This is a genomic window from Curtobacterium sp. MCBD17_032, assembly GCF_003234855.1.
Classification (GTDB): Bacteria; Actinomycetota; Actinomycetes; order Actinomycetales; family Microbacteriaceae; genus Curtobacterium.
On record NZ_QKTO01000012.1, the window covers coordinates 1 to 56,977 of the forward strand.

Below are 56,977 nucleotides of genomic sequence, written 5' to 3' on the forward strand. Positions count from 1 at the left end.
GCGGCGGGGGCACCGGCGGGAGGCCCGGCCCGCGCACGGCGCCTGCGGCCGGGGTCTGCTCGGGTGTGGTGTTCGGGTCGGTCATCGGTGCGGTCCTTCCACGACGAGCAGGTGCACGGGCTCCTGGAAGGCGTCCAGGCGCACGTAGTTGGCGGATCCCCAGGTCCAGCGGGCACCGGTGACGACGTCGCGGACGTCGAACAGGGTGCCGGGCTCGAGCCCGAGGGCGGTGAGGTCGAGGTGCACGGTCGTCTCGCGCGAGGAGTGCGGGTCGACGTTCGCCACGACGATCACGGTGTCGTCCCGGCCGGACCGGTTGTACTGCCCGGGCAGGTGCTTCGAGTACACGACGATCGCGTCGTCCTCGGCGGAGTGGATCGTCGTGTTCCGGAGTTGGCGGAGCGCGGGGTGCGCCGACCGGAGCCGGTTGAGCATCGTCACGTACGGGGCCAGGCTCGCGCCCTCGGCCTCGGCGAGCGCGAAGTCACGCGGCTTGTACTCGTACTTCTCGTTGTCGATGTTCTCCTCGGAGCCTGGCCGGGCGACGTCCTCGAAGAGCTCGTACCCGGAGTACATGCCCCAGGTCGGGGCGCCGGTGGCGGCGAGCGCGGCACGGACCTTGTACCCGGCGCGACCGCCGTACTGCAGGAACTCGGTGAGGATGTCCGGCGTGTTCACGAAGAGGTTCGGACGCAGGTACGCGCTCGTCTCGTGGGAGAGCTCGTCGAAGTACGTCTCGATCTCCTCCTTCGTGTTCCGCCACGTGAAGTACGAGTACGACTGCTGGAACCCGGTCTCGGCGAGCGCCCGCATCATCGCCGGGCGGGTGAACGCCTCGGCGAGGAAGACGATGTCGGGGTGCTCGTCGCGGACCTCCCGGATGACGCGCTCCCAGAACCAGAGCGGCTTGGTGTGGGGGTTGTCGACGCGGAAGATCCGGACGCCGAACGCGATCCAGTGGCGCAGCACGCGCAGGACCTCGGCGACCAGGCCCTCGGGGTCGGTGTCGAACTGGATGGGGTAGATGTCCTGGTAGCGCTTCGGCGGGTTCTCGGCCGTCGCGATCGAGCCGTCGGCGCGGACGGTGAACCACTCCGGGTGCTCGGTGACCCAGGGGTGGTCGGGGGAGCACTGCAGCGCGAAGTCGAGCGCGACCTCCATACCGGTGTTCTTCGCCGTCTCGACGAAGTCCCGGAAGTCGTCCTCGGTGCCGAGGTCGGGGTGGATGGCGTCGTGCCCGCCCTCGGGGCCGCCGATGGCCCAGGGGCTGCCGGGGTCGTCCGGGCCCGCGGTGAGGGTGTTGTTCGGTCCCTTGCGGGCCGTCGTGCCGATCGGGTGGATCGGCGGCAGGTAGACGACGTCGAAGCCCATCCGGGCGACGGCCGGGAGGCGGCGGGCCGCGGTGCGGAAGTCTCCGCTCTTCCACGAACCGTCCGGGTTGCGCTTGGCGCCCTCGCTGCGGGGGAAGAACTCGTACCAGGCGCCGACGCCGGCGCGGGTGCGCTCGACGTCGAGCAACTGCGTCGGGGAGAGCGTCCGGAGCGAGGTGAGCGGCGACTCGGCCAGCTCGGCGACGACGCGGGGGTCGTCCACGGCGGCGAGGCGCTCGGCCGGGTCGAGGTCCGTGTCCTGGAGCCGGGCGGCTGCGCGGGCTGCCGTGGTCGAGTCGATCTCGGCGGCGAGACGCTCGAGGAGCGCGGCGCCGTCGAGCAGGGTCGCCTCGGTGTCGACGCCGGCGGCGATCTTCAGCCGTGCGCCGTGCACCCAGCTCGCCCAGTCGTCGGCGTACGACTCGACGTGCCACTCCCAGACGCCGACGCCCTCGACCTGCACGGTCGCTTCGTACCGGTCGGTCCCGGGTGCGACGAGGGTCAGCGGGACGGTGCGCGTCCCGCCGTCGGGCCGGACGAGGACGAGGTCGGCGCCGATGACGCCGTGCCCCTCTCGGAAGACGGTCGCGCCGAACGTGATCACCTCCCCGTCGAAGCCCTTGCCCGGGAAGCCGTTCGGCGTCGTCGGGGCGAGTTCGGTGATCGGGATGCGCCCGATCTTCGGACGCCGGGGTCGGTCTACGGAGGCCACGGAGCAGACGCTACCCGGCCGGGCCGTCCGTGTTCCCCGTTTCGTGTGTCGGACCTCCCGGGGCGGACACGGCGGGACGGACGGTCAGACGACCTCGAAGACGTGGATGCCCGGCCCGTACGCGGTGAAGAGAGTGCCGGTCGGCCGGTGCCGCTCGTGGTCACGGTGCTTCTCGCTCGACCACGCGAGGCGGTAGGCGGCGACGTCCTCGCGGGACGGCAGCGTGAGGTCGCGGGTGCGGCCGCTGCCGTGCACGACGACGAGCACGCGGTCGTACGGCTCGTGCTCGGGGGTGGACTCGACGAAGTACTGCAGCGCGCGGTGGATCGGCTGGTCCCAGCCCTCCACGGTCATCGGCAGGCCGTCCGGGCCGTACCAGGTCATCCGAGACGCCGAGGGCGTCGTCTGCCCGGGGACGCCGAAGCGTGTCGGGCGGAGCGCGGGGTGCGCGGCGCGGAGCCGGGTGAGGGCGGCGACGGCCTCGGTCATCGACTCGGCGTCCTCGTCGTCGGACCAGTCCACCGGGGTGAGGTCGTCCGTGACGACGTAGGCGTTGTTGTTGCCGTGCTGGGTGCGGCTGCGCTCGTCGCCCGCGGTGATCATCGGGACGCCGGCGGACAGCAGCACCGTCGCCATGAGGTTGCGCATCGACCGACCACGAGCGGCTCGGACTCCACGGTCGGTGGTCGGCCCCTCGACGCCGTGGTTGAACGAGCGGTTGTCGTTCGAGCCGTCGCGGCCGTCCTCGCCGTTCGCCGCGTTGTGCTTCGTGTCGTAGGACACGAGGTCGTGCAGCGTGAACCCGTCGTGGGCGGTGACGAAGTTCACGCCGGAGAGCGGCCCGCGGTTGCCGAACAGGTGCTGGGAACCGGTCAGCGCTCCGGCCAGGCCACCGATGCCGGTGGCGGGAGAGCCGTGCCGGCGTTCGTCGGCGACGTCCCCGAGCCAGAACGTCCGCACGGTGTCCCGGAAGCCGTCGTTCCACTCGAGCGTCCCGGCACCGAACGACCCGGTGCGCCAGCCGTCCGGGCCGACGTCCCACGGCTCGGCGATGACGAGGGTGTCCTGCAGGTCGGGGTGGCTGCGGATGCGGCCGAGCAGCGGGTGCTCGGGGTCGAACCGGTGGTCGGCGTCCCGGGCGAGCGCGGCCATCAGGTCGAACCGGAAGCCGTCGACCTGGACCTCGCGAGCCCAGTACCGCAGGCTGTCGACGACCAGGTCCGCGGTCGCCTCGACCGAGGTGTCGAGCGTGTTGCCGCAGCCCGTCGTGTCGTAGTAGGTGTCCGTGTCGGACCAGCGGTACCGGTTCGCGCCGTCGATGCCGCGCAGGGACGTGGTCGGACCGCCGAGGCCCTCCTCCGCCGTGTGGTTGTAGACGACGTCGAGGACGACCTGGATGCCGGCCTCGTGGAGCAGCCGCACCATGCCCTTGAACTCGCGCAGCACCGCGTCCGCTCCCGCTGCCCGGGCGGCGGCGGACGCGTGCCCGGCGTGCGGGGCGAAGAACCCGAGCGTGTTGTAGCCCCACGCGTTCTCGCGCCCGGCCTCGCGGAGCCAGCGTTCCGTGTCGAACGCCTGCACGGGGAGCAGCTCGAGCGTCGTCACGCCGATCCGCCGGAGGTGCGCGATGGTGCTCTCGTGCGCGACACCCGCGTACGTGCCCCGGAGGTCCTCCGGCACGGCGGGGTTCGCCGCGGTCAGGGTGCGGACGTTCGCCTCGTAGACGACCACGCGGTCGAGGGGGACCGCGGGCTTGCCGACGCCGCCCCAGTCGAACCCGCCGTCCACGACGACGCTCGTCCACCGGGCGCGTCCGTCCGCCGTGGCGGGACCGTCCTGGTGCTGCGCGGTGGCGACGATGCCCCGGGCGTAGGGGTCGAGGAGCGGCAGCGCCGGGTCGAACCCGTGCCGTGGCCCGGTCGGTCCGTCGACGAGCAGGTGGTAGGTGTCGCCGGCGCGGACGCCGGGGGTGATCGCGGTCCACAGGTCGGAGTCGCCCTGCCGGGCCAGGTCGAAGCGTCCGCGGCCGTCGACGACCACCGCCGCTGCCGTCGCCGTCGCCGTCCGGAGCGCGAAGCGCGGGTCGCCGTCGTCGAGCCGGAAGCCCGGGATGGTCTCGATCGCCGTCTCGTACACGCCCCCAAGGGTACGAGGACACGCGGGTAGCCTGGGAACGCTCCAGAAAGGGGTACCCCGTGCCCGTCTACCTCGACCACGCCGCCACGACCCCGATCCTGCCCGAGGCGCTCGCCGCGTTCACCGACGCGCTCCGCACCGTGGGCAACCCGTCGTCGATCCACAGCGCCGGGCAGCACGCCCGCATGCTGCTCGAGGACGGCCGTGCCCGCGTGGCGGCGTCGCTCGGTGCCGACCCGGTGGAGGTCGTCTTCACCTCCGGCGGCACCGAGAGCATCAACCTCGCCGTGAAGGGCCTGTTCTGGGCGCGCCAGCGGGACCGACGGCGACCCCGCATCGTCGTCCCGGCAGGGGAGCACCACGCCACGGTGGACACCGTCGACTGGCTGGAGCGCCACGAGGGCGCCGTCGTCGACGTCGTCCCGCTCGACGCGCAGGGTCGGGTCGACCTGGCCGCACTGGAGGCCCGACTCGCCTCCGCCGACGACGTCGCCCTGGTCACGTTCCTCTGGGCGAACAACGAGGTCGGCACCATCCAGCCGGTCGAGCGCATCGTCGCGCTCGCGCACGGCGCCGGCGTGCCGGTGCACAGCGACGCGGTCGCCGCCTACGGCCAGGTCCCGGTGGACTTCGCCGCGTCCGGGCTCGACGCGCTGAGCGTGTCGGCCCACAAGATCGGCGGACCGGTCGGCGTCGGGGCCCTCGTGCTCGGCCGTCGTGCCGTCGTCGAACCGCTCATCCACGGCGGGGGGCAGCAGCGCCAGGTGCGGAGCGGGACGCAGGACGCGCCGGCCGCCGCCGCCTTCGGGGTCGCCGCCGCCACACCCCACGCCGACGTCCGGCACCTCCGCGACCGGTTGATCGCCGGGGTCCGCCGCGCCGTCCCCACCGCGGTGCTCATGGGGGACCCGGAGGACCGGCTGCCGGGCAACGCACACTTCACCTTCCCGGGCTGCGAGGGGGACTCCCTGCTCTTCCTGCTCGACGCCGCCGGCGTGGCCGTCTCCACCGGGTCCGCGTGTCAGGCCGGGGTCCCGGAGGCCTCACACGTGCTGCTCGCGATGGGGCTCAGCGAGGACGACGCGCGCGGAGCGCTCCGGATCACGCTCGGGCACACCTCCACGGACGCCGACGTCGACGCCTTCCTCGCGGCGCTGCCCGCCGCGGTGGCGCGTGCCGGTGCCGCCGGCATGGCGTCCCGCGAACCCTCGCTCGGGCGCTGACCCGACGCCCCGGCGACGCGAGCGGCGGGGCGGACCGGGCACGGTCCTCCCGGCCGGGAAGCCCCGGTAGGATCGGGGACCATGGTCGAACTGGACATCGCCGAACAGGTCAACGCCCTCCGCGTGACCTTCGGGAACATCCGCTCGGTGGTCGACGTGGACCGCCTCGAGCGTGAGATCGCGGAACTCAGCGAGCAGGCCGGTGCGCCCGACCTGTGGGACGACACCGACCACGCCCAGCAGGTGACGAGCGCGCTCGCGCACCGGCAGGCCGAGCTGAAGAAGCTCACGGTCACCGAGCAGCGCCTCGACGACCTCGAGGTGCTGGTCGAGATGGCGAACGAGGCCGAGGACCAGGAGTCCGCCGACGAGGCGCTCGCCGAACTCGCCGCGATCACGAAGACCATGGGCGAGCTCGAGGTGCAGACCCTCCTCGACGGCGAGTACGACGACCGTCCCGCCGTCATCACGATCCGCGCCGGCGCCGGTGGTGTCGACGCCGCGGACTTCGCCGAGATGCTCATGCGCATGTACCTGCGGTACGCCGAGCAGCACGACCAGAAGGTCACCGTGATGGACACCTCCTACGCGGAGGAAGCGGGCATCAAGTCCGCGACGTTCGAGGTCGACGGGCCGCACGCGTTCGGCACGCTGTCGGTCGAGGCCGGCACGCACCGCCTGGTCCGGATGTCGCCGTTCGGTGCCGCGGGGAAGCGGCAGACGTCCTTCGCCGCGGTCGAGGTCATCCCGCTCATGCCGGAGACCGCCGTCATCGACATCCCGGAGAACGACATCCGCGTCGACGTGTTCCGGTCCTCTGGCCCCGGCGGGCAGTCCGTCAACACGACGGACTCGGCGGTGCGCCTGACCCACATCCCGACCGGGACCGTCGTCTCGATGCAGAACGAGAAGTCGCAGATCCAGAACCGCGCCGCCGCCATGCGCGTGCTGCAGTCGCGCCTCCTGCTCCTGAAGAAGGAAGAGGAGAACGCGAAGAAGAAGGAACTCGCGGGCACGATCACGGCCAGCTGGGGCGACCAGATCCGCAACTACGTGCTGGCCCCGTACCAGATGGTCAAGGACTTGCGGACGGACTACGAGGTCAACAACCCCTCGGCGGTGTTCGACGGCGACCTCGACGGCTTCATCAACGCCGGCATCCGGTGGCGCAAGCGCCCGGACGAGGACTGAGCGGCACGAGCCCGCGGGGTCGTGAGCCGCGCGCCTGGAGCACGATCACCGGATCGCGACCTACCCTGATCCGGTCATGATCAAATTCGACCAGGTCACCAAGGTGTACTCGGGCAACCCGAGTCCCGCTCTCGACAACGTCACCCTCGAGATCCTCAAGGGTGAGTTCGTCTTCCTCGTCGGTGCGTCCGGCTCCGGGAAGTCGAGCTTCCTCCGGCTCGTCCTCAAGGAGGAGAAGCCCTCCCGCGGGCAGATCCACGTCCTCGGACAGCGCCTCGGCGCACTCTCGTCCCGCAAGGTCCCGTACTTCCGCCGCAACCTCGGCGTCGTGTTCCAGGACTTCCGGCTGCTCCCGAACAAGAACGTGTTCGACAACGTCGCGTTCTCGCTGCAGGTCATCGGCAAGAGCAAGGGCTTCATCAGCGAGTCCGTCACCGACGTGCTCAAGCTCGTCGGGCTCTCCGGCAAGGCGACCCGGATGCCGCACGAGCTCTCGGGCGGTGAGCAACAGCGCGTGGCGATCGCCCGCGCCGTCGTCAACAAGCCGGCGGTCCTGCTGGCCGACGAGCCGACCGGCAACCTCGACCCGACGACCTCGGCGGGCATCATGGCGCTCCTCGAACGCATCAACCAGGGAGGCACGACGATCCTGATGGCCACACACGACGCGAGCATCGTGAACCAGATGCAGCGCCGGGTCATCGAGCTGTCCGCCGGCACGGTCCTCCGTGACGAGCAGGCCGGCGGGTACCAGACCCAGGCCCTGCCGATTCAACGCGGCGGCGTCTCGAACACGACCGGCATCCAGACGATCCCGGGGCTCATCCGATGAGGCTCGGACTCGTCATGGCCGAGGTCGGCTCCGGTCTCCGCCGGAACGCCTCGATGGTGGTGTCGGTCGTCCTGGTGACCTTCATCTCGTTGACCTTCGTCGGCACCGCGATCCTGCTCCAGATGCAGATCAACCAGATGAAGGGCTACTGGTACGACCGGGCCCAGGTGGCCGTGTACCTGTGCACCGACACCGACACGACCGGCAACTGCACCGGCGCGAAGGCGACCGCCGACCAGCGGGACCAGATCGAGCAGCAGCTCGGCTCGTCGACCCTGCGGCCGTACATCGAGAAGTCCTACTTCGAGGACCAGCAGGACGCGTACACGCGGTTCAAGCAGCAGTTCAAGGACTCGCCCGCCACCGAGTTCGTGAAGCCCGAGTACCTCAACGAGACCTTCTGGGTGAACCTGAAGAACCCGTCGCAGGCGGACGTGCTCGTCGAGAGCCTGTCGAAGGTCGCGGGCGTGCAGAGCGTCGTCGACCAGCGCGGGTACCTGCAGCCGATCTTCAACCTGCTCAACGCCTCGTCGTACACGGCGATCGGCATCGCGTCCCTGATGCTCGTCGCCGCCGTGCTGCTCATCGCGACCACGATCCGGTTGTCGGCGTTCTCGAGACGTCGTGAGCTCGGCATCATGCGGTTGGTGGGGGCGTCGAACCGCTTCATCCAGACGCCCTTCGTGCTCGAGGGCGTGATCGCCGCTGCGGTGGGGGCGGTCCTGGCCGGCGGCGCGATCCTGGCGGTGGTGTGGTTCTTCGTGCGGAACTACCTGACGAAGCGCTTCTCGGGGACCGCGTTCATCGGCATGGACGACGCCGCGATCGTCGTCCCCGCGGTGATCGTCATCGGGGTCGTCCTGGCGGCGCTGTCGGCGTCGATCGCGATCCGCCGGTACCTCAAGGTCTGACCGGAGCCGTCCTGCGGACCGCGGCGGGCCCGAGCACCGGGAAGGTGCACGGGCCCGTCCGTGTTCGATATGCTGGGCGGCTCGCGCGGGCGAGCACACACCATCGAGAAGGAGCCGGGCATGGCGAAGGAACGCGGGGAGAAGGTCGTCGCGACGAACCGTCGTGCGCGCCACGACTACCTCATCGAGGACACGTACGAGGCCGGCATGGTCCTCAGTGGCACCGAGGTGAAGTCGCTGCGTGAGGGTCGTGCGTCGCTCGTCGACGGGTACGCCTTCGTCGACGCGGGGGAGGCCTGGCTCGATGCCGTGCACATCCCCGAGTACACCGAGGGCACGTGGAACAACCACGCACCGCGGCGGAAGCGCAAGCTGCTCCTGCACAAGCAGGAGATCGTGAAGATCTCCCACAAGACCTCGCAGGGCGGGTACACCCTCGTGCCGATGAAGATCTACTTCTCGGACGGCCGCGCCAAGGTCGAGATCGCGGTCGCGAAGGGCAAGCGCGAGTTCGACAAGCGCCAGGCGCTGCGCGAGAAGACGGACAAGCGCGAGGCCGAGCGGGCCATGCGGTCGCGCAACCGTCTCGGCGAGTGACCAGCTGCGTCGACTAGCGTGGTGGTCGTCCGGTCGGTAGACTGAACAGCTGCTCGTCCCGGACGATGATCCGGGTACGGGCTTGGCAACTCAACAGCGTGACAGTGGTCCGCACGACGGCCTGCATGGGGATGATCGGTTTCGACATCGCCTGTGTGCCGACGGGAAGCGGGCCGAGGACCCACGGTCATCTCGTCAACGATCCGTGGAAAACAACAAGTGCCAATTCCAAGCGCACTGACTTCGCTCTCGCTGCGTAAGCAGCCCAGCACATGAAGTCCGTCGGCCAGGTGATCGTTCCCTAACCTGAGTCCGGCGTCATCAAGGGGACTTGCTGCGCGGTCGCGCCTCAGGGCCGTGCGGGACTTGCACTGAGACTGGGCCCGTCGTCCGAGAAGCCGGTAGCAACGGACGGGGCCGAGCAGAACGAACATCCGGATACGCCCGTAGAAGACGTCGAATTGCAGCGATGGACGGGGGTTCGATTCCCCCCATCTCCACCACCTGCCGATCGTCGGACCGCTGTCACGTGAGTCGCCACAGAACGCCCCGCACCGTCCCCGGACGGTGCGGGGCGTTCTGCATGCCGGGGAGAGCTCCGTCGGCGCGTGTGCAGCCCCGGATCTGCCGGGCGCACGGACTACGCTCCGGGGCACGGTTCCGGACCCGCGGGGCCGACCCCGAGCGAGAGGTACCCCGTGCAGGAGATCGCGATCCGTGTCCGTCTGCGAGAGCCGGACCGTCTGGGTCTGGCCGAGTACGAGCGCATCGTCGGGGCGGTCGCCTCGGTCGCGGCCGTCGTCGCCTGGCTGCCGACGCCTGACGCTCGTCTGGTGCTGCGCGGACGCGGTGCCGAGCCGGTGCGGCTCGAGACGATGTCCTACGGCAGCGTCTTCGAGATGCTCGTCGTGATGGACCAGCGGAGCCCGGCGGTCGAACAGGCGGCGTCGGCGGTCGCGGCGCTCGTCGAGACCGTGCGCCAGGACCACGTCGAGGATCCCGCCGCCGGGACGGCGGCCGCGCTCGATCGTCTCGACCAGGCGGCCCCGCGCGGCCGGAGCCAGCCGGAGCGTGCACTGCGGACGTTCCTCGAGGGCGCGCGGGCGGACGCGCTGGCCCGGCGGTCGACGACGCGGCTCCGTGCGGCCCAGGCGCTGGTGCGCCTCGCCGGGGCCGGTGCCGAGCTCGTCGTCGAGCGGGTCGAGGACGCCCTCGCGACCGAGGTCGAGGGGCAAACCGTCGAGGCTCGCACGGAGACCGGGGCCTCGGTGGTCGTGGCACCCGACGACACGGCCGATCCGGAGCCGTCGAACGGCGCCGAGCAGTTCGGGACGACGGACCCGGACGAGCAGGACTCGACGAAGAAGGACTCGACGAAGAAGGACTCGAAGAAGAAAAAGAAGGACTCGACGAAGAAGAAGGATTCGAAGAAGAAGAAGAAGAAGGACTCGACGAAGAAGAAGGATTCGAAGAAGAAGAAGAAGAAGGACTCGACGAAGAAGAAGGACTCGACGAAGCAGTAGCCCGCGACACGCAACCCGGGCGGTCAGCGGGGATCAGAAGTCGAACAGGTTCGCGCGGAGTCCGCCGTCGCCGTACTCCCGGCGGAGGAGCCCGCGCTGCCGGAGCACGGGCACCAGGTCGCCGAGCATCCGGTAGACCTGGGCCGGGTGCAGGTCGCCGGACAGGATGACCCCGTCGTTGTCCGCGTCCGCGCCGAGCTCCTCGATGAAGTCCGCGAACTCGTCAGCCGTCCCGACGAAGCCGCACCGGTCGGCGACCCGACCGAGCCGGGCCTTGCGGGTGAGCAGCTCCCGGAGGGGCGCGTCCGGGGTGTCCCCGACGAGTCCGCGGACGGTGCCGGCGGACACGTGGTCGGCGAACGTGCCGTCCGGGATCGGGGCGTCGAGGTCGAGCGCGAGCAGATCGGTCTCGGCGTCGCTCGACCATGCGAGGGCCGCGGCGCGGAGGTCGTCGTCCGAGGGGTGCCGGGACGCCTCGACGATGCGGTCGGCCTCCGCCGCCGAGGACACCACGACGGGCTTCAGGACGAACAGCACGCGCAGGTCGTCCGGGCCGCGGCCGGCGAGCGCGGCGGCGTCGTGCACCTTCGCCCGGTAGGCCGAGACCGCTGCGGCGGAGAGGGGCGCGAGGGCGAGCTGGACGTCCGAGTGCGTGCCCGCGAAGTCGAGGCCGCGCCCGGAGCCGCCCGGTGAGACCACCACGGGGTCGGTGTCGAGCGGGAGTGCGTTGAGCGGCCCCGCCGTGCGGAAGTGCTCGCCCTCGTGGTGGAACGCGTCGAGCCGGTCGCCGTCCGCGAAGTGCCAGTCGGCTTCGGACCCGGTGAACCCGTCACCCCAGGAGTGCCAGAGGCGGCGGAGCAGCCCGACCCACTCCTCGGCGCGGTCGTAGGCGACGTCGTGCGGCACCGGGGCGAGGCCGGCGTGTCGGGCGCTGCCGACGTCGGTGACGACGTTCACCCCGAGCCGGTCGGAGGACAGGTGGGCGAGGGTCGCGAGCTGGCGCGCGGCCAGGTACGGGGGCGTCACCCCGGCGTTCACCGTCGGGGCGATGCCGATGTGCCGGGTCGCGGCGAACAGCCACGGCGCGAGGAGCAGCGGGTCGTGCTTCGGGCCGCCGTAGGCCTGGCGGATCCGGAGGTCGAGCGTCGCGGGGTCCCCGAGCGAGATCGCGTCCTCCGCGATGACGAGGTCGAACCCGCCGTCCTCGAGCGCCCGGACGGACTGCTGGTACAGGTCCGGCTTCGTCCAGTCGTGCCCCCAGTGCCAGTCCGGCCGACCCCACGCCTGCGGACCGAACCCGCGGGAGAAGAAGTAGCCGATGTGCTGCATCCGGGCCATCACAGCACCCCTGTCGGAGCCGGCACGGTGACGGCCGCGACCTCTGGGGCGAACCCGAGGCGAGCCTCCCGGCCGTGACCGGCGGCCGTGCCGCGACCGGCGAGGGCGCGGACCGCGCCGAACCCGCGCTCCAGGTCGCCGATCAGGTCCGCGACGTCCTCGATCCCCACCGACAGGCGGACGAGCCCGTCGTGGATGCCCTGCGCCGCGCGCTCCTCCGGGGTCCGTCCGGCGTGCGTCGTCGACGCGGGGTGCAGCACGAGCGACCGGACGTCGCCGAGGTGTGTCATCCGGCTGAACAGGCGGACGGCGTCGATGAGAGCGTGTGCGGCGGCCTCGCCGCCGGCGAGCGTGAAGGCGAACACCGATCCGGCGCCGCGGGGCAGGTAGCGACGGGCGAGGTCGTGGTACGGACTGGAGGCGAGACCGGCGTGGTCCACGCTCGTCACCTCCGGTTGCGCCTCCAACCAGGTCGCCACGGCGAGCGCGTTCGCGACGTGGCGTTCGACGCGCAGGGACAGGGTCTCGATGCCCTGGCGGAGGAGGAACGCGTTGAACGGCGACGGCGTCGGGCCGACCCGGGCCGCGACGACGTCCCGCGCGTAGGCGATGAAGGCGCCGCGTCCGTACCGGTCGGTGTGACTCGCGCCGCCGAGGGCTCGGTCGGCCTGGGTGAGGTGCGGCCAGCGCTGGAGAGTCGCCGTCCAGTCGAAGCGGCCGCCGTCGACGACGACGCCGCCGAGCCCGGCACCATGGCCGGAGAGGAACTTCGACGCCGAGTGGATGACGACGTCGGCGCCGTGTTCGACGGGTTGCACGAGGTACGGGGTCGCGAGGGTGTTGTCGACGACGAGCGGGACGCCCGCGCGGTGGGCGACGGCGGCGACCCCGGCGATGTCGAGGACGTCGTTCTTCGGGTTCGGGATGGTCTCCGCGAAGAAGAGCTTCGTCTCCGGGCGGACCGCGGCGGCCCAGGCGTCGAGGTCGCGTGCGTCGGCGACGAAGTCGACCGCGATGCCGAGCCGTCCGAGGTTCTGCAGCAGCAGTCCGCGGGTGCCCTCGTAGATGCTCGACGCGCTGACGACGTGGTCGCCGGCGCCGAGGAGCCCGAGGAAGGCCACCGTGGCCGCCGCCTGACCGCTGCCGACCAGGATCGCCTCGGTCCCGCGTTCGAGGAGGGCGATGCGGCGCTCGACGTCCGCGTTCGTCGGGTTGCCGAGCCGGGTGTACGTGTAGCCGTCGTCGGTGCCCGCGAAGCGGTCGCGTGCCTGGGCGGCGTCCTCGAACAGGAAGCCCGACGACATGTGGATGGCGGGGACGCGTGCGCCGTGGGCGGTGTCGGGCATGAAGCCGCCGTGCACCTGCTCGGTCGCGAAACCGGGTCGTTCGTCCGTCATGCGTCCACCTCCGTGCTGCCGCTGTGGGCGGTACTCTCGCAGGCCGCGGGAGCGGGGGGAGCGAAGACGACGTCGCGTTACGGCGGTCACGACGCCATCCGGCGGTGCGAGCGGGGTCCGCGACACCCCGTCCGGCGGCCCGGGTCGGGTCCGCTACGCCCCGACCGTCGTCCGGACGCTCACCGCGACCGTGTCCCACACGGCGAGCAGCGGCGCACGGGCGGCCCACACCGCGGTGGCGTTGACGCCGAGGAACAGCACGAACCAGACGACGGCGGGCAGACGCATCTCGGCGGCGGCGATGTGGAAGTCCGTCTGCACGCGCGCCCCGGTCGACAACCACCGCAGCACCTGGAACAGGGACCGGAGCCCGTCGACGAGGAGCGCGGCTCCGAGGGCGGCGACGACGAGCAGGGTGAGGTCGGAGGGGCGCAGTGCCACCCAGAGGGCGAGGGCGTCGAACCCGACGACGACGAGCAGACCGAACCAGTTCCGGACGAAGGCGAGCGCGACGAGCCCGACGACGCCGAGCACGACGACCGGCAGCCAGGGCGAGCCGACGACGGCGCCGGTGACGAGGAGCACGCCGACCCAGAGCGGTGCGCTGTAGCCGGCGAAGAGGTTGAGCACCCGGACGAGCCACCGCACGACCGCGGGCACCCGACCCAGGGACACCCAGGCCTCGCCCGAACCGTCGGCGTGCAGGTCGATGCGCCGGATGCGGCCGCCGAAGGGGACGACGACGACGCAGTGGCCGACTTCGTGGACGATCGTCGCGGCGAGGCGCGCGATGCGTCCGAGGAACGGCACGAGGGGGAGCACGGCGCCGACGAGCAGGGCGCCGGACACGGCGGAGGCGGGGAGCGTGGTCAAGTCGTCATCGTCCCAGAGGACGCGATGAGGTTCTCTGGGAACCGGGGCCGTCGCCCGCCCACGGATCAGGAGGGGGCGGACGACGGCGGTCCTCGGGCGGCCAGAGCCGGGTCGGAGCGGACGCTAGCCCAGCAGCGCCACCAGGTGCGAGCGGGACCGGGCGCCCACCTTCCGGTAGATCTGCGTGAGGCGCAGTTCGACCGTCCGCTGCGACATGAACAGCGACGAGGCGATCTCACGGTTCCGGTAGCCCTCCGTCACCTTCTGCACCACGGCCTGTTCCTCCGCGGTGAGGAGCGGGAGGACCGACGCGCCGTCCGGGGCGCTCCGGGGCGTCATCGGTGACGGTGCCGTCCCGGAGCGTGCCGCTGCGACCGGCGCCGCTCCGGTCAGCGCTGCGCGGGCCGCGGCACCGCTCACGGAGGCGGCGCCGACCGGGGGCATCGCGGCGTCACGCTGGGGCGTGACGAGCGGACGGCGGAGTCCCGCGGCCTCGAAGGCTGCCGCGGCGGTCGCGCCGAGTCGGGCCCGGTCCGGTCCCGTGCTCGTCGCGGCCAGCGCGGCCAGCGTCCGGCCACGCTCGTACTGGGAGTCGGTCGGCGCGAACAGGTCGAGTGCCCGGTGCCGGGCGGCGTCCCTGGTGTCCTCCTCGGCGACGAGCGCGAGGCTCCTCGCCAGCACGAGTGCGCCCCAGCGGGACGGGTGCGCCCGGTGGTCGGCAGCGAGCCGAGCGGTCGCCGAGCGTGCGTCCTCGGTCCGCCCGAGCCGCACGTACGTCTCGACGAGGTCGCCGAGGTGACGGAGGACCGTCGGGTTCCGCAGGGTCCGACCGATCGCGTCCGCGGTCTCGAGCGCGGCGGCAGCCTCGTCCGGTCGGTCCTCGGCCAGCAGGACCCGGCCGCGGAACGCGTGCAGCTTCGCCGTCGCACCCCACAGGCCGCTCGTGGAGCGGACCGTGAGGCACCGGTCGAGGACGTCGAGGGCCGCGGCCGGGTCCCCTTCGAGGAAGTGACGCCAGGCGATCGCGATCGCCCGCGACGGTTCCCGGAGGCGCTCGACGACGCTCGAGCCGGACTCCCAGGCGTCGATGGCCCGGAGCGCGAGCCGGAAGTCGCCAGACCGCACCTCGTTCTCCGCGGCGAGGTACCGCGCAGCCTCCACCCAGACCGGTGCGGTCTGGGTGGAACGGGTGAGGACCAGGGCGAACAGGCGGCGGGCGCTGCCGTGCCGGTCGGACAGGCTCAGGGCGTGCGCGAGCATGAGCAGCGCCGGCTCGGACAGCGCGAGGAGGCTCGGGGCCGCCAGGCCGTCGTGCAGGTCGCGGTCCGCCGGCAGGCACCCGGCGACCGCCGCCACCATCGTCCGGGCGGCGTCGAGGATCTGCGCGGTGGCAGCGGGGAGGTCCCGCTCGTACGGTTCCGCTCGCTCGAGGAGCGCTCGGGCGTGGTCGAGCTCCCAGGCCTCGGCCCGGAAGCTGGCGACCATGGCCACCAGGCCCGTCACGGCCAGGGCCTCGTCGCGGTCGCCGGCCTCCGCCGGGACGATGAGTTCGTCGGCCTCGACCGCCTCGCCGTTCAGGTACTGCACGGAGTAGTGCAACCGGAGGCGGCGGACGTCGTCGACGCGGGACGCGAACGGTTCGATCGCCGCGAGGTACCGCGCCGCGTAGCCGAGGAGACGGCGCGTGAGCAGCACCTCCGCGACGGCCAGGAGCGCCGCGTGCTCCGACTCCGAGTGCGTCCCGACGTGCAGGGCACGCTCGGTGAGGGTGACCGCGGCTCCGGGTTCACCGTCGATCGCGTACTCGCGCGCCGCCTGCAGCAGCGCGACGGCGTCCGGCTCGTCGGCGGTGAAGCTCCGGTGCCAGGCCGCGGCGCGCGGGTCGGCGGTGTCCGCGGACACCGCCAGTCCGGCGTGTGCGGCACGGCGGTCACGGGCGGGCATCTGCCAGTGCAGCCAGGACCGCACGAGCGCCGACCGGACCGCGACCGACTGCCCACGGACCGTGACGAGTCCGAGCGCCGCCAGGTCCTCGACGACGTCTCGGTCCCACTCCGGGCCGACCGCCCGGGTGACGGGTACGAGGGCGAGACGGGTCAGGACCTCGAGGTCTCGGCCCGCGACCCCGGCGACGGCCGCGGCCGCGATCCGGGCCGTGGTGGCGGTCGGGCGCAGCGGCAGCACGAGCGGCTCGGAGCCGAGGAGCTGTTCGCGGCGGAGCGTGCCGAGCTGCTCGCGGAGCACGCCGGGGTTGCCGGCGGTCTGCTCGGCGACGACCGCCAGTACCCCGTCGTTGGCGTCGTCGGCGGCCATGCTGCGGGCGAGCAGCAGCGCCTCGTCCGCGGCCAGGGCCTCCAGGCGCATCGACGGCAGGGCCGCCAGCGGACCGTCGGACGGGAGGCTCGCCACGGTCGCGACGATCCGCAACGACGTGCCTGGCAGGCGTCCGGCGAGGAAGGCGATGAGCGTCTGGCTCGCCGCGTCCATCCGGTCGAGGTCGTCGATGAGGACGAGCGTCGGGGGGAGCTGCAGGGTGCGCAGCGTGGCGAGGAGCTCGTGCGCCACCACGATCGCCCGGGACGGGTCGGCGTCCCGGACGGTGGCGAGGATCCGTGTCACGTGCGCGGCGGCCCGGGGGTCGTCGAGCGCGCCGAAGAGGGTCGTCACGCCGCTGAGCGGCCAACGGGACTCGGTCCCGTTGACCCCGATGCGGATGACGGGAACGGGGACGCGGCCGCTGGCCGCGTCGAGGACGCTCGTGCGTCCGGAGCCGGGGTCGCCGACGACGACCAGCGCTGACTCCCGGGGGAGTACGGCGAGGGTCGTGATCCGGTCGACCTCAGTGCGTCGACCGGTGAGTTCCATGGGGACTCACCGGCCTCCGGCGCCAGGGACGGGGGAGCAGGACGTGTCGACAGCGGAGCCGACGACGAGGGATCCCGCGGCGGGGTGGGTGGCCCTACGGTGGGAGGTGCCGGCGCTGATCGGGTGGGTGGCCCGTTGCGCTGACAGGGTCGATGTGTGGACGGATCGCGGATGACGGGCCTGGGTGGGCTCGGTTCCGCTCGGGAACGATGTATCCATCGTCGTGGTCACCCCTCGGGTTAGGGCAGTCGGACGAGACGACGGAGGGCCTGTCCGGGCCGGGACCAGGGATCCCGGCGAGTATCGACCTGCCGTCACGAGAACGGTAACCCAGCATCGGACGCGCTGGTGGAACCGTCAGTGTCGAGCGCCGATCGACGTACCCCCAGTACGGGGGCCAGCCCGGAGCGGGGCCGTCGGTCAGACCCTTCGGACGACCCCGACGACGGCGTCGTGGACCAGGCCGTTCGAGGCGAGCGCGCTGCCGTGCCACGGGCCCGGGTCGCCGTCGAGGGAGGTCAGGCGGCCACCGGCCTCCTCCACGATGGGCACGAGGGCAGCGATGTCCCACGGCTTGAGGTCCGGCTCGCCCGCGACGTCGAGCACGCCCTCGGCGACCATCATGTACGACCACATGTCGCCGTAGGCCCGGGTGCGCCAGACCGTCCGGGACAACGCGACGAGCGCGTCGAGCCGGTCGTCGTCGTCCCACTGCTGCAGCGAGTTGTAGCTGATGCTGGCGTCCTCGAGGGCGCTGACGCCCGAGACCCGCAGCGGCCCCTCGAACGAGTGCGCGCCGAGGCCCTCCGCCGCCCACCAGCGCTTGCCGAGGGCCGGGGCGCTCACCACGCCGAGGACGGGGCGGCCGTCGACCGCGAGTGCGATGAGCGTCGCCCACACCGGCACGCCGCGCAGGTAGTTCGCGGTGCCGTCGATCGGGTCGACCACCCATTGGCGGTGTCCGGTGCTGACGGCCTCGGCGCCGCTGTCCGCCGTGGTCTCCTCGCCGAGGAACGCGTCGTCGGGACGTTCGGTGGCGAGCCGGTCGCGCAGCGCCCGCTCGACGGCCTGGTCGGCGTCCGTCACCGCGGTGTGGTCGGCCTTCTCCGTGACGTGCAGGTCGGCTGCGCGGAAGCGGTCGAGGCTGATCGCGTCGGCGGTGTCGGCGAGGGAACGGGCGAAGTCCAGGTCGGCGCTGAGGTCCACGATCCCGAGCGTAGCGGCGGGACGACGGACCCGGCACGACCGGGTCACGCCGAGCCGGGGTCCTCCGCGCCCATGCCCGTCAGCAGTGCCCGGAACGAGTCGAGCCGCTCGACGCCGGTCGTCCCGAGTTCGCCGTTCTGCACCCGGTCGACGATCTCCCAGTCGTGCGCCTGGTCGAGCGGGATGCCGTCGGGGGAGTCCTGCACGGTGATCGCGTGCGAGGCGAACGCCCGGAACACGTTCTCCGGCTGCACGTGCCCGAGGCCGAACGACCGGACGCCGGGAGTGTCGATGATCCAACCGCCGTCCCGCACCCGCAGCGCGATCGAGGACGACGACGTGTGCCGCCCCCGACCGGTGACGGAGTTCACGACGCCGATCGCCCGCGTCGACCCGGTCAGGGCGTTCACGAGCGTCGACTTCCCGACACCCGAGTGACCCACGGTGACGGTGACCTTGCCGTCCAGCAGTTCGTGCAGCGCCTCGAACGGCACGTCGTCGGCGCGGCTCGTCACGATCCGCAGGTCCAGGCAGGCGAAGTGTGCCAGGAACGACGTCGGGTCGGCGAGGTCCGTCTTCGTGATGCAGAGGATCGGGTCGAGACCGGCGTCGAACGCCGCCACCAGGTACCGGTCGATGAGTCGGGTCCGGGGCTCCGGGTCCGCAGCGGCGACGACGATGAGCATCTGGTCGGCGTTCGCGACGATGACGCGTTCGACCTCGTCCGAGTCGTCGGCGCTCCGTCGGAGCAGGGTCGTCCGCTCGGCGACCCGGACGATGCGGGCCAACGAGCCCTCGCTGCCGGACACGTCGCCGGTGAGGGAGACGTGGTCGCCCGTGACGACCGACTTGCGGCCCAGCTCACGGGCCTTCGTCGCGGTGACGGCCCGCTCACCGTCGGTGTCGGTGACGAGCACGCCGAAGCGCCCGCGGTCGACGTTCATCACCCATCCCGACGGCGCGTCCTCGTACGTCGGCCGGGTCTTCGTCCGCGGCCGGTTGCCCTTCGGGTTCGGTCGGACCCGCACGCTCGACTCGTCGTACTGGCCGTAGGGCTCGTCCTCGTCCGCGCCGTCCGTGTCGTCCCACCAGCTCATGCCGGCGTCCCCTCTGCTGTGTCGGCCGCGCCTGGTGCGCCGGCGACGTCCCGGTCGGCCGTGGCGACCAGGTCGGCCCACAGCTCCGGGAACTGCGGCAGCGTCTTCGCGGTGGAGCCGATGTCGTCGACCGCCACCCCCGCCGTGACCAGACCGACGACGGCTCCCGCGGTGGCCATCCGGTGGTCGTCGTACGCGCCCCACTCGCCGCCGGCGAGCCGCGCCGGCTCGATGCGGAGGCCCTCCTCGCGTTCGGTCACCGCGCCTCCCAGGCCGGTGAGGTCCGCCGCGAGCGCGGCGAGCCGGTCCGTCTCGTGCCCGCGGAGGTGCCCGATGCCCGAGACCTCGCTCGGCCCGTCGGCCAGGGCCGCCAGCGCGACGAGCGCCGGGGCGAGTTCACCGCCGCGCGTCAGGTCCAGATCGACACCCGGCAGGGAGGCCCCACCACGGACCCCGACCCCGCCGTCGAAGACCAGGTCCGCACCGTCCCGCGTCACGCTCGCGCCCCACAGCGGCAGGAGCGTCTCGAGGTCGGCGCCGACCTGCGTCGTCTCGGTCGGCCAGGTCCGGATCCGGACCGTCCCACCGGCGACGAGCGCGGCGACCGCGAACGGCGCCGCGTTCGAGAGGTCGGGCTCGATCGTCACGTCCCGGGCGCCGATCGGCCCGGGGTGCACGACCCACTCGCCGACGCTCGGCTCGTCGACGCGGACGCCGCGGGCGCGGAGGACGTCGACCGTCATCGCGATGTGCGGCATGCTCGGCAGTCGTTCGCCGACGTGCCGGAGGTGCAGGCCCTCGTCGAAACGGGGTGCCGAGAGCAGCAGGCCGGAGACGAACTGGGACGACGCCGAGGCGTCGATGTCGAGCGTCCCGCCCCGGACCGAACCGCTGCCGACGAAGGTGAAGGGCATCGCGCCGGCGCCGTCGTCGGTGACGTCCACGCCGAGGTCGACGAGCGCGCGGATGATCGCAGCCATCGGTCGCTTGCGGGCGTAGGGGTCGCCGTCGATCGTGACCGGTCCCTCTGCCAGCGCGGCGAGGGGCGGCAGGAAGCGCATCACCGTGCCCGCGAGGCCGCAGTCGACGCGGACACCGCCGCGCATGGGGGCGGGCGTGACGCGGAGGTCGGGACCGTAGGGGTTCCCCGGCTCGCCCGCGGCCGGCTCGAGCTCCTCGATGACGACGCCGAGCTGCCGGAGTGCGGTCGTCATGAGCGCGGAGTCGCGCGAGTGCAGGGGCAGCCGGATCACGGACGGGCCGTCCGCGAGCGCGGCGAGGACGAGCTCGCGGTTCGTCAGGGACTTCGACCCGGGGAGGGCGACGTCCCCGGCGAGGGGACCCGGCGCGACGGGGGCGGTCCAGGGGCGGGAATGCGTCGTGGCTGCCATCGGTTCACAACACTACTGAACCCATCGGGAGGAGCACGGTGATCGCACTCGCACCGTCACGACCGGCCGCCGCGGAGCTGCCGTCGGTCGCCACGACGCTGACCGAGCCGCAGGGCCCGGACATGCTCGTCCGCCTAGACTGGCGGGCGATGACGACCGACGAACCGCAGCACGCACCGGACGACCTGGTCGAGGAGACCGAGGCGCAGCTCGACGCTGTCGAAGACGAGGACGAAGCGCTGTCGGCGTCCGAGGACGGCTCGGCCGCGCCTGCTGCCGAGGTCGAGGCGGTCGACGCCACGACCGTCTCCGAGCACGAGCTGCGCCGACTGTTCGAGGACCAAGCGTTGCCGTTCATGGACCAGCTCTACGGCGCGGCGATGCGGATGACGCGGAACCCGGCCGATGCGTCCGACCTCGTGCAGGAGACGTTCGTCAAGGCCTTCGCCGCGTTCCGGCAGTTCCGGCAGGGCACGAACCTCAAGGCGTGGCTCTACCGGATCCTGACGAACACGTTCATCAACACGTACCGCAAGAACCAGCGGAACCCCTACCAGGGGACCATCGACGAGCTCGAGGACTGGCAGCTCGGCGGCGCGGAGAGCGTGACGCAGTCGATCTCGGCGCGTTCCGCGGAGGCCGACGCCATCGACCACCTGCCGTCCTCCGCCGTGAAGGACGCGCTGCAGGCCATCCCGGAGGACTTCCGGATGGCCGTCTACTTCGCCGATGTCGAAGGGTTCTCGTACCAGGAGATCGCCGACATCATGAAGACCCCCGTGGGGACGGTCATGAGCCGTCTCCACCGTGGACGCCGGCTCCTCCGCGGGCTGTTGGCGGACCACGCACGCGAGACCGGTGTCGTCCCCGACGCAGCGTCGACGGCGACGATGCGCGGACGAGGCCGAGGTGCAGGCACGCGGGCGGCCACGACGGCCGGTCCCCGCACGACCCGGAAGGACGCATGATGAGCGGGTGCGACTGCTCGAAGGCGAAGGCGGAACTCGAGGAGTTCCTCCACGACGAGCTCCGCCACGAGGACGCCGCGGACATCCGCGAGCACATGGACGGCTGCGAGGACTGCCTCACGGAGCACCGGGTCGGCGTGGTGCTCATGGAGACCGTCAAGCGGGCCTGCCAGGAGACCGCTCCCGAGCAGCTCCGCGGCGAGGTGCTCGCCCGACTCCGCGCGGTGCAGTCCACGCACTGACCGCGGCACGATGCTGGCCCCGCACGCTCCTCGTCCACTGCTCGCCGGTCGGCTCAGCGCCCGGCGGCGGCGTGGGCGCGGATCTCGTCCGCGCTGAGCACCCGCTCGTACACCCGCACGTGGTCGACCTCGCCCGCGAAGTCGTACGGGTAGGTGGCGCCCGCCCACGGGTCGAGGGACTGCCTGCCCACCCGCCAGTAGCCGGGCGTGGTCTCGGGGTTCCGGAGGTCGGACCTGCTGCTCTGCGCGATGCCGTCCAGCCAGAGTTCGAGGCGGCCCGGTGTGAAGGTGCCGACCACGTGGTGCCACGTGTCGTCGTGCACCGCTTCCTTGCTGGCCACCTGGAAGCGGAAGCCGTTGCCGGCGCCCTGCACGCCGACGTGCACGAGACCCTTGCCGTCGAGGTAGACCAGGCGTGACTTGATGCTGGAGACGCTCGTCCGGTCCGACCCGAAGCCGAGGACGTGGCCGCGAGCGGTGTCGGTACGGAACCACACCTCGACCGAGAAGGTCGTCGGTGGCGTTCCGGAGGTCGTGCTGACGAGGCGCGATGACTCGCCGGCGAGCACGAGCCTGGGACCGTCGGCGCAGGAGGCATCGACACGGCCGGCACCGTCGGACATGGTCCCGGTGTTGCCGTGCCCGGAGCGGTCGACCACGTCGCCACGTGGTTCGTCGAAGTCCCAGGCCAGGACGGCGTCGTCGTCCGGATGCTGCCTGAAGCAGTCGAACGCGGCGGTGCCGAACGACCCCGTCCCGGAGGTCACGCCGCTGAAGACGGCCCCTGCGAGTGTCGAGCCGGCGAGCGCGAGGCCGATCAGCACGGTCGCGGTCGGGAGCAGGACGCGAGCACCGCCGCGACGGTCGTGCCCACCGAGCGGGACCGTCATGCTGCGCGGGGTGCCGCACCGTGCGCAGGGGATGCCGCTGCGGACCGCACGGTCGAGTCCCGCCACGCGGACGAGTGCGACGACGGCCAGTGCGACGGTCACGATCGTCAGCCAGTCGCCCGAGCGTGACCACACCACGGGCAGCCCGGAGAACGGGAAGCGGAGGACACCGATGCCGTGCACCGCCGCGGGTGCGACCAGGCTCGTGTCCGCATCGGGGTTGGCGTCGCCTCGGAGCCGGAGGCCGTCGGCCTCGACCCGGTGCAGTCGGTGCAACCGGAGCCGGTCCGGCCGGTCCGGGTCGTCCACCAGCAGGACCCGTCCGGGGGTGATGTGCTCGGCGCTCGTGGGGACGGTCGCGACGACGTCGCCGGACCGGATCGCCGGTGCCATCGAGTCGCTCATCACGGTCGTGACCTCGGCGCCGAGGACCGAGGCGACGACCGGCCACAGGACGAGGAGCAGAGCGGTCCAGAGGGCCGTGCGGGCGAGGACGGCGACGAGGACCGGGAGCCGGTCCCCGGGGCAACGGGGTGCAGTCATGGTCGTCCTCCGGGTTCTCGTGGTCCGGCCCCGCGCGTGTGCGTCGCGCGGGGCCGGGTGTCGTGGTCGCCGGACCGAGCGGCGACCAGGCGGGTCACTTGCTGACGGCTTCCCAGACGAACGTCGTCGCGGCGGTGGCGTCCTGCGCCGTGTTGTCGGCGGTCGTCGGGAGCTCCCAGCCGATCTTCACGACGTGGCTGCTGGTCGTCGTGCCGGTGTCCCAGCCGCCGATGCCCGCACCGTGGTCGGTCTTCTGCATCAGCTGCGACAGCGAGCCGGAGAAGTCCGGCGTGAACGAGGTCGCGGCGCAGTCGGTGCCTGCCGCCGCGGTCGACACGGTCATCTGCAGCTGGTCGGAGAGCGGCGAGGCCGTCGAGGAGTCCTTCACGTACATCGTGACGGTGCTGTCGACGGTGCTGGCCGACGTGACGGTGAGGCACTTCGTCTCGGACTGCCCCGGGGCGATGCCGGTGGCGTCGAAGAGCGCCACGCCCGCGTCGTCGTCGGTCAGCTCCACCTTGCCGCTGGCCCACGTGTTCCCGGCGTTCTCGGTCGAGTCCGAGAACGCCGCGTACGAGGCGGTGCCGATGACGGTGCCGCTGAGGACCACCGCGAGCGGGACGGCGATCCAGGCGGCGAGGCGACTGTGCTGGGCAGAGAGGTGCATGGGGTTCCTCCGAGAGGGTGTCGAACGTACCGATGTGCAAGCATGTGAAATACTAACGTCCGAAAGGAGGATGCACAAGCCGCCGATCCGATAGGGTCGCGCCATGGCCCCCTCCGTCGAGTCGATCGCCACCTGGAGCGATGACGACGTCTCCGACGTCGCCGCGCTCGTCCGTCTGCTCGGTCACGTGGTCGACGAGTCCGCGATGCGGGATCGCCTCGACCGGCTCACCGCCGAGGCCGGTCACCGCACCTGGGTGGTCCGCGGGGACGACGATCGACCCGTCGCGGTCGCCGGTGCGCAGCTCACCTGGACCTACGCGAGCGACGCTCCGACCGCGCAGTTGCTCCTGCTCGTCGTCGACCCGTCGGCCAGGAGGCACGGCACCGGTTCCGCGCTCCTCGGCACCTTCGAGACGTGGGCCGTCGAGCAGGGTGCGCGTCAGCTCAGCGCCGTGAGCGCCGCGGCGACCGACAGCGCGCACCGCTTCTACCAGCGCCGCGGCTACCACGAGGCGGGCGTGCGCTACACCCGGCTCGTGTGAGCTGTGCTGGTCCCTCGCGCAAGCCGGAAGCGCCCCGTGCTGGACCCTGTCGGATCCAGGACGAGGCGCTTCCGGTCCTCCGCTCAGTCCGGCGCGCTCAAGCGCTCAACGCGCGGTCGATGACCTCGGCGGCCTCGGCGGCGGATCGCTTCGACGACCCGGTCGCCGGGGCCGCGCTCGCGAACCGCGCCGCGACCGACAGCGGTCGGCCGTCCAGGTGCGGGGACAGGTTCATGCAGACGAACGGCCAGGCGCCCTGGTTCTCCGGCTCCTCCTGGGCGAACACGACCTCGGCATCGGGGTAGCCGGCGAGGACCTCGAGGATGCGGTCGAGCGGGAGCGGGGCGAGCTGCTCCAGCCGGACGAGCGCCACGTCGGTGATGCCCCGCTTCTCCGCCTCGGTGCGCAGGTCGTGGTGGATCTTGCCCGAGTGCAGGACGACCCGGCGAACCGACCCGCGGTCGACGCCGCTCGCCTGCAGGCGGTCGTCGTCCAGGACCTCCTGGAAGGTGCCGGAGGTGAAGTCCGCCACCGCGCTCGTCGCCTGGCGGAGACGGAGCATCGCCTTGGGGGAGAAGACGACGAGCGGCTTCTGCGGCTTCGCCCACGCCTGCCGACGGAGCAGGTGGAAGTACGACGCGGGCGTCGACGGCCGGGCCACGACCATGTTGTCCTGGGCGCAGAGCTGCAGGTAGCGCTCGATCCGGCCGGACGAGTGGTCCGGTCCCTGGCCCTCGTAGCCGTGCGGGAGCAGGAGCACCAGGCCGGAGCGCTGGCCCCACTTCTGCTCGGCGGACGAGATGAACTCGTCGATCACGGTCTGGGCACCGTTCGCGAAGTCGCCGAACTGTGCCTCCCAGAGCACCAGGGCCTCGGGACGCTCGACCGAGTACCCGTACTCGAAGGCCATCGCCGCGTACTCGCTGAGGAGCGAGTCGTAGATGAAGAAGCGCGCCTGGTCCTCGGTGAGGTTCGCGAGCGGCAGCCACTCCTGACCGTTGGTCCGGTCGTGGAAGACCGCCTGCCGCTGGACGAACGTCCCACGACGGGCGTCCTGACCGGCGAGTCGCACCGGCTTGCCTTCGGTCAGGACCGACCCGATCGCCATGAGCTCGGCCATCGCCCAGTCGATGCCGCCCGAACGGGTCATCTCCCGGCGCTTCGTGAGGAGCTGCTGCAGCTTCGGGTGGATCGAGAAGCCCGACGGCGGGTTGCCGTGCGCGTCACCGATGAGCTCGACGAGCTCCTGGGAGACCGCGGTGTCGTGCACCTCGATCTCGGAGTCGTCGCGCTGCGCGGTCGGACGCTCGAGGCCGTTCACGGCACCGGAGTCCTCGACGCCGGACGTCGGTGCCGATCCGGTCTGTGCCTCGTGCGTCTCGGCGAAGGCGCGCTCCAGGCGGTCCTGGAAGTCGCGGTGCGCGTCGTCGTACTCCTGCTGCGTGATGTCGCCGCGGCCGACGAGGGCCTCGGTGTACAGCGTGCGGACGGAGCGCTTCGCCTCGATGAGGTTGTACATGAGCGGCTGCGTCATCGAGGGGTCGTCGCCCTCGTTGTGGCCGCGCCGGCGGTAGCAGACGAGGTCGATGACGACGTCGCGGTGGAACTCCTCGCGGTACGCGTACGCCAGGTCCGCCACCCGGGCCACGGCCTCCGGGTCGTCGCCGTTCACGTGGAAGACCGGGGCCTGGATGGTCTTCGCGACGTCGGTCGAGTACACCGAGGTGCGTGCCGACTCGGGTGGCGTCGTGAAGCCGACCTGGTTGTTGATGACGAGGTGCACGGTGCCACCGGTGCGGTAGCCGCGCAGCTGCGACATCTGCAGGGTCTCGACGACCACGCCCTGACCCGCCATCGCCGCGTCGCCGTGCACGAGCACGGGGAGCGTGCCGAACGTGCCGGCGGGCTTCCGGTCCTGCTTGGCACGGACGATGCCCTCGAGCACGCCGTCGACGGCCTCGAGGTGGGACGGGTTCGCGGCGATCGTCACCGGGATCCGGGACCCGTCGGACGCGCGGAACACGCCCTCGGTGCCGACGTGGTACTTGACGTCGCCGGAACCCTGACCGGAGACCGTGCCCGGGAGCTGGGTGCCCTCGAACTCGCGGAAGATCTGGCCGTAGGTCTTGCCGGCGATGTTCGTCAGCACGTTGAGGCGTCCGCGGTGCGCCATGCCGATCGCGACCTCGTCGAGGCCGTCCACGGCGGCGTGCTGGATGAGCGTGTCGAGGAACGCGATGGTCGACTCGCCGCCCTCGAGCGAGAACCGCTTCTGGCCGACGTACTTCGTCTGCAGGAAGGTCTCGAAGGCCTCGGCCTCGTTGAGCTTGCCGAGGACGCGGAGCTGCTCCTCCTTCGACGGCTTCGAGTAGGGGACCTCGATGCGCTCCTGCACCCAGCGACGCTGCTCCGGGTCCTGGATGTGCATGTACTCGATGCCGACCGTGCGGCAGTAGGCGTCGCGGAGGATCCCGAGGACGTCGCGCAGGGGAGCGGTCGTCGTGCCGGCGAGCCCGCCCGTGACGAACTCGCGGTCGAGGTCCCAGAACGTCAGCCCGTGGCTCTCGATCTCGAGGTCGGGGTGCGTGCGCTGCCGGTACTCGAGCGGGTCGATGTCCGCCATCAGGTGGCCGCGGACGCGGTAGCTGTTGATGAGCTCCTGCACGCGCGCGGTCTTGTTCACCCGGTGCGCCAGGTCGACGTTGATGTCGTTCGCCCACTGGATCGGCTTGTAGGGGATCCGGAGCGCGGCGAAGATGTCGTCGTAGAAGCCGTGCTGGCCGATGAGCCGCTCGTGCACCTTCTTGAGGAACTCGCCCGATCCGGCACCCTGGATGACGCGGTGGTCGTAGGTGCTCGTCAGCGTGATGGTCTTCCCGACGCCGAGCTCGATGAGCGTCTTCGGTGCGGAGCCCTGGAACTGCGCCGGGTACTCGAGGGCGCCGGCGCCGACGATGCAGCCCTGGCCCTTCGTCAGCCGGGGGACGGAGTGCGCGGTGCCGATGCCGCCGGGGTTCGTCAGGGAGATCGTCGTGCCCTGGAAGTCCGCCGGGGTGAGCTTGTTGTCCCGGGCGCGCTTGACGATGTCCTCGTACACCGAGAGGAACTGGCCGAACGTCAGGGCTTCGGCGCGTTTGATGCTCGGGACGAGCAGGGAGCGCGTGCCGTCCTTCTTCGGCACGTCGATCGCGATGCCGAGGTTGACGTGTGCCGGCGTGACGAGGAAGGGCTTGCCGTCGCGCTCCTCGTAGGAGACGTTCTGGCTCGGGAACTCCTTCAGCGTCTGCACCATCGCCCAGCCGATCAGGTGCGTGAAGGAGATCTTGCCCCCGCGGGCACGCCGCAGGTGGTTGTTGATGACGATCCGGTTGTCGATCATCAGCTTCGCCGGGATGGTCCGGACGCTGGTCGCGGTCGGGACGGTGAGCGACGCGTCCATGTTCGACGCGAGGGTCTTCGCCATGCCGCGCAGCGGGGTCGCGACGTCCTCGTGCGTCTCCTCGTGGTCGTCGGCCGCGTCGTTCGCCTCGGCGGGGATCGGCTGTGGGGACGGCTGGCGCGAGGTGGTGCGGGCTTGGAGCGGGGTCTTCGTCTCTCCCGTCGCGGGCTGCTGCGTCGAGGAGGGACCGGAGACGGCGGCGGGCTGACCCGCGGGGGCGTCCTGCGCGGCGGTCGTCTGCGCCGGGGCGGGCGTGCTCGAGTCGGCGTCCGCCGGGGTGCTCGGGGCGGCGTCGGCCGGGGCGGCGGTGTCGGTCGTGGCTGCCTGCGTCCGGTGGTAGCTCTCGAGGACGGGCCACCAGGACTCGTCGACGCTGCTCTTGTCCACGACGAACTGCTCGTAGAGCTCGTCCACCAGCCACTCGTTCGCGCCGAATTCGCCCGCGGTCTCGTCCGTTCCGGTCAGATGGCTCGACACAGCCGATCGCCCACTCTCCGTCGATTGATGCTCGTGTGTGTCGTGCGGGGCAACCCTGTCCCGCACGCCGTCAACCCTAGCCGCTCTCCCGTGGCCGCGAGGTGGGAGACGGCGGGCGAGTCGGGCCTCCCGGCGGGCTCCCGGCCGGGCCTCCGCCGCCCGCCGTACGATCGTCCCCATGAGGTTCTACGAGACGCGGCCGACCCACGACCTGACCTACTCCGACGTCTTCCTCGTCCCGAGCCGGTCGAGCGTGACGAGCCGCTTCGACGTGGACCTCGCGACGGGCGACGGCACCGGCGCGACGATCCCGGTCGTCAGCGCGAACATGAACTCGGTCACCGGCCCGCGCCTCGCCGCGACGCTCGCCCGGCGTGGCGGACTCGGTGTGCTGCCGCAGGACATGCACCTGCAGGACCTCGCCGAGGCGATCCGCTGGGTGAAGGCGCAGCCGGTCGCGTACGACTCCGCACTCGAGCTCGGCGCCGACGCGACCGTGGCCGAGGCACTCGAGCAGCTCCTGCCGGTCGAGGGCCGCGGCATCGTGGTGCGCGACCCGGCGGGGGAGTACCTCGGCTGCGTGCCCGCGACGCGGCTCGCCACCGCCGGCGCGGACGCGGTCCTCGGCGACCTGCTGCACGGCGCGACGGTCGCGATCGACGCCGAGGACGCGGGCACGCCCCGGCACGTGTACGACGTGCTGACCGCGGCCGGTGTCGACTTCGCCCCGGTGATGCGGCACGGCAAGGTGGTCGGCACGACGAGCCCGACGAGCGCCATCCGCTCCGACATCTACCGACCGGCGGTCGACGCCTCCGGACGACTCCGCGTGGCCGCCGCGGTCGGCATCAACGGCGACGTCGCCGCCAAGGCCGCCGCACTGGCCGAAGCGGGCGTCGACGTGCTCGTCCTCGACACCGCGCACGGCCACCAGGAGGGCATGCTCCGCGCCCTCCGCGCCGTCTCGGCCCTGCGGCTCGGCATCCCGCTCGTCGCGGGGAACGTCGTCACCGCCGACGCCGTCGCGCACCTCGTCGCCGCGGGTGCCTCGATCATCAAGGTCGGGGTCGGCCCGGGCGCCATGTGCACGACCCGCATGATGACCGCCGTCGGGCGGCCGCAGTTCTCCGCCGTGCTCGAGACCGCCGCGGCGGCCCGGTCGCTCGGCGCGCACGTCTGGGCCGACGGCGGGGTCCGGTACCCGCGGGACGTCGCCCTCGCGCTCGCCGCCGGCGCCTCGGCCGTGATGATCGGCTCGTGGTTCGCGGGCACGCTCGAGGCACCGGGCGTGCTCCGCCGCGACGCCTCGGGCCGCGCGTACAAGGAGAGCTGGGGGATGGCGTCCGCGAAGGCCGTGCGCGAGCGCTTCGAGCGCCTCGACCCGTACGAGCGTGCCCGCAAGGCGCTCTTCGCCGAGGGCATCTCGTCGTCGACCATCTACCTCGACCCGGAGCGCCCGAGCGTCGAGGACCTGCTCGACATGATCACGACGGGCCTCCGTAGCTCCGCCACGTACGCCGGCGCGACGACCCTGGCCGAGTTCTCGGAGCGCGCGCTCGTCGGCATCCAGTCGGCCGCCGGGTACGAGGAGGGCAAGCCCCTGCCCGTCAGCTCGTAGCGCGACGGACGGGAGGCCCGGTACCAGCTGGTACCGGGCCTCCCGTCCGTCCTGGGCCGCGTCAGCGAACCCGCGTCAGCGGCGTCGGGTCGCGTCCTCGACCGTGCCGATGAGCTCCTCGAGGATGTCCTCGAGGAAGAGCACACCGGTCGTCCGGCCTTCGGCGTCGAACGCCCGGGCCACGTGTCGCCCGGCCCCGCGCATCGTCGCGAGTGCGTCCTCGAGGTCCATCTCGGTGTAGAGCGAGATGAGCTGGCGGATGCGCTTCGGCGGCACGGGGTCGTCGAACTCGTCCGGACGCAGGTCGATGACGTCCTTGACGTGCACGTACCCGGTCGGGTCGCCGGCGTCGTCGACGAGCACGTACCGCGAGAACCCGCGCTGCGACACCATCCGCTCGACGTCGGCCGGGGTGGCGTCCTCGTGCAGCGTGACGAGCCCGGACATCGGCACGGCGACGTCCTTGACCTTCTTCTCGGTGAACTCGAACGCCATCCGGAGCGTGCCGGAGTCGTCAGCGAGGGTGCCCTCGCGTCGGGACTGCTCGACGATCGTCTGCACCTCGTCGACCGTGAATGCGCTGACCGCCTCGTCCTTCGGCTCGACCTTGAACAGCCGCAGGACGCCGTTCGCGACCTCGTTCAGGCCGACGACGACCCAGTGCAGGCCGTGGCCGATGTACCAGAGCGTCGGGACGAGCATGAGCGCGGCCCGGTCCGGCATCGAGAACGAGATGTTCTTCGGGACCATCTCGCCGAACACGACGTGCAGGAACGACACGAGCAGCAGCGTGAACACGAACGCCACGATGCCGATCACCTCGGCGCTCCACCCGGTCAGGTGCAGCGGGACCTCGAGCAGGTGGTGGATCGCCGGCTCGGAGACGTTCAGGATGAGCAGCGAGCAGACCGTGATGCCGAGCTGGGTCGTCGCGAGCATGCGGGTCGCGTGCTCCATCGCCCACAGGGTCATCTGCGCGGCCCGGGAGCCCTGCTCGGCCCGCGGTTCGATCTGCGAGCGGCGTGCGGAGATGACGGCGAACTCGGCGGCGACGAAGAACGCGTTGCCCCCGAGCAGCACGAAGAGCCAGAAGATGCCCCACCAGTCGGAACTCATCGGTCGGCCTCCGCGGTGCTCGTCGTCGTGCTCGTCGTCCGTGGGCTCGTCGTCCGGGGGCTCGTCGTCCCGGGGCGGGTCGCCGTCGGGGTGGCGGTGCTCCCGGCGGGGGAGTCGACCGGGTTCGGTGTGTAGCGGATGCGGTCGATGCGACGACCGTCGAGGCGCTCGACCCGGAACACGCCGGAGTCGATCGTGACCTCGTCGCCCACCACGGGCAGGCGTCCGAGCTCCTGCATGAGGAACCCGCCGACGGTCTCGTACGGACCGTCCTCGGGCACGGTGACGCTCGCGCGGTCCTCGAGCTCGTCCGGACGGAGCAGGCCCGGGAAGGTGAGCCAACCGCGGCTGCGCACGACGTCGATGCGGGCGCGGTCGTGCTCGTCCGACACCTCGCCGACGATCTCCTCGATCAGGTCCTCGAGGGTGACGACACCGGCCGTCCCGCCGTACTCGTCGACGACGATGACCATCTGGTAGCCGCGGCCACGGACCTCGGTGAGCAGCGTGTCGCCGGGCATGGTCTCGGGGACCCGCTCGGCGTCGGTCATGAGTGCGCCGACCGGGACCTCGGCGCGCTTCTCGCGCGGGACCGAGACGGCCTGCTTGACGTGCACGAGCCCGACGACGTCGTCCGCGTCCTCCTCGATGACCGGGAAGCGGCTGAAGCCGGTCCGGCGTGCGAGGGCGATGACCGCGTCCGCGCTGTCGGACACGCGGATGGTCGACAGCCGCGGCCGGGGCGTCATGACGTCGCTGGCGTTGAGTTCGGAGAACGCCAGCGTCCGCTCCAGGAGCGTGGCGGTGTCCTGCTCGAGGGACCCCTCCGACGCCGAGCGACGCAGCAGCGACGTGAGTTCCTCGGCGCTCCGGGCACCGGACAGTTCTTCCTGCGGCTCGATGCCGATCGATCGGAGCACGGCGTTCGCGGTGCCGTTCAGCACGGCGACCGCGGGCTTGAAGACCGTCGTGAACCCCACCTGCAGCGGCACGACGAGCTTCGCGGTCTGCAGGGGCAGCGCGAGGGCGAAGTTCTTCGGCACGAGCTCGCCGAGGATCATCGACAGCAGGGTCGCGATGACGAGGGCGACGATCGACCCCACGGTCTCGACGACGGCCTCGGGCAGGTCCATGGCGAGGAACGGTGCCTCGAGCAGCTTCGCGATGGACGGTTCGAGCAGGTACCCGGTGAGCAGCGTCGTGAGGGTGATGCCGAGCTGGGCACTCGACAGGTGCGTCGAGGTGACCTTCAGCGCACCGATGACGGGGCTCAGGCCGGACTCACCGCGGTCGCGGCGGGCTTCCACGTCGGCACGGTCGAGGTTGACGAGCGAGAACTCGGACGCCACGAAGACGCCGGTGCCGAGCGTCAGCAGGATGCCGCCGACGAGCATGACGATGTCGACGGGGCTCACGAGGCGCACCTCGGAGTCGGGCAGCTCACTGTGTGAGCGGCGGGCATGTGATGGTCAGCGCAACTAGGAGGGTCGTCCACAATGAGGGCATCGTACCGGGCGTGCGCTCGGAAGAGCCGAGGAGCCGTGTCGGACGTGCGCCGGGCCTCCCGTCCGGCCGCGCTGCGCCGTCAGGCGGCAGGTCCGGCGAGCGCCTCGAGCGCCGACCGCAGCGCGGTCACCGAGGTGAAGTGCACACCGACCGCGCCGATCGCGTCCGCCCCGGCCGCGTTCTCCGCCCGGTTGTCGACGAACACCATCGCCGCGGGCTCGATCCCGAGGCGGTCACACGTGTCGCGGTAGATGGACGCATCCGGCTTGAGCACGTGCTCCTCCGCACTCACCACGACGGTCTCGAACAACGAGCCCATCGGCGAGTACCGGTACGGGTCGCCGAAGTCGAAGCCCGCATTCGAGAGCAGCGCCAGGCGGGTGCCGGCGTCGTGGAGTTCCTCGACGAGCGCCAGGACTTCGGGGTCGACCTCGAACCACCCGGTGTAGTCGAGCGCCCAGAACCGGTGGATCTCGGTCACGGACCAGGTCCGGCCGGTGCGCTCGCCGATCGCCCGCCAGTACGCGAGCACGGAGAGGTCGCCGCGGTCCAGGTCGTGCCGGAGCTCCTGGTACACGGGGAACAGCTCGTCCGCGTCGAGCCCGGTCGCCTCGAGCAGTGCGGCGCGGGCGGCGTGCGGGGTGCGGCTGATCACCTCGCCGTAGTCGAAGACGACGACACGGCCGGGCAGGGACAGGCTCATGCCCGTCACCGTACCCTGAGGCATCATCTCTGGTATGCCACTTCCGCAACCCCGCGCAGCCCTCTACGCCCGCATTAGTCAGGCTGTCGAGGACGTTGACAAGACGGCCAACCAGCTTGACCGGCTACGTCTCGCTGCCGCTCAGGCGGGCTACTCCGTGGCTGCCGAGTTCGAGGATGACGACATCAGCGCGTATGGGGGCAAGCGCCAGCGCCCCGGATGGAACGGGCTCCTGGCTGCCATCGATGCGGGCCAGGTCTCGGTGGTCATGGCAACAGCGCCGGACCGCTTCACCCGCGGGTCGGCCGTGGAGCTTGAAGCCTTCAAGGTGCTGTGCGCCCGCAACGGCGTCACACTGCACACCCTCACCATGGGCGTGCAAGACCCGAAGGACCCGGCTAGCGCTGCCGTCATGTCAATCATGGACACGCTTGGCGGGCTTGAGGTAGCCATCAAGACCGCTCGCCAGCATGCACGTATCAGCGATGACGTGCGCAACGGCGTGAGCCCTGCTACCCGACGTGTGTTCGGCTACGAGTCAGTCAAAGGCCGTGCTGGAGACATCCGAGAATCAGAAGCGGCCCTCATCCGGGATGCGGTCAAGTTCATCCTGGCAAGCGGCACTGCCTACGCGGTGGCTCAGCAGTGGAGAGCGGCCGGAGTGAAGACCACTCTCGGCTCGGACTGGAACTCCGGCACCGTGCGCCGGACACTCCTGCGCCCACGGCTTGCCGGGTGGCTGACCCACAAAGGTGCGCTGGTGTCCCAGACCCTTCCGGCGATCATCAGTCAGGAAGACCATGAGGCAGTGGTGTCGCTCCTCACCGACCCGTCACGCCGCCCCAAGCCGGGACCGAAAGAGGCGGCGCTCCTGTCGGGCATCATGCGGTGCCGCTGTGGCGGGACGATGGTTCGCAACTCCTATCGGGGAAAGTACATCTGCACGGTGGACACGTCCCGTACCAAGGGTGACCGCACCGGGCCGCTTCAGAGCATCCGCTTGGAAGTAGCGGATGCGGTAGTAGAGGACGCCTTCCTGGAGATGGCCGCTGACGGGGCGCTAGAAGCCCCTCAGGGTGACGATGACCTCCGTGAGGTCCAGGCGGAGCTTGATGCCAATTCGAGGGCTCAGGACGCCGCACAGGACGTGCTCATGGACCCAGACATTCGGGACAAGTCCCGGGCTAAGCGTCGAGTAGTGGAGCTTGAAGCGGCACGGGTTGCGCTGGAGGAGCGCCGTGACGCGTACATTGCCCGCCGCGCTCAGGGGTCGGCGTTCGACGAGTATTTGACACATTTCCAGGCGGGATGGACGGATGACGCCGCAGCGGATGCAGCAGCTTATGACCGTGCTTCCGCGGCTTGGATGGCGCTACCCATGGACAAGCGTCGGGACATCATCCGCGGTGCATTCGACATCTCACTCGGTGATAGGTGGGGCGTAGAGCGAGTGATTGTGGAGCGCAGGGTGGCATAACCGGGCAGTATGCCTTAGCTTGACTCCATGGCTTCCAACACAACGATCACAGATGACCTTGATGGTTCCACCGAGGGAGTCAAGGGACACACCTTCGCTCTTGACGGCAAGGAGTATGCCATCGACCTGACTGACTACAACTTCGCCAAGTTGGAAGGCGCGCTGGCTTCCTTCATTGACGTGGCGCACGAGCCGGAAGGCAACCTGCCCATGGGTGGAGGGTACGGTATCGCCTGAGTACGTTTCGGTAGCAAGAGAGCCCCTAGCGATTTGCTAGGGGCTTTCTCTATGAGCGCATTAAGCCACGTTCGAATGAATGATGCGCTCTCCTCTAGTCTACGTCATCCCGAGCTTCCTACAGGTGGAACGGCCAGCTTGTCAAGCACTTGCTGTATGAGAAGTTGACGGCTTTGAATGAAGCCAATCAACATTTCAGTAACAGTCGCGTGCCAATACAGAGAAGGCCTGAATTTCGGCATTCGGGCCTTCTATATATCACCTACTTAACGAGGTCCAGTAGGATGAAACCGTCACTGCCATCTTCCGCGGGCTGGAGGATAGCCTCACCGGTCTTAGTCCATGCTCTCCACTTGCGATTCCATCGGACGTAGTTCGTATCGGAATTCGTCGGCTTGCGAATGCCCGCATGCTCACGAGCCTCAGCACGTGTGTGGGGCTTGCCATCGGCGAACAACTCACGGAGGAGTTTGAGGTCTGGGTCCTCCACGGCCTTGCTGTCTCGCGTCACAACGGCAGAGCCCGCGTGGTCGGTCAGCTTCAAACCCTCGATGCGCACCGGTTGCCCGTCCTTTTGCTTGCCGTCCTGGGCAATCTCGGTGCTGAGGTAGAAGCCGTCACCCTTGCTCTTGGCAACGATCACAGTATCCGCGTTAGACCGGATGACGCTGGACCCGCGAACGCCTCCTGCACCCTTGTTGACGTGGTGCACAAGAATGACGGTGCTGCCCTCCTTGTGCTCTCGCAGGCGCTTGGCAACGCGGAACACACGGGCTAGCCCAGCCGCATCGTTTTCGCTCTCCAGGGAGGCAAGCTGGCTCAGGGTGTCCAGCACGATAATGTCAGGTTGGAGCCGGTCAAGCTCGACCTCTAGGCGCTGGACGCTGGTCTCATCGGAGAGGTCCACGCCCTTCTCCACATAGTTGATGGAGCCTTGGGGCGGCTTGGTGTTGTTGGCTGAGTTCCATGCACGGACGCGCTTACCGAACGCGCTCGCCCCCTCGGCGGCTACGTAGAGCACGGTGCCCCGGCCAGTTGGCTGGCCCATGCACGGGACGCCTGTGGCGATGCAGCGCGTCCAATCGATCAAGGTGAAGGTCTTACCGATGCCCGCTTCTCCGGCGAACACGCAGACCGTACCTTTTTGGAGTAGGTCAGGCACCCACCACTCAGGGCTAGGGCGACGCTCAATCTCTTCCTCAGTCACGATGGACAGCGGTTCCACTGGGTTCTCAGCCGCGTGCACGAGCCGGTCAACGTGGTCCTTGGCGACACGGGCCTCCATCATCTTCAAGAAGTTCTTGAAGTAGGCAGGGCTCGGGTTGGTCTCCATGGCTGCGGTGAAGTCGGCCACCATCTGAGGGGTCCATGCCTCAGGAATCAGGTCCTTACTCATCAGTGTCACCGTCCTGCTCCTCGGGTTGTCCCTGAGTCTCGGAGATGAACCAGTCGTAGATGACGCGCTCTAGCGCATGAAAGCCGTGCCCGCTCATCGGGTCATCTCCCAGCGCTCGCTGTCCTCGTTGAAGCGGACGGCTGCACGGCCGGGGGCTAGCAGTGAGTGGTAGAGGTCAGCGTCCTGCACAACGTGCTCGGGGACGTGGGACTCAATGACTCCCTCCCTGTCGTCATGCATGTGGGACTGGAGCGTGTCCATGTCCTCAGCAGTGATCGGAGCAAGGACGTTCTCACTGCCACGGCCCTGAGGGTGCATGTCCCTGTAGACCGCAGTTCCAAGGATCGGGGCAGCTTCGTAGTAGTTGTTGCCATCGCGGATGCCAAGCCGGTAAATAGCAATGAGCGGACGGGTTGTCTCGGTGTACTGCAAGAGTACGTAGCTCATGGGGAGCCCTTCTTGTTAGTACCGGACCTTTGCCGGTACTTCAATGTTCTGACCTCCTATTCGGTTGCTATTCGAGCGTTGATGGCTTAGTCAAGGCAGAGATGCCTGGACTGGTGCGGATCGAGGTTGGTGAAGAAGTGCTCGAGGATCGGTTGGGGAAGAAGTTAGAGCAGTTCCCAGAGCCCCTTCTGTGTGTACATGTACACGCACATTCGGCTCGGGTGTACATAGATAGTGCCCTCCGATCCGCATAAACACGGGGATGTACAGGTGTACAGGCGGTCTATGTTCACACCATCCACACACGTAAGTGTGGGTGGTGCACATGGTGACGTTCATAACATAGCCAATCGTCCGGATGTGGCCGTTACATACTTGTTACATGAGCAACGGAGAAGACCCAGACCTTGAAACAGCACGACAGCGGACACCTCGGCCACAGTGCTGGCGAACGAGATTAGTGGTGTTGTCCCATCTGTCGGGGCGAACCTCAACATCGGGGTCTCTGACTCTGAGTACGTGGCGCTCAACGCGGGCGACGTGCTCCGCGTGTTCGTGCTCCAGCGCAACCGTGCCGGTAACACCGTCAACATCGGATCCGGCGGCCGACCGTTCGACCTGACGTTCTCCGCGGTGTGGGTAGACAACCTGTGACGAACGGAACGCCCCCACTCCGGAGAGTGGGGGCGTTCTATCGCTAGTCGAGGATGACCACCACCAAATCGATGACTGAGGCGCAGAGGTGCATCGCCACGGTCACCGCGCCGACGATGATCGGCCAGCGGGGTGTGGTTGAGGTAGTAACGTGTCGATCCAAGCGACCTCCTAGAGGTTGCTGTCCCGGGTCCGGTTGATGCTGTAGGAGGCTGAGCCGGTCCCTGTGTGAGAGCCGTACCGGTTGGTGCGGCTCTCTTACGTTAAGCGGGACGGTGACCGATCCGTGACCTGGCGTCGGAGCTCAGGTCAAGGTTCGCGGGCTCCTGATCCCACACACCGTTTTCGGAATCAGACGGTTGGGGTAGTACGTAGTACCCAGTGGGCACATGGAGCAGGCAGGTGTAGCCGATCCCATGCCACAGCCCGTGTCTAAATCTTGGTCCGCACGCAGCTTGCGTCCCGGGCGTGTCTCTCGCTCCACCCTGGCCACCGATGAGTGGCAGTACCGACCTAGGTGACCTTCTACACTGACGACGTGGGGTCGGCCGGGTAACTCAAGCCTCATCACGTTTGGGGAGTCGGCCGACTTGCCCGGCGCGGAGGAACGCCCCCGACTCATCGAGCGGGGGCGTCCTCTTGTTCAGCGCTACAGCTGGATGCCGTACCGCATTGCGATGTAGGCCCCGATAGTGAACTTCATCAGATCGATGAGCTTCGAGAGGTCGGGAGAGACGGAGATGACCGAACGAGACGGTTTCATCACTTCGTTGACGACACGCCGTCCACGGGTCCAGAAGTTGCCCGTAACAGGCAGTTCAGGCCTAGACTGTGTGTCATGAGGGCCGGGAGTTGACACTTTCGCGTCCTCTCTGGTAAGAGAGCATCGGCCGGGGAGCCTCCTACAGCTTGAACCCGAACCGAAGCCTTGCGACGACCCCCTCCGGAAGCCCCGGCTGGGGGTTTGTTGCTTTGCGCGGTCGAAGCTGTGTTCGGCCACGTCTCGATACTACTTCCAGCGATGCTCGATGGCCGAGCCGACCACTAGAGGAAGTGTTACACCCCTGTAGTTCTCCACAACGCCCTCCACAGACTGTGAGTGGGCGAGTGGCCCGCCATTGCGCCGTTCTCAGGCCTTCCACCGACACTTCCCACACCCCGTTGAGGGGCCCTGTCCACGGGTGTGGAATCTTGCGAACGCACCTCTCCATCGGCGTGTCTGAGAGCGCGCCGGGGACAGATCTTCGCATCGGGCCGGACCTGGGGTTTGTGTGTTTGAGAACCGGGGCTAGACCAAGTTTGGTCGTGTCTACCGGGCGGGATGTGCTAGCTCGGTCCTACCGGTCCGTATAGTCGTCCCGTTGACGCTCGCTCACTTGACATCCCTCTAGTCCAGAGTTTGCGCCGCAGCTACCGTGGGGACGATGAACGACTTCGTGACCGTCCGTCCCGCCGACGCCGCCGCCTGGATCACCGTCCCGACCGGCGACACCTCGAAGTACCGGCGCGGGGTGCTCGGCGTCGCGACGGGGTCGGCCGCGTACCCGGGCGCCGCCGTGATGGGGGTCGACGCCGCGGTGCACACCGGGCTCGGCATGGTCCGGTACGTCGGACCCGACCGCGCCACCGACTTCGTGCTCGCCCGCCGGCCGGAGGTCGTCGCCGGTGTCGGTCGGGTGCAGGCGTGGCTCGTCGGGTCGGGCATCTCCGCGTCCTCGCTCGACGAGCTCGACGCGACGACCCGCGACGGGTTCGCCCACGCGTCCGACGACGGCGTGCCGGTCGTCGTCGACGCCGGGGCGATCCCGCTCGTCGACCTCGGGCCGCTCGCGGTGCTCACCCCGCACGCCGGGGAGGCCGCGTCCCTGCTCGGCGTCGCCCGCGACGAGGTCGAGCGGGACCCGCGGGGATCGTCACTGCGGGCGGCGGAGCGGACCGGGAGCGTCGTGCTGCTCAAGGGCGCGGACACGCACGTCGTCACACCCGACGGCGGGGTCCGGCTCGTCGCGTCCTCGGCGACGCCGTGGCTCGCGGCCGCCGGTGCGGGGGACGTCCTCGGCGGGGTGCTCGGCGCGCTGATCGCCGCGCGGGCCGGCACGAGCGAGGTCGGGCCGGAGGAGCTCGCGCACCTCGCGGCAGCCGCCGCGGTCGTGCACGGGGTCGCGGCCCGGCGGGCGTCGCGGGGCGGGCCGTTCCCGATGACGGGTCTCGTCGAGCAGCTGCCGGGTGTGGTGCGGGACCTCGCGGTGCGGGGGGACGCCGAGAGCGACTGACGGACCGACGGGAGGAGCAGACCGGACCGGTGCGGCGCCTCCGTCCGGCAGGTGGTCGCGACGCGGGCCGGCGGACCGTCGGTGCGTCGGTGCGTCGGTGCGTCGGTCAGTAGGCAGGCGTCGCGTGCACGAGGAACTCGATCGACCCCGCGTCGTCGACCTTGACGAAGCCGAGGTCCGGGGCCTGCACCGAGTGGTCGGAGAACGTGATCGGCACCGTGCCGGAGACGTCGACACCGTCCCCGCTGAGACCGACCTGCAGCGTCGCGGTGACCGGCTTCGTGACGCCGTGCAGGTCGAGCGTGCCGGTGGCCTGCACCTCGGTGGTGGCGTCGCCCGAGGGGACCGCGTCCTCCACCGGCTCGGTGAGCGTGAAGGTGGCGGTCGGGAACGCCTGGGTGTCGAGGGCCGAGTCGCGGAAGTACGAGTCGCGCTGCTCCGAGTCGGTGGTGATGTCGCCGACCTGGACCGTGATCGTGGCTGCGCTGATCGTCGTCCCCTCGACGGTGGCCGAGCCGGTGACGCTCGACGTGCGGCCCGTGACGGTGACGTCCGAACCGTTGAGGACCTCGTGCACGCGATAGCCCGCCTCGGACCCGTCGCCGATCGTCCACTCGCCGGACAGGTCCTGCGTCTCGAGCGTGGACGGGGCACGGGTGGCGGCGACGGTGGGGGTGGCCGAGGCCTTCGCGTTCTCGGTCGTCGTGTACGCCCGGGTGCCGACGACGACGGCGACGACCGCGACGACCACGACGACGACGGCGATGACGAGCCACGTCAGGAGACGGCGGCGCGGGCGGCGGGGCGAGGGACGGTCCGGTGCTGAGGTCACAGGAGGACGGTGACACGTCACTCTCGGGATCGGCTGTGGATCGTGCGGGCTGTGGGCCGCGGCGGCCGGTCCGGCCCGACTCGGTACGCTCGTCCGGTGCGCAGGAACCCGTGGCCGGAGATCGTCGCGTTCGTGGTCGCCTTCGCCGCGGTGCACGCACTGCTCTGGGCCCTGACCCTCGTCGTCCCGAACCAACCGCTCGGCGACGTCACGATCACGTACCGCCGGTGGATCGAGACCGGGCACGCGTCGCACTTCTGGGTGGGGATCGACTCCGCCTGGGTGTACCCGGTCCTGGCGATCGTGCCGATGGCCGCCGCGTCGGTCGGTGGGACCGCTGGGATCGGCACCGGGTGGCTCCTGCTCATGGTGCTCCTGCACGTGATCGTGTGCGCCGTGCTCTGGCGGTACCGGGCGTTCGGCGTGCGGGTCGTCTGGTGGTGGCTGGCGTTCCTGCTCGCGCTCGGGCCGATCGGCCTCGGACGCATCGACACCGTCGCCACGGCCGTCGCGCTCGTCGGCGTCGCGTCCGTCGCCGCCCGACCGGGCATCGCCGCCGCGGTGTTCACCGTCGCCGCGTGGGTCAAGGTCTGGCCCGCGGCGCTCGTCGGCGTCCTGGTCGTCCTCCGGCGCGGGCGTCGGGTCGAGGTGGTCGCGGGAGCGCTCACCGTGACCGCGCTCGTGGTCCTCGTCGACGTGCTGTTCGGCGGCGCCGCACACCTGTTCTCGTTCATCGGCGAACAGACCGGCCGCGGCCTGCAGATCGAGGCACCGCTCGCGACGCCGTACCTCTGGGCGGCAGCCGCTCGGGTGCCGGGCGCCGCCGTGTTCTACGACCAGGAGATCCTGACCTTCGAGGTGTCCGGCGCCGGGACGGAGGTCGTCGCAGCACTCTCGACCCCGCTCATGGCGGTCGTCCTCGCGGTCGGCGTCGTGCTCGCGCTGCTCGCCGTCCGCACCGGCGCGCAGCGGGCACAGGTGGCGCCGGTCCTCGCGCTGCTGTTCGTGGCGGCACTCATCGCGACGAACAAGGTCGGGTCCCCGCAGTACATCGGCTGGTTCGCCGTACCGGTGGTCTGGGGGCTCGTCGCCGGACGGGGCAGCGCGTGGCGGTTCCTCCCGGTCGCCGGGGCGATGCTGCCGATGGCGTTCCTCACGCAGCTCGTCTACCCGGCCTACTACGACCAGGTGCTCGGCGTGCAGCCGTGGATCCTCGTCGTGCTGTCGCTGCGGAACCTGCTCGAGGTCGCGGTGCTCGTCTGGGCGGTCGTCGTCCTGGTCCGGATGTGGCGGGACGGGATCGAGCCACGGGCATCCCGTCCGGCCGCCGGCGCCGCGCGAGTGGAGCCCCTCGCGCCGTGACGCGCGGCGGGGCAGGATGGGCGCATGATCGTCGCCTTCTCCATCGCCCCGTCGGGCGGCCCCGCCGCGACCGAGGACGGTTCCGTGCACGACGCGGTCGCCGCGGCCGTCCGGGTCGTCCGCGCGTCCGGACTGCCGAACCGCACCTCGTCGATGTTCACCGAGCTCGAGGGGGAGTGGGACGAGGTGTTCGACGTCGTCAAGCGGGCGGCCGAGGCCGTCGCGCCGTTCGGCACCCGCGTCTCGCTCGTGCTCAAGGCGGACATCCGGCCGGGGCGCACGGGGGAGATCGACGGGAAGCTCGAGCGGCTCGAGGCGGCGCTCGGCGACTGAGCACGGGTCCGCTGCGCGACACGCCGCCGACCTCGCTGCGATGTCGGCGGTCGGGTGTGTGCTGTCCTCATCAGCCGGTGCACGAGCGCCGGCACCGCGACGGAAGGAGCCCGCTCATGATGCACGACGGTTGGTGCCCGGACTGTGACCTCCGCTCGGTCGTGATCGACGTCGACGACCAGGGCGACCACGCCTGGGCGAGCTGCACCGAGTGCGGTGCCGGCTGGGTGCACCGCGACGACCTGCCGGAGGCGCGCGCTGCCTCCCGCGTGCCGGAGCGCCGCGCAGCCTGAGCCATCTCCTCCGCGGCCCTGTCGATCGGGAATCCCGGTCGACCGGGCCGCGTTCTGCTGTCTCGTCGTCCTCCGTGGTGCGCGCGGGTCGAATCGATCCGACCGGCGTCTTCCGCGGACGAGTTGGAGCGGTCTACACTGATCCAGCCGCGACTCCGGTCGTCCACGCCACCGATCCCACCGTGCCCGGCACGAGAACAGGTCCCATGTCGCAGCTCACACCGGCCCGTCGAACGCTCGCCATCCTCGCCCTCGCGCTGGGTGGCTTCGCCATCGGGACGACCGAGTTCGTCGCGATGGGCCTGTTGCCGAACATCGCCGAGGCGCTCCTGCCCGGGCAGTACGCGGCCGACCCCGAGGGTGGTGTCGCGCACGTAGGGTGGCTCGTCAGCGCGTACGCCCTCGGCGTGGTCGTCGGGGCCCCGACGATCGCCGCGATGTCGGCCAGGTTCCCCCGCAAGGGGCTGCTCATGGTGCTGCTGATCGGGTTCGCGGTCGCGACGGTCGCCAGCGCGGTCCTGCCGTCGTTCGGGCTCGTCGTCGTCGCACGCTTCGTCGCCGGGCTCCCGCACGGTGCCTACTTCGGCATCGCCTCGATCGTCGCCGGCGACATCATGGGCCCGGGCAAGCGCGGCAAGGGCATCGCGCTCGTGCTCCTCGGTCTCTCCGTCGCGAACGTCGTCGGTGTTCCCGCGGTCACGTGGATCGGGCAGGTCGCCAGCTGGCGGGTCGCCTACGGCGTCGTCGCCGCCCTGTTCGCCCTGACCTTCCTCGCGGTCTCCGCGTTCGTGCCCCGCAGCGCGCGGGACGTCCACGCCACCATCGGCCGCGAGCTCCGCGTCTTCCGCCTGCCGCAGGCCTGGATCGTGATGAGCCTCGGCGCGGTCGGGTTCGGCGGGTTCTTCGCGGTGTACTCGTACATCTCGCCGCTCGTGCAGAACGTGACCGGGCTGTCGGAGTCCGCCGTGCCCCTGGTGCTCGTCGTCGTCGGGCTCGGCATGGTCGTCGGTGGACTGCTCGGCGGCTTCCTCGCCGACCACAGCGTGAAGGCCACCACCTTCGTCGGCCTCTTCGCCCTGATCGGTGCGCTGCTCGTGACGGTGCTCACCGCGCAGTGGGTCGTCGGGCTCTTCGTCGGCGCGTTCCTGCTCGGAGCGACCTCGTCCGCGATCCCGCCGGCGGTGCAGTCCCGCTTGATGGACATCGCCGGTGACGCCCGGACCATCGCGGCAGCGCTCAACCACTCGGCGTTCAACCTCGGCAACTCGCTCGGCGCGGCCCTCGGTGGCGCGGTCATCGCGGCCGGCTTCGGGTTCCTCGCGCCGGGGTGGCTCGGCATCGGCCTGGCGCTGCTCGGCGTCGTCGTCGCGGTGATCAGCTACGCGGTCGAGGACCGCTCGAAGCGTCGCGCAGCGGCGCTCCGGACCGCGGGGGCGAGCACCGGACCGATCCGCGAGGTCGTGTCCTCGCACTGACCTCGTCCGGAGTCCCGCACCGTCGGACACGGTCAGCGGGCCGGACGGTCGCCGCACCTCCTGGCCGGACGTCCGTCGGGCGTGACGGAGCGGACCTCCGGTGGCGCGCTTCCCGGCTGCAGTGTGCCGTCGACACGCGCGGCGGGCCTCACCGCGGTCCCACGACGTGCCGCGCGCGCACCCGGCGGGGCGGGACCGGGCCGGGCGGGACGGGGGCCCGGCGACCCGGGCGCGGGACTACAGCCCGTGCGGGGTGCCGTCCTGCACGATGATGCCGTCGGTGATCGCCCGCTTCCGGAGTGCCACCTTCGTGCCCACGTCGAAGCCGGCCACGCGGTACTTCTCGCGGATGCGCTTGAGGTAGCTCTTCGCGGTCTCCTCGGAGATGCCGAGCTGGTACGCCACGCTCTTCACGGGCTCACCGCCACCGTAGAGCGCCATCACGCGCCGCTCCTGCGCGCTGAGCTTCGGGACGCCGCCGACGTCGCCGGAGTTGATCGCGAGGTCGAGTTCGGCGGAGACGTACTGCTCGCCCCGCTGCGCCGACCGGATCGCCTCGACGATCATGGCCGCGTCCTCGCTCTTGACGAGGTAGCCGAGGGCACCGGCGCCGAGGGCTTCGCGCACGACGTTCGGCTCGGAGTAGGTGCTCATCACGACGGTCTTCACCCCGGCGGTCTTCAGCGTCGAGATCTTCAGCGAGACCGGGATGGAGTCCTTGAGGTCGAGGTCGAGGAGCACGACGTCGACCGGGAAGCCCGGGCTGGTGAGCAGTTCCGGCCACGTGGTGACCGCGGTGACCATCTGGATGTCGTCCGCGGCGTTGCGGATCCACTCGGTCAGGGCGCTGAGGAGCATCCGGTGGTCGTCGACGAGTGCGAGTCTGATCGGTTCCGCTGGAGTCGCCATGCTCGGCGTCCTTTCTCGTGGGGTCCGTCCGGGGCCTGCCGATCCTAGGAGGGTCGGTGGCCCGGTCTGGGGAGGCTGGCCCGGTTGTCCGCTTGACGCACGGCGCTGGTGCCGGGAGGGGCGGGGTGCGTCACATCTGCGGGTGCCGGTCGACGACGCAGTGCGCGGTGACGTGGAGCACACCGTCCCGCACGCTGTCGGTGTACGGGCCGATGCGCTGGAGGGCGGCCCACGCGGCGGGACCGAGGCGACGGCGCGGCACGCCGCGGGACTCGATGACGACGGGGACGTCCATCCGGTCGTCGCTGACCGGGTGGCCGTCGGTGCCGACCGGCCCGAGGGTGACCGACACCACGGGGGAGCCGGGCTGCTGGCTGCGGCCGTCGCCGACCATCTGCCAGAGGGCCTGGAGGAGGCCGTCGCGCTGCGCCGGGGAGAGGTGTCCGGCGAGAGCGCTCGGGTCGGCGACGGCGACCGCCCGTCCGAGGCGGTCCGACTCGGTGATGGCGTGGTACAGCCACGTCTCGCGCCGCCCCTCGATCAGGTGCAGGCGGAGCTCGGTGGCGAGGGAGGCGGCGACCGATGCGGACGCGTCGGACAACGGCAACGGGTCGGAGCCGTTCGCGACGGCATCGAGCAGCTTCTCCGCGGCGAGGTCGAGGCGGGCGAGTTCGTCCGACGCGAGCATCCCGACGGCGAACTGCGGCGCCCCGACGTTGCTCTGCACGAGCACCCGGTCGAGCTCGCGCTGCACGAGCTGGCGGAACCGGTGCACGACGAAGAGCGCGATCGAGGGCGGCACCACCGTCACGGACAGGAGGGTGACGAGGCCGGGGAGCGTCTCGGGGCTGATCGGCGTGGACACCACCGCGTACACGATGAACACCAGTCCGAGGCCGACGATCGCGGCGATGACCTCGCGCGCGGGTCGGAGCGTCGTGATCGGCAGGAGCGCGAAGCCGGCCGCCATCGAGGCGGTCGCAGAGTGTCCGACGTCGTGCTGGGACCAGATGCCGATGAAGTCGAGCGCGACGACCGCGGCGAGCACGACGCAGATGAGACCGAACGCGAGCCCGGTCAACCGCTCGCCGTAGGTGAGGACGATGCCGATGACGCAGGTGGCGGCGGCGACGAAGAGGAGCCAGGCGCTGGCGGTGAACCACGGGTCGGCATGGTCCTGCCAGTGCGCGAGGAAGAAGACGATGCCGCCGAGGGCCTCGAGTCCGGTCAGGACCGCCGCGCCGAGTCCGAGGTGACCCGCTCCGAGGGATGCTCCGGGCTGGGCCGCCTGTCGGAGCGAGCGCGCACCGGTCGACGTGGAGGGGAGGCCGCGCGCCTGCCGTCGGTCGGTGCCCCGGTACCGCTCCCGGGCCTCCCGGCGGGTGCGGGGCGCGTCCTGGTCACCGGAGAGCCCCCGGCTGATGGTGTCCTCGGGGATGCGGCTCACCGCGGCGCCTCCAGCACGACGGTCGTGCCGGAGCCCGGCGCGGAGAACAGCCGGGCGTCGCCGCCGACCTCGCGGAGACGGTTCACGACGCTCTCCTTGAAGCCGAGTCGTTCGGAGCTGACGGCGTCGAGTTCGAAACCGACGCCGGAGTCGGTGACCATGGCCCGGACCATCGCCTCGTCGTGCACGATCGTGACGTGTGCCTCGGGGACCCCGGCGTGCCGGCGGACGTTCTCGAGACACTCCCCGAGCGCGAGCAGGAAGGCGTCGAGGACGTGCGTCGGCAGGAGGACCTGTCCGGTGCCGTGCCAGGCGACCTCGAGGCCCATCCGACCGAACCGCTGCTTGACGGACTCCAGGGTCTGCCCGAGCGGCGACTCCTCGGTCCGGGTGAGCGAGTAGTCACCGGACTGCTGCGGTTGCGGGGTCGCACCGAGGCGGAGGTGGCGGAGGAGGCGGGCGTCCTCGGCGGCCTGCTCGCGCATCGCGTGCTCGGAGACGCCGACGCCGGAGTGCGCCAGGAGGGTCAGGGTCGCCAGGACGGTGTCGTGCAGCAGGCGTGCTCCCTGTCGGCGCTGCGCCTCGGTCTCGCTCGCCTGCCGTTCGGCGCGGTGCGCGGTGCCGATCGTGTAGATGCGTCGGGCCACGCGGGGGATGCTCCGGCTGATCCACACCGCGACGACGGCGACGAGCACCCAACCGAGCAGGACACCGCTGACGGGGAGCGAGAGGACGGTGCCGCTCGCCCACGACATCAGGGCGACGGAGACCACACCGGCGGCGGCCGCGATGCCGAGGCCGACGGGGTGTCCGCGCTGCGCCATGAGGAGGGAGGCCAACCCGCCGCCGGCGAGCGGCACGAGTGCGCTCGCGATGACCCCGCGGTCGTCGGGGGCGACGGCGGTGGCGAGGACGGCGACGGCGCCGAGGCCGCTCAGCACCGTGAGCGCGGTCCACCAGGTCGAGCCGTTCCCCCCGAACGCGACGAGCGCGGCGACCATGACGGCGATGCACGTCAACCCGACGACCAGGGGCAGCGCGGGGACGGCGAGCGACGTGGCCACGGCGACGACGCTGATGAGCGCGCACACGATGCCCACGACACGCGTCGTCGACCGGAGGAGGCGGTCGCGTTCCTGCGCGAGGAGTTCCATCGTTGGTCCTGGCTGTTCCTGGTTCGGGAGAGCTGGTTGGTCTTGGGAAACCGAGCACTGGTCGAGACCGTGCACTCTGCATCATTCCACGGGCGACACTCGTTGTGGGGTCTTCGGCGCGCGGGGGTCGACGGATCGGTCTGCCGGTGTCCCGTCTTCCGGGGACACGCGCTGCACCCCGATCAGGCGAGCAGGCGCTGGAGGTGTGCGCCGACGGCCTCGGACTCGATGAGGAAGCCGTCGTGACCGAACTCGCTCGTGATCACCGCGGCACGGTCACCGTCGAGCGTGTCGGGCACCCCCGCGGCGATGCGGTGCTGGTCCTCGACGGGGAACAGTCGGTCGCTGGAGACGCCCACCACGAGGGTGTGCGCGGTGACCCGGGACAGGGCAGCGGCGACACCGCCTCGACCGGCGCCGACGTCGTGCGAGTCCATCGCGTGCGTGAGGGTGACGTAGGAGGCCGCGTCGAACCGCCGGGTGAACTTGTTGCCGTGGAAGTCGAGGTAGCTCTCCACGGAGAACCGGCCGTCGTCGCCGAGCGGGGAGACCTCGCTCTGCCACGTCCGGGCGAACCGGCCGTTGAGTTCGTCCGAGGCGCGGTAGGTCATCATCGCCATCCGTCGCGCGAGCGCCAGCCCCCGGTGCGGCCCCTCCCCGGGTTCGGCGTCGTGGTGGTCGCCGCCGGCGAAGCCCGGGTCCATCTGGATCGCCGCGCGCTGCAGGGAGTTCGCGGCGATCTGGTCCGCGGTGGTCTGCGCGGTCGTCGCGAGGACGGCGAGGCGCGCCACCCGTTCCGGGGCCGTGACCGCGAGTTCCAGCGCGTGCATGCCACCCATCGAGCCGCCGACGACGGCCGCGAACCGGTCGATGCCGAGTCGGTCCGCCAGCCGCAGCTGCGTCGCCACCTGGTCGCGGGCGGTGACGAACGGGAAGCGGGAGCCCCACTCGACGCCGTCCGGCGCCAGCGAGGAGGGGCCGGTCGTGCCCTGGCACCCGCCGAGCATGTTCGGCGCGACGACGAAGAACCGGTCGGTGTCGATCGCACGCCCCGGCCCGACGACGTCACCCCACCAGCCTGCGGTGCGGTGACCGGGGCCGGCGGGGCCGGTGACGTGCGAGTCGCCGGTCAGGGCGTGCAGCACCAGGACGGCGTTGTCCCGCGCGGGGGAGAGCGTCCCCCAGGTCTCGTACGCCACGCGGACGGCGGGGACGAGCCCGCCGCGGACGGTCTGCTCGCCGAGGTCCTCGAACCGGCGTGCCCCGGGCGGGTCACCCGGTCGCCACGCACCCGTCACCGGCGGCTTGCCGAGCGTGCGGAGTTCGGCACCGGGCACCAGGGTGGACGGCACGGAGTCCTCGGGGGTCGTCTGCCAGTCCATCGTGGGGTCCAGTCTGCCGGGACGCCCGCCGCACCGCCGCCGTGTTACGCCGTGACGGGCCGCGGAACGCGACGTGGGTGGTTCCCCGCAGCGGTGGACCGCTGCGGGGAACCACCCACGTTCCGTGCGAGGGGGCTAGGCGCGCAGGCCCGCCTGGGCGACGGCCCGTGCGGCGGCGAGACCGGCCTCCAGGTCGGCCTTGAGGTCCTCGACGTTCTCGATCCCGACCGACAGACGGACGAGCCCCGGCGTCACGCCGGTCGTCAGCTGCTGCTCGGGCGTGAGCTGCGAGTGCGTCGTCGACGCCGGGTGGATGACGAGTGAGCGGACGTCGCCGATGTTCGCCAGGTGCGAGAACAGCTGCAGCTCGTCGACGAGCGCCCGGCCCGCGTCCACGCCGCCCTTGAGCTCGAAGGACAGCACCGCGCCGACGCCGCGTGGCGCGTACTTCGTCGCCGCTGGGTACCAGGGGCTCGTCGGCAGGCCGGCGTACGCCACCGTCGCGACGTCCGGGTGCCGGTCGAGCCACTCCGCGATCTCCTGAGCGTTCGACACGTGGCGCTCGATCCGGAGCGACAGCGTCTCGATGCCCTGCAGGAGCGCGAACGCCGTGTCGGGGGAGTTCGACGCGCCGAGGTCGCGGAGCAGCTGCACCCGCGCCTTGACGATGTACGCGAGCGCGTCCCCGACCGCCTGCGAGAAGACCGCTCCGTGGTACGACGGGTCCGGGGTGCTGAACTCCGGGAACCGCTCGGCGTGCTCCGACCAGGCGAACGTGCCGCCGTCCACGATGACGCCGCCGATGACGGTGCCGTGCCCGCCGAGGAACTTCGTCGCCGAGTGCACGACGACGTCCGCCCCGTGCTCGAACGGCCGGATGAGGTACGGCGTCGCGATCGTGTTGTCGACGATGAGCGGCACGCCGGACTCGTGGGCGACGCCCGCGACGGTCTCGATGTCGAGCACGTTGATGCGCGGGTTGCCGATCGTCTCGGCGAAGAACAGCTTCGTGTTCGGCCGGACCGCACGACGCCATTCCTCGGGGTCGTCCTGGTCCTCGACGAACGTCGTCTCGATGCCGAGCTTGGCGAGCGTGTACTTGAACAGGTTGTACGTGCCGCCGTAGATCGACGACGACGAGACGATGTGGTCACCCGCGCCGGCGATGTTGAGCACCGCGTAGGTCTCCGCAGCCTGGCCGCTCGACACGAGCAACGCGCCGGTGCCGCCCTCGAGCGCCGCGATCCGCTGCTCGACGACGTCGTTCGTCGGGTTCATGATCCGCGAGTAGATGTTGCCCGGCTGCGCCAGCGCGAACAGGTCGCGAGCGTGGTCCGAGTTCTCGAACACGTACGACGTCGTCTTGTAGATCGGCGTCGCCCGGGCCCCCGTCGTCGGGTCCGGAGCGGCACCCGCGTGCACCTGCGTGGTCTCGAACCGCCAGGCGGCTGCGTCGTTCGTGGTCATCGGGGGCTCCTGTCCGTCACCGTGGTCGTCGGGTCGACACGGACGCGGGCCGGGAGGACCACCGCGTCTGTCCGTCGTCGGTCACGCTACGCAGGTGGCCGGGCGGGCACCAGCGTGGCCGTCGTGCGACGTAACGCGCGCGTCGGACGCAGGGCGGGCCTCCCGTCCGGGCGCCGGTGCGGACGACGGCGGGTGACCGTCCTGGTCGAGCACGCGACGACCGTCCGCCGACGGTGACCTCGCTGTCGGGCGACGGATGGCCTACAGTGCTGCCGTCATGACCTCCCCGCCGACACCGACGCCGGACCGCGAGCCGCAGCACGGGCCCGGGCACCCCGCCGTGCGCCGGCACGACGTCGCCGGGCGGGACGTGGACGAAGCGACGGGGTTCTACGAGCGGGTGCACGACGCCCACGAGGTCCGGCTCACGCGGGACGGGTCGCGGCCGTTCGGGTTCCGGTTCCGCGCGGTGGGAGACGACCGCCTCCGACTCCGCAGCTCCGCCCTCAGCGCGGACCGCTGGGGTCGCATCGAACCCGTCGGTCGCGTCCTGGTGGCGTGGGCGCACGACGGACAGCTCGCCTTCGACGCCGGGACGGACGACGAGCTCGTGGTCCGCGCGGGCGTGCCGGCGGTGTACCCGACCGGCCGCCCCTTCACGATCCAGGCACCCGCCGGCGTCACGCTGCACACCATCGACCTGGACGCGCGCGCCCTCGGAGACCTGCACGCCGCCCGCACCGGCACGGCCCCGCGCCCGCTCGCGTTCGCCCGCCGCCCGGACGCCGACGGCCTCGCCGCCCTCCGCGCCGTGCTCGCCGCCTCCGCCCCCGTCCTCCTCGACCCGGCCGCCGACCGCCTCGAGCGCGCCCGACACGTGGACGCCCTGAGCCGTCGCATGCTCGACGCCTTCGTCCCCGCTCCGGCAGCACCACACCACGCCGGACACCCGCGCAACGTCGCCCGAGCGCTCGAGTACATCGAGGAGCACCTCGGTGAGCCGATCACCGCCGCCGACATCGCCGGTGCCGCCGGTCTCAGCCAGCGCGGACTCCAGCAGGCGTTCAACCGCAACGACCTCCCGACACCGCTCGAGGCCCTCCGTGAAGCCAGACTCCGACGGGTCCGCACGGCGCTCGCCGACGGGCGCGTCGGCGAGGTCAGCGTCGCAGCCGTGGCACGGGCGTACGGCTTCGCCCACCTCGGCCGCTTCGCCGGCTACTACGCCGAGCGGTTCGGTGAACGTCCGAACGACACGCTCCGGTCCTGACCGCGCGTCACACCGGGTCGCGGCGGAACAACCAGTCGACCTTCGGCTCGAGCAGCCACCGCATCCCGCGACGCACGAACGGCTGCGCCAGGAACAGGCTCACCGCACACGCGAGCAGCACCATGAGCAGCACGTACGGCCACGCCGAGTGCTCCCCGGCCAGGATCCCGGACTCGCGGATCGGGTAGAGCACGAACGTGTGCAGGAGGTAGACGTACATCGTCGCCGCGCCGAACCGGGTCAGCCAGACCGTCCGGCGAGGTACGAGGAGCAGGAACGCCGCCGTGAGCAGCGCCGCGAACAGCATCAGCCCGAAGCGGACGCCGCCGGCCCACCACGTGTCCTCGCCGAGCCCCGAGTACGAGTCGTCGTAGAAGAACCAGTGGTGCAGGTCGAACTCCTTGAACTGCGGGGTGAACAGCACGCACGCCGCGGCCCACGCGGCGAACAGGAGCGCCGCCGCGACCCGGACCCGGACCACGACCCGGCGGGGTGCCTCGTACCAGCGGTCGAAGACGCCCCACTGCTTCACCTGCCACCCGAGCAGGAAGAACGGCAGCAGGCTGATCGCCCGCGACAGCGAGAGCGTCGAGTCGACGTTGTCGAAGTACCCGACGCCGATGCTCAGCACCACCGCCCAGAGCAGCGGCCACCGCAGCTGCGCCAGGTACGGCAGGATCAGCCGGAAGATCCCGAGCGCGAGCAGGAACCACAGCGTCCACGTCGGCTTCGTCGGGTTGAACTCCTTGCCGCCCTCCACGATCGCCTGCACCACGGTCCAGATCGTCTGCATGACGATGTACGGCACGACGATGTCGGTGAACGTCCGCCGCATGCGCTGCGCCGTCGGGGTGTCCGCCGACGAGAAGTACCCGCTGATCACACCGAACGCCGGCATGTGGAAGGCGTAGATGAACGTGTACAGCGCCAACGCGTGCTCGCTGCCCGTCGTCTGACGCTGGATCGCGTGCCCGATCACCACGAGGGTCACCGCGACGAACCGCGACGTGTCCCACAGCGGGATCCGACGTTTCGCCCGACCCGGGTCGAGCCGTTCCGCGGGGGCCGAGGGCGCGGGAGGGGCGGCGTCCGTCGTCATCTCCCGCACGTTACCGGCCGACGGCCCTCGACGTGTCGGTAGCGTTGGCGACACCCGGCACCACAGACCACCACGAGGAGCACCATGAGCAACCGTCGAGCCGTCGTCACCGGAGCCAGTTCCGGGATCGGGGCGGCCACCGTCCGGCGCTTCCGCCAGCACGGGTGGGACGTCCTGGCCGTCGCCCGCCGGGCCGACCGGCTCGAGGCGCTCGCCGCGGAGACCGGGACGGACACGCTGGTCGTCGACGTCACCTCGAGCACGGACGTGTCGGCGCTCGCCGCCCGCGTGGACGAGCTCGGCGGGGCGGACGTGCTCGTCAACAACGCCGGGGGAGCGTTCGGGTCGGCGTCCGTCGAGGAGTCCGACGTCGAGGACTGGCGTGCGATGTTCGAGGTGAACGTGCTCGGCACCAAGCGCGTCACCGCGGCGTTGCTGCCGGCCCTGCGGCGTCGTGCGGCGCGGACGGGCGGCGCGGACGTCGTCACCGTGACGAGCACGGCCGGATTCGTCACCTACGAGAACGGTGGCGGCTACGTCGCCGCGAAGCACGCCGAGCACGCGCTGGTCGGTGTGCTCCGGCTCGAGCTCAACGGCGAGCCGATCCGCGTCGTCGAGATCGCCCCCGGCATGGTGAAGACCGAGGAGTTCTCCGTCGTGCGGTTCGGCGGCGACACCGCGGCGGCTGCGGCCGTCTACGACGGGGTCGAGGCGCCGCTCGTGGCGGACGACGTCGCCGAGGCGATCGTGCACGCCGTGGAGCTGCCGCCGCACGTCAACCTCGACCTCGTGACGGTCCGTCCGGTGGCGCAGTCGGCGCAGCACAAGCTCGCCCGCGGGCCGCTCACGCCCAAGGGGCAGGCCGCAGCGCCCGGGCGGTGACGACGGGTCGCGGGCGGGACACCCCTGCCGGTACCGTGGGCGGATGCCGATCAGCAGCGAACCCGCGGAGCCGTCCGCCTCGTCGACCGTGACCGTGACGAGCGGACCGGAGGTGCTCGGCTGGCTCGAGTTCGGCGACGCCGCACGCCTGCTCGCCAAGGACGTCCTGTCCGCCGGGTTCGAGCCCGAGGTGGTCGTGGCCGTCGCCCGCGGCGGGCTCATCATCGCCGGTGCCGTGGCCTACGCGCTCGGCACCAAGGAGTGCGGCTCGATCAACGTCGAGTTCTACACCGACGTCGAGCAGCGCCTCGAGGAGCCGGTCGTGCTCGCGCCGGCACTCGACGCCCCGAGCCTGGCCGGCAAGCGGGTCCTGGTCGTCGACGACGTCTCGGACTCCGGTCGCACCCTCGCGCTCGTGGTCGACATCATCCGGAACGCCGGTGCCGACGTCCGCAGCGCCTGCCTCTACTCGAAGCCCGGTACGGTGCTCGAGCCCGACCACGTGTGGCGCCGGGTCGACGGCTGGATCACGTTCCCGTGGAGCGCCCTCGCACCGGTGACGGCCGAGTCGTGAGCATCCACCTGGTCGGCGGCGGCCCCTTCGTCGCCGCGGACGTCGCCGCCGCCTTCACCGCCGAGGCCACCGCGCGGTCCGCCGCCGTCGGGCGCACCGTCCCCCGGATCGGGCTGCTGTCCGTCGCCGGAGCCGACGGCACCTCGCCCGGGTCGACCGCCGACATCGCCGAGGTCCTCGGTGGGTCCCGCGCGGCCGAGGTCCTGGTGACCGAGGTCCCCGCGGGCGGCGTCTTCGACACGACGGTCCTCAGCGACGTCGACGCCCTGGTCGTCAGCGGCGGTCGGACGCCCGACTACCTGCACGCCGTCACACCGCTCGTCGACCAGATCCGCCTGCTCGTGTCGGACGGCCTGCCGTACCTCGGGTACTCCGCCGGTGCGATGATCGCCGCGGACCGCGCCCTGGTCGGCGGTCACCGGATCGGTGGTGTCGAGATCTGCCCGGAGGACGCCTCCGAGGGGCTCGACGAGGTCGAGCTCCGCGAGGGACTCGGACTCGTCGACCTGACGATCGACGTGCACGCCGTGCAGGCCGGCACCCTCGCCCGGCTCGTCGCGAGTGCCGAGGCCGAGTTCGTCACCGCGGGCCTGGCCATCGACGAGGACACCGCGCTCGTCGTCGGCGAAGGCGCGCTCGAGGTCCGCGGCACCGGGAGCGTCTGGCGGGTGATGGCGGGCGAGGAGTCCGTCTCGGTCGCCACCATGGGCGCCTAGCGTGCACCCGAAGCCCCTCGCGGAGCTCGTCGACCCGGGGTGGGCCGAGGCGCTCGCACCGGTCGAGGACGACGTGCACCGGATCGGTGCCTGGCTCCGCGCCGAGCAGGAGGCGGGCCGTCCCTACCTGCCGGCTGGTCCGGCCGTGCTCCGTGCATTCGAGGACCCGTTCGACCGCGTGAAGGTGCTCGTCGTCGGGCAGGACCCGTACCCGACCCCGGGGCACCCGATCGGGCTGTCCTTCGCCGTCGACCCGCACGTCCGGCCGGTCCCGCGCAGCCTGCAGAACGTGTACCGGGAGCTCGCCGACGACCTCGGCGTGACGCCCCCGCCGCACGGCGACCTGCGGGCCTGGTCCCGGCAGGGCGTGCTGTTGCTCAACCGGGTGCTCACCGTCGGGGTCGGGACACCCGCGAGCCACCGCGGCAAGGGCTGGGAGGCGGTCACCGAGCAGGCCGTCCGGGCCCTCGTCGCCCGCGACCGTCCCCTCGTCGCCGTGCTCTGGGGAGCGCAGGCCGCGTCGGTGCGGCCGTTCCTCGGCGACACCCCGGTCGTCGCGTCGGCGCACCCGAGCCCGCTGAGCGCGTCCCGCGGGTTCTTCGGCAGCAGGCCGTTCTCGGCGGTGGACGACCTGCTCGCCGCCCAGGGCGCGGACCCCGTCGACTGGACCCTGCCGACGGAGCCGTGACGGGCCTCCCGTAGGCTCGTGCCGTGCTCGAGGAGGAATACCAGCAGCGGCGGAGCCTGCCGCGACACCTGCGTGTCCCGGCCCCGCCGGAACCGGTCTTCACGTACGCGATCCGCCCGGCGACGACCGCGGACCTGCCCGAGGTGCGCGAGATCCACACGCACTACGTCCGGAACTCCTCGGTGACGTTCGACGTGGCGGCCTTCACCTTCGCCGCGTGGAAGCGCCGGTACGACGAGCTCCAGCGGCGGAAGCTGCCGTTCCTGGTGGCCGAGGCGCCGTCCGGGCAGGTGCTCGGGTACGCGCTCGTCGAGCCCTGGAACCCGCGCGACCGGTCGAACCACGTGGTGGAGGACTCCATCTACCTCGGCGCGGCCTCCGGCGGGAAGGGCCTCGGGCGTGCACTGATGGAGGCGCTGCTCGAGGCGTGCCGCGCGGCCGGCGTGCGGGAGGTCATCGCGGTGATCGCCGACCGGTCCGCCGACGCGTCGATCCGGTTGCACGAGCGGCTCGGCTTCGAGGAGATCGGCCGGATGGGACGGGTCGGCTTCAAGTACGACCGGTGGCTCGGCACGGTGACGATGCGCCTGCGGCTCCGGGGTCTGCGGAGGCGGCCCTCCGGCGGGCGCTGAGCGAGCACCGGTCAGCGGGCCTCGGCGACGAACTCGTCCCGCGTGGTGCGCACCAGGGCGGCGGCCGCGTCCGAGGCGAGCCCGGCCTCCCGGTCGACGACCGCGCGACCGACGGCTTCGTGCCGGGCGGCGGCCTCGGCGGTCCACCCGGTGATCGTGTCGCGGGACTCGCTCGTGCGGGTGCGGAGGAGCGCCTCCACGGTGTGTGCGAAGTGCGCGAAGACGGTGTTGCCGGAGCCGGTGAGCAGCGCGCGGTGGAAGCGCACGTCCGCCTCGAGGTAGGCGCGTCCGTCACCGCGTCCGGCTGCGTCGACCATCTCACGCGCGGCCAGGAGCACGGCGTCGGCGGCCGGACCGCCACGGTCGGCGGTCAGGGCGGCGGCGACCGGTTCGATCCCGAGTCGGAGCTCGAGCAGTTCACGCTGCTGGGTGAAGTACGCGTCGGACGCCCCCCGCCACCGGATCACCGAGGGGGCGAGGAGCTCCCAGTCCGAGGACGGCAGCACCTGCGTCCCGATGCGCTGACGCGGTCGGACCATGCTGAGGGACTGCAGCACGCGGAGTGCCTCGCGGACGACCGACCGTGAGACGCCGAACTCCGCG

Annotated in this window: 49 protein-coding genes and 1 other RNA gene (1 of these 50 cut by a window edge); 25 read left to right on the top strand and 25 right to left on the bottom strand. The window is 71.1% G+C overall.

Going from position 1 to position 56,977, the window contains the following annotated elements; all coding sequences use genetic code 11:
- Window positions 1-81 precede the first annotated feature (81 nt).
- On the bottom strand, window positions 82-2,082 hold the full coding sequence (locus DEI91_RS13125; RefSeq protein WP_111052723.1) for an alpha-1,4-glucan--maltose-1-phosphate maltosyltransferase: 2,001 nt from the start codon (window positions 2,080-2,082) through the stop codon (window positions 82-84).
- 84 nt (window positions 2,083-2,166) lie between these two features.
- Window positions 2,167-4,218: a glycogen-debranching protein gene (locus DEI91_RS13130; protein WP_111052724.1), complete on the bottom strand. Its 2,052-nt coding sequence runs from the start codon at window positions 4,216-4,218 to the stop codon at window positions 2,167-2,169.
- 59 nt (window positions 4,219-4,277) lie between these two features.
- Between DEI91_RS13130 and DEI91_RS13135 the strand changes: the two genes are divergently transcribed.
- The 7 genes from DEI91_RS13135 (at window position 4,278) to DEI91_RS16320 (ending at window position 10,495) form a co-directional block, all read left to right on the top strand.
- Complete coding sequence (locus DEI91_RS13135; RefSeq protein WP_111052725.1) at window positions 4,278-5,441, top strand: cysteine desulfurase family protein; 1,164 nt, start codon at window positions 4,278-4,280, stop codon at window positions 5,439-5,441.
- Between the two features lie 81 nt (window positions 5,442-5,522).
- Complete coding sequence (gene prfB, locus DEI91_RS13140; protein ID WP_111052726.1) at window positions 5,523-6,632, top strand: peptide chain release factor 2; 1,110 nt, start codon at window positions 5,523-5,525, stop codon at window positions 6,630-6,632.
- Between the two features lie 76 nt (window positions 6,633-6,708).
- Window positions 6,709-7,464 carry a cell division ATP-binding protein FtsE gene (gene ftsE, locus DEI91_RS13145; RefSeq protein ID WP_111052727.1) on the top strand — a complete coding sequence of 252 codons (756 nt, stop codon included), beginning with the start codon at window positions 6,709-6,711 and terminating at the stop codon, window positions 7,462-7,464.
- Complete coding sequence (gene ftsX, locus DEI91_RS13150) at window positions 7,461-8,375, top strand: permease-like cell division protein FtsX (protein ID WP_111052728.1); 915 nt, start codon at window positions 7,461-7,463, stop codon at window positions 8,373-8,375. Before ftsE ends, ftsX begins: the two co-directional genes overlap by 4 nt.
- Window positions 8,376-8,495: 120 nt before the next feature.
- The gene (gene smpB, locus DEI91_RS13155; protein ID WP_111052779.1) at window positions 8,496-8,972 is read left to right on the top strand and encodes an SsrA-binding protein SmpB; all 477 of its coding nucleotides are present in this window, start codon (window positions 8,496-8,498) and stop codon (window positions 8,970-8,972) included.
- Between the two features lie 127 nt (window positions 8,973-9,099).
- Window positions 9,100-9,475, top strand: a transfer-messenger RNA (tmRNA) gene (ssrA, locus tag DEI91_RS13160).
- A 195-nt stretch (window positions 9,476-9,670) separates the two neighbouring features.
- Window positions 9,671-10,495 carry a hypothetical protein gene (locus tag DEI91_RS16320; protein WP_181439603.1) on the top strand — a complete coding sequence of 275 codons (825 nt, stop codon included), beginning with the start codon at window positions 9,671-9,673 and terminating at the stop codon, window positions 10,493-10,495.
- 33 nt (window positions 10,496-10,528) lie between these two features.
- On the opposite strand, the gene DEI91_RS13170 is transcribed toward DEI91_RS16320, so the two are convergent.
- From DEI91_RS13170 to aroA, 7 genes are all read right to left on the bottom strand, one after another.
- A complete protein-coding gene (locus tag DEI91_RS13170; protein ID WP_111052730.1) occupies window positions 10,529-11,833 on the bottom strand; it encodes an LLM class flavin-dependent oxidoreductase in 1,305 nt (434 codons plus the stop codon).
- The gene (locus tag DEI91_RS13175; RefSeq protein ID WP_111052731.1) at window positions 11,833-13,230 is read right to left on the bottom strand and encodes an O-acetylhomoserine aminocarboxypropyltransferase/cysteine synthase family protein; all 1,398 of its coding nucleotides are present in this window, start codon (window positions 13,228-13,230) and stop codon (window positions 11,833-11,835) included. Before DEI91_RS13175 ends, DEI91_RS13170 begins: the two co-directional genes overlap by 1 nt.
- A 153-nt stretch (window positions 13,231-13,383) precedes the next feature.
- The gene (locus DEI91_RS13180; RefSeq protein ID WP_181439604.1) at window positions 13,384-14,103 is read right to left on the bottom strand and encodes a M50 family metallopeptidase; all 720 of its coding nucleotides are present in this window, start codon (window positions 14,101-14,103) and stop codon (window positions 13,384-13,386) included.
- Window positions 14,104-14,226: 123 nt separating this feature from the next.
- Window positions 14,227-16,968 carry a LuxR family transcriptional regulator gene (locus tag DEI91_RS16870; RefSeq protein ID WP_111052733.1) on the bottom strand — a complete coding sequence of 914 codons (2,742 nt, stop codon included), beginning with the start codon at window positions 16,966-16,968 and terminating at the stop codon, window positions 14,227-14,229.
- A gap of 420 nt (window positions 16,969-17,388) precedes the next feature.
- Window positions 17,389-18,174, bottom strand: coding sequence for an inositol monophosphatase family protein (locus DEI91_RS13190; protein ID WP_111052780.1), 786 nt, complete (start codon window positions 18,172-18,174; stop codon window positions 17,389-17,391).
- Window positions 18,175-18,218: 44 nt separating this feature from the next.
- Window positions 18,219-19,271, bottom strand: coding sequence for a ribosome small subunit-dependent GTPase A (gene rsgA / locus DEI91_RS13195; protein ID WP_111052734.1), 1,053 nt, complete (start codon window positions 19,269-19,271; stop codon window positions 18,219-18,221).
- Window positions 19,268-20,662: a 3-phosphoshikimate 1-carboxyvinyltransferase gene (gene aroA, locus DEI91_RS13200; protein ID WP_111052735.1), complete on the bottom strand. Its 1,395-nt coding sequence runs from the start codon at window positions 20,660-20,662 to the stop codon at window positions 19,268-19,270. Before aroA ends, rsgA begins: the two co-directional genes overlap by 4 nt.
- Before the next feature lie 149 nt (window positions 20,663-20,811).
- Between aroA and DEI91_RS13205 the strand changes: the two genes are divergently transcribed.
- Window positions 20,812-21,630 carry a sigma-70 family RNA polymerase sigma factor gene (locus DEI91_RS13205; protein ID WP_111052781.1) on the top strand — a complete coding sequence of 273 codons (819 nt, stop codon included), beginning with the start codon at window positions 20,812-20,814 and terminating at the stop codon, window positions 21,628-21,630.
- Entirely contained in the window at window positions 21,630-21,872 is a 243-nt protein-coding gene (locus DEI91_RS13210) for a zf-HC2 domain-containing protein (protein WP_110825167.1), read from the top strand. The genes DEI91_RS13205 and DEI91_RS13210 overlap by 1 nt, the downstream gene beginning before the upstream one ends.
- A 53-nt stretch (window positions 21,873-21,925) precedes the next feature.
- Here DEI91_RS13210 and DEI91_RS13215 read toward each other — a convergent pair whose 3' ends face one another.
- Complete coding sequence (locus DEI91_RS13215) at window positions 21,926-23,305, bottom strand: LamG-like jellyroll fold domain-containing protein (protein WP_111052736.1); 1,380 nt, start codon at window positions 23,303-23,305, stop codon at window positions 21,926-21,928.
- A gap of 94 nt (window positions 23,306-23,399) precedes the next feature.
- Window positions 23,400-23,972: a hypothetical protein gene (locus tag DEI91_RS13220; protein ID WP_111052737.1), complete on the bottom strand. Its 573-nt coding sequence runs from the start codon at window positions 23,970-23,972 to the stop codon at window positions 23,400-23,402.
- A gap of 103 nt (window positions 23,973-24,075) precedes the next feature.
- Here DEI91_RS13220 and DEI91_RS13225 point away from each other — a divergent pair, with 103 nt between their 5' ends.
- Window positions 24,076-24,516 (top strand): GNAT family N-acetyltransferase, encoded by a 441-nt coding sequence (locus DEI91_RS13225; RefSeq protein ID WP_111052738.1) that lies wholly within the window; start codon window positions 24,076-24,078, stop codon window positions 24,514-24,516.
- A 97-nt stretch (window positions 24,517-24,613) separates the two neighbouring features.
- Here the strand turns inward: DEI91_RS13225 and DEI91_RS13230 are convergent, their stop codons facing one another.
- Window positions 24,614-28,432: a multifunctional oxoglutarate decarboxylase/oxoglutarate dehydrogenase thiamine pyrophosphate-binding subunit/dihydrolipoyllysine-residue succinyltransferase subunit gene (locus DEI91_RS13230; RefSeq protein ID WP_181439605.1), complete on the bottom strand. Its 3,819-nt coding sequence runs from the start codon at window positions 28,430-28,432 to the stop codon at window positions 24,614-24,616.
- 178 nt (window positions 28,433-28,610) lie between these two features.
- Between DEI91_RS13230 and DEI91_RS13235 the strand changes: the two genes are divergently transcribed.
- Entirely contained in the window at window positions 28,611-30,050 is a 1,440-nt protein-coding gene (locus DEI91_RS13235; protein WP_111052739.1) for a GuaB1 family IMP dehydrogenase-related protein, read from the top strand.
- Between the two features lie 75 nt (window positions 30,051-30,125).
- Here the strand turns inward: DEI91_RS13235 and DEI91_RS13240 are convergent, their stop codons facing one another.
- The 3 genes from DEI91_RS13240 to DEI91_RS13250 form a co-directional block, all read right to left on the bottom strand.
- Entirely contained in the window at window positions 30,126-31,166 is a 1,041-nt protein-coding gene (locus DEI91_RS13240; protein ID WP_111052740.1) for a hemolysin family protein, read from the bottom strand.
- Window positions 31,163-32,560, bottom strand: coding sequence for a hemolysin family protein (locus tag DEI91_RS13245; protein ID WP_258374431.1), 1,398 nt, complete (start codon window positions 32,558-32,560; stop codon window positions 31,163-31,165). The genes DEI91_RS13240 and DEI91_RS13245 overlap by 4 nt, the downstream gene beginning before the upstream one ends.
- Window positions 32,561-32,751: 191 nt before the next feature.
- Complete coding sequence (locus tag DEI91_RS13250; protein ID WP_111052741.1) at window positions 32,752-33,375, bottom strand: HAD family phosphatase; 624 nt, start codon at window positions 33,373-33,375, stop codon at window positions 32,752-32,754.
- Between the two features lie 34 nt (window positions 33,376-33,409).
- Between DEI91_RS13250 and DEI91_RS13255 the strand changes: the two genes are divergently transcribed.
- Both DEI91_RS13255 and DEI91_RS13260 read left to right on the top strand, forming a co-directional pair.
- Window positions 33,410-34,852, top strand: a complete 1,443-nt coding sequence (locus DEI91_RS13255) for a recombinase family protein (protein ID WP_111052742.1) — start codon at window positions 33,410-33,412, stop codon at window positions 34,850-34,852.
- Between the two features lie 27 nt (window positions 34,853-34,879).
- A complete protein-coding gene (locus tag DEI91_RS13260) occupies window positions 34,880-35,089 on the top strand; it encodes a histone-like nucleoid-structuring protein Lsr2 (RefSeq protein WP_111052743.1) in 210 nt (69 codons plus the stop codon).
- 262 nt (window positions 35,090-35,351) lie between these two features.
- Here the strand turns inward: DEI91_RS13260 and DEI91_RS13265 are convergent, their stop codons facing one another.
- Window positions 35,352-36,485, bottom strand: a complete 1,134-nt coding sequence (locus tag DEI91_RS13265; protein ID WP_111052744.1) for an AAA family ATPase — start codon at window positions 36,483-36,485, stop codon at window positions 35,352-35,354.
- Window positions 36,486-36,578: 93 nt separating this feature from the next.
- On the bottom strand, window positions 36,579-36,932 hold the full coding sequence (locus DEI91_RS13270) for a hypothetical protein (protein ID WP_111052745.1): 354 nt from the start codon (window positions 36,930-36,932) through the stop codon (window positions 36,579-36,581).
- 519 nt (window positions 36,933-37,451) lie between these two features.
- Here DEI91_RS13270 and DEI91_RS16745 point away from each other — a divergent pair.
- Complete coding sequence (locus DEI91_RS16745; protein ID WP_258374427.1) at window positions 37,452-37,586, top strand: hypothetical protein; 135 nt, start codon at window positions 37,452-37,454, stop codon at window positions 37,584-37,586.
- A gap of 1,424 nt (window positions 37,587-39,010) precedes the next feature.
- Entirely contained in the window at window positions 39,011-39,859 is an 849-nt protein-coding gene (locus tag DEI91_RS13275) for an ADP/ATP-dependent (S)-NAD(P)H-hydrate dehydratase (RefSeq protein WP_111052746.1), read from the top strand.
- Between the two features lie 106 nt (window positions 39,860-39,965).
- On the opposite strand, the gene DEI91_RS13280 is transcribed toward DEI91_RS13275, so the two are convergent.
- A complete protein-coding gene (locus tag DEI91_RS13280; protein ID WP_258374428.1) occupies window positions 39,966-40,691 on the bottom strand; it encodes a YceI family protein in 726 nt (241 codons plus the stop codon).
- 96 nt (window positions 40,692-40,787) lie between these two features.
- Between DEI91_RS13280 and DEI91_RS13285 the strand changes: the two genes are divergently transcribed.
- The 4 genes from DEI91_RS13285 (at window position 40,788) to DEI91_RS13295 (ending at window position 44,154) form a co-directional block, all read left to right on the top strand.
- Entirely contained in the window at window positions 40,788-42,053 is a 1,266-nt protein-coding gene (locus tag DEI91_RS13285; RefSeq protein ID WP_111052747.1) for a DUF2029 domain-containing protein, read from the top strand.
- A gap of 24 nt (window positions 42,054-42,077) precedes the next feature.
- Window positions 42,078-42,386 carry a thiamine-binding protein gene (locus DEI91_RS13290; RefSeq protein ID WP_111052748.1) on the top strand — a complete coding sequence of 103 codons (309 nt, stop codon included), beginning with the start codon at window positions 42,078-42,080 and terminating at the stop codon, window positions 42,384-42,386.
- A 116-nt stretch (window positions 42,387-42,502) separates the two neighbouring features.
- Window positions 42,503-42,679 carry a hypothetical protein gene (locus tag DEI91_RS16325; RefSeq protein WP_181439606.1) on the top strand — a complete coding sequence of 59 codons (177 nt, stop codon included), beginning with the start codon at window positions 42,503-42,505 and terminating at the stop codon, window positions 42,677-42,679.
- A 206-nt stretch (window positions 42,680-42,885) separates the two neighbouring features.
- Window positions 42,886-44,154 (top strand): MFS transporter, encoded by a 1,269-nt coding sequence (locus tag DEI91_RS13295; RefSeq protein ID WP_111052749.1) that lies wholly within the window; start codon window positions 42,886-42,888, stop codon window positions 44,152-44,154.
- Window positions 44,155-44,391: 237 nt separating this feature from the next.
- On the opposite strand, the gene DEI91_RS13300 is transcribed toward DEI91_RS13295, so the two are convergent.
- The 5 genes from DEI91_RS13300 to DEI91_RS13320 form a co-directional block, all read right to left on the bottom strand.
- Window positions 44,392-45,063 carry a response regulator transcription factor gene (locus DEI91_RS13300; protein WP_111052750.1) on the bottom strand — a complete coding sequence of 224 codons (672 nt, stop codon included), beginning with the start codon at window positions 45,061-45,063 and terminating at the stop codon, window positions 44,392-44,394.
- Window positions 45,064-45,193: 130 nt separating this feature from the next.
- On the bottom strand, window positions 45,194-46,510 hold the full coding sequence (locus DEI91_RS13305) for a hypothetical protein (RefSeq protein ID WP_181439607.1): 1,317 nt from the start codon (window positions 46,508-46,510) through the stop codon (window positions 45,194-45,196).
- Window positions 46,507-47,664 carry a sensor histidine kinase gene (locus DEI91_RS13310; protein WP_111052752.1) on the bottom strand — a complete coding sequence of 386 codons (1,158 nt, stop codon included), beginning with the start codon at window positions 47,662-47,664 and terminating at the stop codon, window positions 46,507-46,509. The genes DEI91_RS13305 and DEI91_RS13310 overlap by 4 nt, the downstream gene beginning before the upstream one ends.
- Window positions 47,665-47,846: 182 nt before the next feature.
- Window positions 47,847-49,046 carry a homoserine O-acetyltransferase gene (locus tag DEI91_RS13315; protein ID WP_111052753.1) on the bottom strand — a complete coding sequence of 400 codons (1,200 nt, stop codon included), beginning with the start codon at window positions 49,044-49,046 and terminating at the stop codon, window positions 47,847-47,849.
- Between the two features lie 135 nt (window positions 49,047-49,181).
- The gene (locus DEI91_RS13320; RefSeq protein WP_111052754.1) at window positions 49,182-50,513 is read right to left on the bottom strand and encodes a bifunctional o-acetylhomoserine/o-acetylserine sulfhydrylase; all 1,332 of its coding nucleotides are present in this window, start codon (window positions 50,511-50,513) and stop codon (window positions 49,182-49,184) included.
- 277 nt (window positions 50,514-50,790) lie between these two features.
- Here DEI91_RS13320 and DEI91_RS13325 point away from each other — a divergent pair, with 277 nt between their 5' ends.
- A complete protein-coding gene (locus tag DEI91_RS13325; RefSeq protein ID WP_146244298.1) occupies window positions 50,791-51,783 on the top strand; it encodes a helix-turn-helix transcriptional regulator in 993 nt (330 codons plus the stop codon).
- Window positions 51,784-51,790: 7 nt separating this feature from the next.
- On the opposite strand, the gene DEI91_RS13330 is transcribed toward DEI91_RS13325, so the two are convergent.
- Complete coding sequence (locus tag DEI91_RS13330) at window positions 51,791-52,882, bottom strand: acyltransferase family protein (protein WP_111052756.1); 1,092 nt, start codon at window positions 52,880-52,882, stop codon at window positions 51,791-51,793.
- Between the two features lie 84 nt (window positions 52,883-52,966).
- On the opposite strand from DEI91_RS13330, the gene DEI91_RS13335 reads away from it, so the two are divergent.
- Genes DEI91_RS13335 through DEI91_RS13355 form a run of 5 tightly spaced genes read left to right on the top strand, consistent with a single transcriptional unit; the run spans window position 52,967 to window position 56,374 of the window.
- Window positions 52,967-53,764 carry an SDR family oxidoreductase gene (locus DEI91_RS13335; protein ID WP_111052757.1) on the top strand — a complete coding sequence of 266 codons (798 nt, stop codon included), beginning with the start codon at window positions 52,967-52,969 and terminating at the stop codon, window positions 53,762-53,764.
- Between the two features lie 43 nt (window positions 53,765-53,807).
- Window positions 53,808-54,338, top strand: coding sequence for a phosphoribosyltransferase (locus DEI91_RS13340; protein ID WP_181419527.1), 531 nt, complete (start codon window positions 53,808-53,810; stop codon window positions 54,336-54,338).
- The gene (locus tag DEI91_RS13345; RefSeq protein WP_111052758.1) at window positions 54,335-55,054 is read left to right on the top strand and encodes a Type 1 glutamine amidotransferase-like domain-containing protein; all 720 of its coding nucleotides are present in this window, start codon (window positions 54,335-54,337) and stop codon (window positions 55,052-55,054) included. The genes DEI91_RS13340 and DEI91_RS13345 overlap by 4 nt, the downstream gene beginning before the upstream one ends.
- 1 nt (window position 55,055) lies before the next feature.
- Complete coding sequence (locus tag DEI91_RS13350) at window positions 55,056-55,742, top strand: uracil-DNA glycosylase (RefSeq protein WP_111052759.1); 687 nt, start codon at window positions 55,056-55,058, stop codon at window positions 55,740-55,742.
- A 23-nt stretch (window positions 55,743-55,765) separates the two neighbouring features.
- Complete coding sequence (locus DEI91_RS13355; protein WP_111052760.1) at window positions 55,766-56,374, top strand: GNAT family N-acetyltransferase; 609 nt, start codon at window positions 55,766-55,768, stop codon at window positions 56,372-56,374.
- An 11-nt stretch (window positions 56,375-56,385) separates the two neighbouring features.
- Here DEI91_RS13355 and DEI91_RS13360 read toward each other — a convergent pair whose 3' ends face one another.
- Window positions 56,386-56,977, bottom strand: partial view of a FadR/GntR family transcriptional regulator gene (locus DEI91_RS13360; protein ID WP_111052761.1) — the 3' portion only. Its footprint extends 107 nt past the window's final position; the window shows 592 of its 699 coding nt (coding positions 108-699); its start codon lies off the right edge, out of view; its stop codon occupies window positions 56,386-56,388.

Excerpts from the sequence above, each read along its gene's own strand:
- DEI91_RS13320 (WP_111052754.1), bottom strand. The coding sequence starts at position 50,513 with ATGACCACGAACGACGCAGCCGCCTGGCGGTTCGAGACCACGCAGGTG.
- DEI91_RS13235 (WP_111052739.1), top strand. The coding sequence starts at position 28,611 with ATGAGGTTCTACGAGACGCGGCCGACCCACGACCTGACCTACTCCGAC.
- DEI91_RS13240 (WP_111052740.1), bottom strand. The coding sequence starts at position 31,166 with ATGAGTTCCGACTGGTGGGGCATCTTCTGGCTCTTCGTGCTGCTCGGG.
- aroA (WP_111052735.1), bottom strand. The coding sequence starts at position 20,662 with ATGGCAGCCACGACGCATTCCCGCCCCTGGACCGCCCCCGTCGCGCCG.
- smpB (WP_111052779.1), top strand. The coding sequence starts at position 8,496 with ATGGCGAAGGAACGCGGGGAGAAGGTCGTCGCGACGAACCGTCGTGCG.
- DEI91_RS13245 (WP_258374431.1), bottom strand. The coding sequence starts at position 32,560 with ATGCTCGTCGGCGGCATCCTGCTGACGCTCGGCACCGGCGTCTTCGTG.
- DEI91_RS16325 (WP_181439606.1), top strand. The coding sequence starts at position 42,503 with ATGATGCACGACGGTTGGTGCCCGGACTGTGACCTCCGCTCGGTCGTG.
- rsgA (WP_111052734.1), bottom strand. The coding sequence starts at position 19,271 with ATGAGCTGGTGGGACGACACGGACGGCGCGGACGAGGACGAGCCCTAC.
- DEI91_RS13210 (WP_110825167.1), top strand. The coding sequence starts at position 21,630 with ATGAGCGGGTGCGACTGCTCGAAGGCGAAGGCGGAACTCGAGGAGTTC.
- DEI91_RS13310 (WP_111052752.1), bottom strand. The coding sequence starts at position 47,664 with ATGGAACTCCTCGCGCAGGAACGCGACCGCCTCCTCCGGTCGACGACG.
- DEI91_RS13205 (WP_111052781.1), top strand. The coding sequence starts at position 20,812 with ATGACGACCGACGAACCGCAGCACGCACCGGACGACCTGGTCGAGGAG.
- DEI91_RS13290 (WP_111052748.1), top strand. The coding sequence starts at position 42,078 with ATGATCGTCGCCTTCTCCATCGCCCCGTCGGGCGGCCCCGCCGCGACC.
- DEI91_RS13250 (WP_111052741.1), bottom strand. The coding sequence starts at position 33,375 with ATGAGCCTGTCCCTGCCCGGCCGTGTCGTCGTCTTCGACTACGGCGAG.
- DEI91_RS13325 (WP_146244298.1), top strand. The coding sequence starts at position 50,791 with ATGACCTCCCCGCCGACACCGACGCCGGACCGCGAGCCGCAGCACGGG.
- prfB (WP_111052726.1), top strand. The coding sequence starts at position 5,523 with ATGGTCGAACTGGACATCGCCGAACAGGTCAACGCCCTCCGCGTGACC.
- ftsE (WP_111052727.1), top strand. The coding sequence starts at position 6,709 with ATGATCAAATTCGACCAGGTCACCAAGGTGTACTCGGGCAACCCGAGT.
- DEI91_RS13275 (WP_111052746.1), top strand. The coding sequence starts at position 39,011 with ATGAACGACTTCGTGACCGTCCGTCCCGCCGACGCCGCCGCCTGGATC.
- DEI91_RS13175 (WP_111052731.1), bottom strand. The coding sequence starts at position 13,230 with ATGACGGACGAACGACCCGGTTTCGCGACCGAGCAGGTGCACGGCGGC.
- DEI91_RS13300 (WP_111052750.1), bottom strand. The coding sequence starts at position 45,063 with ATGGCGACTCCAGCGGAACCGATCAGACTCGCACTCGTCGACGACCAC.
- ftsX (WP_111052728.1), top strand. The coding sequence starts at position 7,461 with ATGAGGCTCGGACTCGTCATGGCCGAGGTCGGCTCCGGTCTCCGCCGG.
- DEI91_RS13215 (WP_111052736.1), bottom strand. The coding sequence starts at position 23,305 with ATGACTGCACCCCGTTGCCCCGGGGACCGGCTCCCGGTCCTCGTCGCC.
- DEI91_RS13335 (WP_111052757.1), top strand. The coding sequence starts at position 52,967 with ATGAGCAACCGTCGAGCCGTCGTCACCGGAGCCAGTTCCGGGATCGGG.
- DEI91_RS13255 (WP_111052742.1), top strand. The coding sequence starts at position 33,410 with ATGCCACTTCCGCAACCCCGCGCAGCCCTCTACGCCCGCATTAGTCAG.
- DEI91_RS13315 (WP_111052753.1), bottom strand. The coding sequence starts at position 49,046 with ATGGACTGGCAGACGACCCCCGAGGACTCCGTGCCGTCCACCCTGGTG.
- DEI91_RS13340 (WP_181419527.1), top strand. The coding sequence starts at position 53,808 with ATGCCGATCAGCAGCGAACCCGCGGAGCCGTCCGCCTCGTCGACCGTG.
- DEI91_RS13330 (WP_111052756.1), bottom strand. The coding sequence starts at position 52,882 with ATGACGACGGACGCCGCCCCTCCCGCGCCCTCGGCCCCCGCGGAACGG.
- DEI91_RS13295 (WP_111052749.1), top strand. The coding sequence starts at position 42,886 with ATGTCGCAGCTCACACCGGCCCGTCGAACGCTCGCCATCCTCGCCCTC.
- DEI91_RS13270 (WP_111052745.1), bottom strand. The coding sequence starts at position 36,932 with ATGAGCTACGTACTCTTGCAGTACACCGAGACAACCCGTCCGCTCATT.
- DEI91_RS13170 (WP_111052730.1), bottom strand. The coding sequence starts at position 11,833 with ATGGCCCGGATGCAGCACATCGGCTACTTCTTCTCCCGCGGGTTCGGT.
- DEI91_RS13260 (WP_111052743.1), top strand. The coding sequence starts at position 34,880 with ATGGCTTCCAACACAACGATCACAGATGACCTTGATGGTTCCACCGAG.
- DEI91_RS16870 (WP_111052733.1), bottom strand. The coding sequence starts at position 16,968 with ATGGAACTCACCGGTCGACGCACTGAGGTCGACCGGATCACGACCCTC.
- DEI91_RS13265 (WP_111052744.1), bottom strand. The coding sequence starts at position 36,485 with ATGAGTAAGGACCTGATTCCTGAGGCATGGACCCCTCAGATGGTGGCC.
- DEI91_RS13225 (WP_111052738.1), top strand. The coding sequence starts at position 24,076 with ATGGCCCCCTCCGTCGAGTCGATCGCCACCTGGAGCGATGACGACGTC.
- DEI91_RS13220 (WP_111052737.1), bottom strand. The coding sequence starts at position 23,972 with ATGCACCTCTCTGCCCAGCACAGTCGCCTCGCCGCCTGGATCGCCGTC.